This window comes from Algibacter ulvanivorans (assembly GCF_048381495.1).
GTDB lineage: Bacteria > Bacteroidota > Bacteroidia > Flavobacteriales > Flavobacteriaceae > Algibacter_B > Algibacter_B ulvanivorans.
On the sequence record NZ_JBLWGD010000001.1, the window covers coordinates 749729 to 807399 of the forward strand.

At 32.1% G+C, this 57671-nt stretch carries 52 protein-coding genes and 1 tRNA gene (2 of these 53 running past the window's edge); 27 read left to right on the plus strand and 26 right to left on the minus strand.

The window, feature by feature from the left end:
• The 5 genes from ACNG5D_RS03495 to secDF form a co-directional block, all read left to right on the plus strand.
• A protein-coding gene (locus ACNG5D_RS03495) for a TonB-dependent receptor plug domain-containing protein (RefSeq protein ID WP_418182101.1) crosses the window boundary here: on the plus strand, positions 1-623 show its final stretch. 1924 nt of this gene lie to the left of the window's left edge; the window shows 623 of its 2547 coding nt (coding positions 1925-2547); the start codon falls outside the window, past its left edge; the stop codon is at positions 621-623.
• Between the two features lie 93 nt (positions 624-716).
• The gene (locus ACNG5D_RS03500; protein WP_418182102.1) at positions 717-1733 is read left to right on the plus strand and encodes a DUF6588 family protein; all 1017 of its coding nucleotides are present in this window, start codon (positions 717-719) and stop codon (positions 1731-1733) included.
• A gap of 240 nt (positions 1734-1973) precedes the next feature.
• The gene (gene mdh, locus ACNG5D_RS03505; protein ID WP_418182103.1) at positions 1974-2900 is read left to right on the plus strand and encodes a malate dehydrogenase; all 927 of its coding nucleotides are present in this window, start codon (positions 1974-1976) and stop codon (positions 2898-2900) included.
• 80 nt (positions 2901-2980) lie between these two features.
• Positions 2981-3595 carry a hypothetical protein gene (locus ACNG5D_RS03510; protein WP_418182104.1) on the plus strand — a complete coding sequence of 205 codons (615 nt, stop codon included), beginning with the start codon at positions 2981-2983 and terminating at the stop codon, positions 3593-3595.
• A gap of 230 nt (positions 3596-3825) precedes the next feature.
• Positions 3826-6807 (plus strand): protein translocase subunit SecDF, encoded by a 2982-nt coding sequence (secDF, locus tag ACNG5D_RS03515; protein WP_418182105.1) that lies wholly within the window; start codon positions 3826-3828, stop codon positions 6805-6807.
• A gap of 228 nt (positions 6808-7035) precedes the next feature.
• Here the strand turns inward: secDF and ACNG5D_RS03520 are convergent, their stop codons facing one another.
• The 5 genes from ACNG5D_RS03520 to ACNG5D_RS03540 are packed head-to-tail and all read right to left on the minus strand — an operon-like array spanning position 7036 to position 11187.
• Complete coding sequence (locus ACNG5D_RS03520; RefSeq protein WP_418182106.1) at positions 7036-7512, minus strand: DUF192 domain-containing protein; 477 nt, start codon at positions 7510-7512, stop codon at positions 7036-7038.
• A 1-nt stretch (position 7513) separates the two neighbouring features.
• Positions 7514-8443, minus strand: a complete 930-nt coding sequence (lgt, locus tag ACNG5D_RS03525) for a prolipoprotein diacylglyceryl transferase (RefSeq protein ID WP_418182107.1) — start codon at positions 8441-8443, stop codon at positions 7514-7516.
• A 55-nt stretch (positions 8444-8498) separates the two neighbouring features.
• Positions 8499-9623 carry a peptidylprolyl isomerase gene (locus ACNG5D_RS03530; RefSeq protein ID WP_418182108.1) on the minus strand — a complete coding sequence of 375 codons (1125 nt, stop codon included), beginning with the start codon at positions 9621-9623 and terminating at the stop codon, positions 8499-8501.
• A 9-nt stretch (positions 9624-9632) separates the two neighbouring features.
• The gene (gldI, locus tag ACNG5D_RS03535) at positions 9633-10175 is read right to left on the minus strand and encodes a gliding motility-associated peptidyl-prolyl isomerase GldI (protein WP_418182109.1); all 543 of its coding nucleotides are present in this window, start codon (positions 10173-10175) and stop codon (positions 9633-9635) included.
• Positions 10168-11187, minus strand: coding sequence for a DHH family phosphoesterase (locus tag ACNG5D_RS03540; protein WP_418182110.1), 1020 nt, complete (start codon positions 11185-11187; stop codon positions 10168-10170). Before ACNG5D_RS03540 ends, gldI begins: the two co-directional genes overlap by 8 nt.
• Before the next feature lie 86 nt (positions 11188-11273).
• Here ACNG5D_RS03540 and ACNG5D_RS03545 point away from each other — a divergent pair, with 86 nt between their 5' ends.
• Positions 11274-11693 carry a nucleoside-diphosphate kinase gene (locus tag ACNG5D_RS03545; RefSeq protein ID WP_418182111.1) on the plus strand — a complete coding sequence of 140 codons (420 nt, stop codon included), beginning with the start codon at positions 11274-11276 and terminating at the stop codon, positions 11691-11693.
• Positions 11694-11856: 163 nt separating this feature from the next.
• On the opposite strand, the gene ACNG5D_RS03550 is transcribed toward ACNG5D_RS03545, so the two are convergent.
• The 4 genes from ACNG5D_RS03550 to recF form a co-directional block, all read right to left on the minus strand.
• Positions 11857-12048: a cold-shock protein gene (locus ACNG5D_RS03550; protein WP_019386352.1), complete on the minus strand. Its 192-nt coding sequence runs from the start codon at positions 12046-12048 to the stop codon at positions 11857-11859.
• 97 nt (positions 12049-12145) lie between these two features.
• The gene (locus ACNG5D_RS03555) at positions 12146-12442 is read right to left on the minus strand and encodes a DciA family protein (RefSeq protein ID WP_418182112.1); all 297 of its coding nucleotides are present in this window, start codon (positions 12440-12442) and stop codon (positions 12146-12148) included.
• A 302-nt stretch (positions 12443-12744) separates the two neighbouring features.
• The gene (locus tag ACNG5D_RS03560) at positions 12745-13911 is read right to left on the minus strand and encodes an IPT/TIG domain-containing protein (RefSeq protein WP_418182113.1); all 1167 of its coding nucleotides are present in this window, start codon (positions 13909-13911) and stop codon (positions 12745-12747) included.
• Between the two features lie 156 nt (positions 13912-14067).
• Complete coding sequence (gene recF, locus ACNG5D_RS03565; RefSeq protein ID WP_418182114.1) at positions 14068-15147, minus strand: DNA replication/repair protein RecF; 1080 nt, start codon at positions 15145-15147, stop codon at positions 14068-14070.
• 139 nt (positions 15148-15286) lie between these two features.
• On the opposite strand from recF, the gene ACNG5D_RS03570 reads away from it, so the two are divergent.
• The 7 genes from ACNG5D_RS03570 (at position 15287) to ACNG5D_RS03600 (ending at position 21825) form a co-directional block, all read left to right on the plus strand.
• Positions 15287-16057 carry a tetratricopeptide repeat protein gene (locus ACNG5D_RS03570; protein WP_418182115.1) on the plus strand — a complete coding sequence of 257 codons (771 nt, stop codon included), beginning with the start codon at positions 15287-15289 and terminating at the stop codon, positions 16055-16057.
• A gap of 11 nt (positions 16058-16068) precedes the next feature.
• A complete protein-coding gene (ribH, locus tag ACNG5D_RS03575) occupies positions 16069-16554 on the plus strand; it encodes a 6,7-dimethyl-8-ribityllumazine synthase (RefSeq protein WP_418182116.1) in 486 nt (161 codons plus the stop codon).
• Positions 16555-17029: 475 nt separating this feature from the next.
• Entirely contained in the window at positions 17030-17317 is a 288-nt protein-coding gene (locus tag ACNG5D_RS03580) for a riboflavin synthase subunit beta (protein ID WP_418182117.1), read from the plus strand.
• 3 nt (positions 17318-17320) lie between these two features.
• Complete coding sequence (mutL, locus tag ACNG5D_RS03585) at positions 17321-19171, plus strand: DNA mismatch repair endonuclease MutL (protein WP_418182118.1); 1851 nt, start codon at positions 17321-17323, stop codon at positions 19169-19171.
• A gap of 2 nt (positions 19172-19173) precedes the next feature.
• Positions 19174-19923, plus strand: a complete 750-nt coding sequence (locus ACNG5D_RS03590; RefSeq protein WP_418182119.1) for a rhomboid family intramembrane serine protease — start codon at positions 19174-19176, stop codon at positions 19921-19923.
• Positions 19923-20795, plus strand: coding sequence for a rhomboid family intramembrane serine protease (locus ACNG5D_RS03595; protein ID WP_418182120.1), 873 nt, complete (start codon positions 19923-19925; stop codon positions 20793-20795). Before ACNG5D_RS03590 ends, ACNG5D_RS03595 begins: the two co-directional genes overlap by 1 nt.
• 208 nt (positions 20796-21003) lie before the next feature.
• The gene (locus tag ACNG5D_RS03600) at positions 21004-21825 is read left to right on the plus strand and encodes an endonuclease/exonuclease/phosphatase family protein (protein ID WP_418182121.1); all 822 of its coding nucleotides are present in this window, start codon (positions 21004-21006) and stop codon (positions 21823-21825) included.
• Between the two features lies 1 nt (position 21826).
• Here the strand turns inward: ACNG5D_RS03600 and ACNG5D_RS03605 are convergent, their stop codons facing one another.
• From ACNG5D_RS03605 to ACNG5D_RS03635, 7 genes are all read right to left on the minus strand, one after another.
• Positions 21827-22135 carry a DUF6122 family protein gene (locus tag ACNG5D_RS03605; RefSeq protein WP_418182122.1) on the minus strand — a complete coding sequence of 103 codons (309 nt, stop codon included), beginning with the start codon at positions 22133-22135 and terminating at the stop codon, positions 21827-21829.
• On the minus strand, positions 22135-22758 hold the full coding sequence (locus ACNG5D_RS03610; protein ID WP_418182123.1) for a WbqC family protein: 624 nt from the start codon (positions 22756-22758) through the stop codon (positions 22135-22137). The genes ACNG5D_RS03605 and ACNG5D_RS03610 overlap by 1 nt, the downstream gene beginning before the upstream one ends.
• A 39-nt stretch (positions 22759-22797) precedes the next feature.
• Positions 22798-24381, minus strand: coding sequence for a signal peptidase I (gene lepB / locus ACNG5D_RS03615; RefSeq protein ID WP_418182124.1), 1584 nt, complete (start codon positions 24379-24381; stop codon positions 22798-22800).
• A gap of 65 nt (positions 24382-24446) precedes the next feature.
• Entirely contained in the window at positions 24447-25151 is a 705-nt protein-coding gene (gene dapB, locus ACNG5D_RS03620; protein ID WP_418182125.1) for a 4-hydroxy-tetrahydrodipicolinate reductase, read from the minus strand.
• 31 nt (positions 25152-25182) lie between these two features.
• On the minus strand, positions 25183-25800 hold the full coding sequence (locus ACNG5D_RS03625) for a DUF5683 domain-containing protein (protein WP_418182489.1): 618 nt from the start codon (positions 25798-25800) through the stop codon (positions 25183-25185).
• Entirely contained in the window at positions 25790-26704 is a 915-nt protein-coding gene (locus ACNG5D_RS03630; protein ID WP_418182126.1) for a ParB/RepB/Spo0J family partition protein, read from the minus strand. Before ACNG5D_RS03630 ends, ACNG5D_RS03625 begins: the two co-directional genes overlap by 11 nt.
• Before the next feature lie 2 nt (positions 26705-26706).
• Positions 26707-27471, minus strand: a complete 765-nt coding sequence (locus ACNG5D_RS03635; protein ID WP_418182127.1) for a ParA family protein — start codon at positions 27469-27471, stop codon at positions 26707-26709.
• 177 nt (positions 27472-27648) lie between these two features.
• Here ACNG5D_RS03635 and ACNG5D_RS03640 point away from each other — a divergent pair, with 177 nt between their 5' ends.
• The gene (locus tag ACNG5D_RS03640; protein WP_418182128.1) at positions 27649-27885 is read left to right on the plus strand and encodes a hypothetical protein; all 237 of its coding nucleotides are present in this window, start codon (positions 27649-27651) and stop codon (positions 27883-27885) included.
• 149 nt (positions 27886-28034) lie between these two features.
• Here ACNG5D_RS03640 and scpA read toward each other — a convergent pair whose 3' ends face one another.
• The 5 genes from scpA to udk are packed head-to-tail and all read right to left on the minus strand — an operon-like array spanning position 28035 to position 33101.
• Positions 28035-30155: a methylmalonyl-CoA mutase gene (gene scpA / locus ACNG5D_RS03645; RefSeq protein WP_418182129.1), complete on the minus strand. Its 2121-nt coding sequence runs from the start codon at positions 30153-30155 to the stop codon at positions 28035-28037.
• Positions 30156-30161: 6 nt separating this feature from the next.
• Positions 30162-30830, minus strand: coding sequence for a hypothetical protein (locus ACNG5D_RS03650; RefSeq protein ID WP_418182130.1), 669 nt, complete (start codon positions 30828-30830; stop codon positions 30162-30164).
• A complete protein-coding gene (locus ACNG5D_RS03655; RefSeq protein WP_418182131.1) occupies positions 30820-32181 on the minus strand; it encodes a methylmalonyl-CoA mutase subunit beta in 1362 nt (453 codons plus the stop codon). Before ACNG5D_RS03655 ends, ACNG5D_RS03650 begins: the two co-directional genes overlap by 11 nt.
• Complete coding sequence (locus ACNG5D_RS03660) at positions 32174-32494, minus strand: FtsB family cell division protein (RefSeq protein ID WP_418182132.1); 321 nt, start codon at positions 32492-32494, stop codon at positions 32174-32176. The genes ACNG5D_RS03655 and ACNG5D_RS03660 overlap by 8 nt, the downstream gene beginning before the upstream one ends.
• Position 32495: 1 nt before the next feature.
• The gene (gene udk / locus ACNG5D_RS03665; protein WP_418182133.1) at positions 32496-33101 is read right to left on the minus strand and encodes a uridine kinase; all 606 of its coding nucleotides are present in this window, start codon (positions 33099-33101) and stop codon (positions 32496-32498) included.
• Between the two features lie 162 nt (positions 33102-33263).
• On the opposite strand from udk, the gene ACNG5D_RS03670 reads away from it, so the two are divergent.
• Positions 33264-33338 (plus strand) — tRNA-Pro (locus tag ACNG5D_RS03670).
• A gap of 159 nt (positions 33339-33497) precedes the next feature.
• On the opposite strand, the gene ACNG5D_RS03675 is transcribed toward ACNG5D_RS03670, so the two are convergent.
• The 4 genes from ACNG5D_RS03675 to ACNG5D_RS03690 are packed head-to-tail and all read right to left on the minus strand — an operon-like array spanning position 33498 to position 38357.
• Entirely contained in the window at positions 33498-34517 is a 1020-nt protein-coding gene (locus ACNG5D_RS03675; protein ID WP_418182134.1) for a UDP-glucose--hexose-1-phosphate uridylyltransferase, read from the minus strand.
• Between the two features lie 20 nt (positions 34518-34537).
• Positions 34538-35686 (minus strand): galactokinase, encoded by a 1149-nt coding sequence (galK, locus tag ACNG5D_RS03680; RefSeq protein ID WP_418182135.1) that lies wholly within the window; start codon positions 35684-35686, stop codon positions 34538-34540.
• Positions 35687-35695: 9 nt separating this feature from the next.
• Entirely contained in the window at positions 35696-37342 is a 1647-nt protein-coding gene (locus tag ACNG5D_RS03685) for a solute:sodium symporter family transporter (RefSeq protein WP_418182136.1), read from the minus strand.
• 19 nt (positions 37343-37361) lie between these two features.
• Positions 37362-38357 (minus strand): GntR family transcriptional regulator, encoded by a 996-nt coding sequence (locus tag ACNG5D_RS03690; protein ID WP_418182137.1) that lies wholly within the window; start codon positions 38355-38357, stop codon positions 37362-37364.
• Between the two features lie 197 nt (positions 38358-38554).
• Between ACNG5D_RS03690 and ACNG5D_RS03695 the strand changes: the two genes are divergently transcribed.
• The 9 genes from ACNG5D_RS03695 to ACNG5D_RS03735 all read left to right on the plus strand — a co-directional run bounded on the left by ACNG5D_RS03695 (position 38555) and on the right by ACNG5D_RS03735 (position 50996).
• Positions 38555-39556 carry a GntR family transcriptional regulator gene (locus ACNG5D_RS03695; protein WP_418182138.1) on the plus strand — a complete coding sequence of 334 codons (1002 nt, stop codon included), beginning with the start codon at positions 38555-38557 and terminating at the stop codon, positions 39554-39556.
• Position 39557: 1 nt separating this feature from the next.
• Positions 39558-41045 carry a xylulokinase gene (locus ACNG5D_RS03700; protein WP_418182139.1) on the plus strand — a complete coding sequence of 496 codons (1488 nt, stop codon included), beginning with the start codon at positions 39558-39560 and terminating at the stop codon, positions 41043-41045.
• A 135-nt stretch (positions 41046-41180) separates the two neighbouring features.
• Positions 41181-42497 carry a xylose isomerase gene (gene xylA, locus ACNG5D_RS03705; RefSeq protein WP_418182140.1) on the plus strand — a complete coding sequence of 439 codons (1317 nt, stop codon included), beginning with the start codon at positions 41181-41183 and terminating at the stop codon, positions 42495-42497.
• Between the two features lie 259 nt (positions 42498-42756).
• Positions 42757-43806, plus strand: a complete 1050-nt coding sequence (locus ACNG5D_RS03710; protein WP_418182141.1) for a polysaccharide lyase family 7 protein — start codon at positions 42757-42759, stop codon at positions 43804-43806.
• Positions 43807-43836: 30 nt separating this feature from the next.
• Positions 43837-45717: an NADP-dependent phosphogluconate dehydrogenase gene (gndA, locus tag ACNG5D_RS03715; RefSeq protein WP_418182142.1), complete on the plus strand. Its 1881-nt coding sequence runs from the start codon at positions 43837-43839 to the stop codon at positions 45715-45717.
• A gap of 46 nt (positions 45718-45763) precedes the next feature.
• Positions 45764-47041, plus strand: a complete 1278-nt coding sequence (locus ACNG5D_RS03720; protein WP_418182143.1) for an Nramp family divalent metal transporter — start codon at positions 45764-45766, stop codon at positions 47039-47041.
• A 15-nt stretch (positions 47042-47056) separates the two neighbouring features.
• Positions 47057-49378, plus strand: a complete 2322-nt coding sequence (locus ACNG5D_RS03725) for a chondroitinase-B domain-containing protein (RefSeq protein WP_418182144.1) — start codon at positions 47057-47059, stop codon at positions 49376-49378.
• Between the two features lie 50 nt (positions 49379-49428).
• A complete protein-coding gene (locus ACNG5D_RS03730) occupies positions 49429-50139 on the plus strand; it encodes a FadR/GntR family transcriptional regulator (RefSeq protein ID WP_418182145.1) in 711 nt (236 codons plus the stop codon).
• An 86-nt stretch (positions 50140-50225) separates the two neighbouring features.
• The gene (locus ACNG5D_RS03735) at positions 50226-50996 is read left to right on the plus strand and encodes an SDR family NAD(P)-dependent oxidoreductase (protein WP_418182146.1); all 771 of its coding nucleotides are present in this window, start codon (positions 50226-50228) and stop codon (positions 50994-50996) included.
• A gap of 25 nt (positions 50997-51021) precedes the next feature.
• Here ACNG5D_RS03735 and ACNG5D_RS03740 read toward each other — a convergent pair whose 3' ends face one another.
• Positions 51022-51492: a hypothetical protein gene (locus ACNG5D_RS03740; RefSeq protein WP_418182147.1), complete on the minus strand. Its 471-nt coding sequence runs from the start codon at positions 51490-51492 to the stop codon at positions 51022-51024.
• A gap of 152 nt (positions 51493-51644) precedes the next feature.
• Between ACNG5D_RS03740 and trxB the strand changes: the two genes are divergently transcribed.
• The 3 genes from trxB to ACNG5D_RS03755 form a co-directional block, all read left to right on the plus strand.
• Complete coding sequence (gene trxB, locus ACNG5D_RS03745) at positions 51645-52625, plus strand: thioredoxin-disulfide reductase (RefSeq protein WP_418182148.1); 981 nt, start codon at positions 51645-51647, stop codon at positions 52623-52625.
• 564 nt (positions 52626-53189) lie between these two features.
• Positions 53190-56372, plus strand: coding sequence for a SusC/RagA family TonB-linked outer membrane protein (locus tag ACNG5D_RS03750; RefSeq protein WP_418182149.1), 3183 nt, complete (start codon positions 53190-53192; stop codon positions 56370-56372).
• 10 nt (positions 56373-56382) lie between these two features.
• Positions 56383-57671, plus strand: the 5' portion of a protein-coding gene (locus ACNG5D_RS03755; RefSeq protein ID WP_418182150.1) for a RagB/SusD family nutrient uptake outer membrane protein. It continues 49 nt past the right edge of the window; 1289 of the gene's 1338 nt are visible here — the first part of the coding sequence; the start codon lies at positions 56383-56385; its stop codon lies beyond the right edge, outside the window.

The following is a 57671-nucleotide window of genomic DNA, read 5'->3' on the forward strand; positions in this document are numbered from 1 at the left end:
ATGTAGAGGGGTTTTATAAAATAGTTAATGGCATTACGGTTTCTAACCAAGGGTTTTATAATAATTTTCAATATTTAAATGCAACAGGAAGTTATAATGCTAAAGGCGTAGAGTTTTTAATAAACAAAACTACCAATATGTATAGTGCTTGGTTAAGCTATACTTATAGCGTAAATGATTATAAGTTTAAAACATTAATGCCGCCAGTATTTCCAAATAATGTAGATGTAAGACATTCGTTGTCTTTAGCGTTTAACTATCATGTGCTAGAAAATGTTAACGTATCAGTAGGAGGTGTATGGCGTTCTGGGCAACCTTATACAAAACCAGTTGAAGGCAATGAAACTGTTCAAGAGGGTAACAATACTTATGTGAATTACGATGCGCCAAATAGCGAGAATTTAGATGATTTTATGCGTTTTGATGCGTCACTTAATTATTCGTTTAATGTTTCACGAACTTTAAAATCATCATTAAAGTTTGGTGTTATTAACCTGTTAAACAGAAAAAATGTTATTAACACCTATTATCAAGTAAATCCTAATAATACTAACGTTGCTATTAAAATAGAAAATTACTCGTTAGGATTAACTCCAAACATCAGTTTAAGATGTGATTTTTAATATTAAATAATCGTTAAGATGCATTTTTTTTCGTTGAAATGTTATTTTATGTGATTTTTTTCTTATGTTTGTACAACCAAATTAAAATAATAAATGAAAAAGTTAACCTTATTTATGTTGCTTTCTTTAGTAACAATAACTTTAAAAGCTCAAAGTGATATTGATGCACTTCTTGCTGCAGGTGTTGAAGATGCAGAACGTTTTGCTAACGATTATTTAGCTCCAGGAACAGATGGACTTATGCATAGTATGAATGCCAATTGGTTTAATACTGCCGATGCCAAACCTTTAGGTGGTTTTGAAATATCTGTTATTGTAAACGCAGCCTCGGTAAAAGATGAGCATAAAATGTTTAATTTAAATGTAGCCGATTATAATAATATTTCATTTCCAGATAGTTCTCCTTCAAAATCGGTTGCAACGGTTTTAGGAGAAAACGATCCAGCTGTTTTTGTTGAGGTTGAATATGAAGACCCTATTTTTGGAAGTCAAACACAAACCATAGAATTACCATCTGGTATAGGCGACGGAAGTGGTAATTTGTTACCAACAGCTTTTTTACAAGCAGCATTAGGTTTAAGTAAAGGTATTGAAGTTAAAGCACGTTTTGTTCCGAAAATTGATACAGATGATGTGTCGTTAAGTATGTATGGAGCAGGTTTACAAGTAGAGTTTACCAAATGGCTACCGGCCGATAAACTTTTGCCAGTTGCAGTTTCTGGTTTAGTTGCTTACACACATTTAGATGGTTCTTATGACTTAACAGAATCTTCAGGAATAGATGGCGAAAACCAACATATTGAAAATAATACAAACACATGGCTATTTCAATTAATAGCTTCAACTAAATTACCAGTAATAAACTTTTATGGTGGTTTAGGATATATAAAAGGAACATCAGAATCAGATTTATTAGGAACATATCGAGTAACAAATGGCGTTATAACGTCCGATCCTATTGTCGATCCGTTTTCTGTGTCAAGCGAAGTAACCTCAGTAAGAGGTACTATTGGTACAAAATTAAAGTTAGGCTTTTTTAGGCTTAATGCAGAATATCACTTGTCCGAATTTAATGCCTTTTCGGTAGGTATTAACTTTGGATTTAGATAAACGAATATATAGAATATTAATTGTTTAGTTTTAGTTAGTTATATTTAATTTTTGTTTTAAAAAAGCACAAGATTTTATCTTGTGCTTTTTTTATTTACAGTATTTTAATTTGTAATTTAGCGCTAAATAAATTTTAAGCATTTTTATTTAGAATTTTATGACCATAATCATATAAATTAACATACTAAATGCTGAATTTTGAATTTACAGGCGTTAAATAAATTAAAATTAAATAATATTATGAAAGTTACCGTAGTTGGAGCAGGAGCAGTAGGTGCAAGTTGTGCTGAATACATTGCAATTAAAAATTTCGCATCAGAAGTTGTATTGTTAGACATTAAAGAAGGTTACGCAGAAGGAAAAGCCATGGATTTAATGCAATGCGCATCATTAAATGGATTTGATACTAAAATAACAGGTGTAACAAACGATTATAGTAAAACAGCAAATAGCGATATTTGTGTAATTACTTCTGGTATTCCGCGTAAACCAGGTATGACACGAGAAGAGTTAATTGGTATTAATGCCGGCATTGTAAAATCGGTATCTTCAAGTTTATTAGAGCACTCTCCAAATATGGTACTTATAGTTGTAAGTAATCCAATGGATACCATGACTTATTTAGCACATAAAACACTAGATATACCAAAAAACAGAATTATAGGAATGGGAGGCGCTTTAGATTCTGCACGTTTTAAGTACAGATTGGCAGAAGCAATGGAAGCACCAATTAGTGATATTGATGGTATGGTAATAGGAGGTCATAGCGATAAAGGTATGGTGCCATTAACAAGTCATGCAACAAGAAATAGTATTAAAGTTTCTGAGTTTTTAAGTGAAGAACGTTTAGAGCAAGTTGCTGCCGATACTAAAGTAGGAGGCGCAACACTAACTGGTTTATTAGGTACCTCTGCTTGGTATGCACCAGGAGCTGCGGTAAGCGGTTTAGTACAAGCCATTGCTTGTGATCAAAAGAAAATGTTCCCATGTTCTACTTATTTAGAAGGAGAATATGGTTTAAACGATATTTGTATAGGTGTACCAGTAATTTTAGGTAAAAATGGTATAGAGTCTATAGTAGATATTCCTTTAAGTGAAGCCGAAAAAGCTCATATGCAGGCTAGTGCAGAAGGTGTTACAAAAACAAATGGCTTATTAGAATTATAATTCAATTCTAATTTAAAACATATATTATTATATAAAGACTGTAGAAATACAGTCTTTATTTTTTTAATTATATTTGCCGCATGACTGCAAGATGGTGCATTAGTATATTAGTTTTTAGTCTTACCTTATTTGGTGCTATTTCTCAGCATCAAATGGTAACGCCTAATCAAGAAATTGTATTGCAATTTCAAGATGTAGGCTTAACATTAAAACAAACTGAAAGCACAGCGCATATTGTAAAACAGCAATTACACGCATTAGGAGCTAAAAATATTCAGGTACTTTCGTTTAAAAATGGAAGATTAAAAATCTCTTATTTTAGCAAAACCGATATTGCAAGTATTAAACAAACCTTTAGTAAAGAAAGCGAGGTTGCACTTCAAATTTCATCTGAATCAAAAAACAAAAAAACATCAAATTTTCCTTTTGAAGAAGCAGATGTTAGCTATAACCTTAATGTATACGAAATACAGCATGGACAAAATGGTTGGGATTTTGATGGAGCCATAAGCTTTAATACCGAACCTAAAACCGATAGGTTTATAGACCCTAATTACCTAGCAATAGAATGTATAGGGTTTAAATATCAAGAATGTATATATCAACTAGCTTATAAGATTAGAAAACAAGGTTCAATTTTATTAAGCGATCCACTTCACATAATACCCGAGGTTAGAGCTGGCCCCATTTGCTAAAAGAAACGGTAATTAGTGGTGTAAAGTTTTGTATAAGGCTTTGCAAAAACATAATAATATCTAGTTTCTTAAAATTTTAAATATTCATTATAGAATTCATTTTTAATTCATAATTCTATATCAAATTGTAACCCAAAAAATAAAATTGTCAAATTATATAGTAAATTCTATATTTGCTCGCCTAAAAATATTTTAGGTTAAAAACTTTGACGTAAAAAAAAAGAACAACAATGCAAAATAAAGGATTAGTAAAACTATTTGCTATTTTGTTTGGTTTGGTAAGTCTTTACCAATTATCATTCACATTCTCGGCAAATTCAGTTGAAAAAGAGGCGCAAGAAGCTGCGATTAGTAAAATTTCAGAATCTGAAGAAAACTACAGAGCACTAAGAAGCCAAGAAGAGGCAAACTATCTTCAAGAAAAAGCAACCGATACAGTTTATAATATTGGTATCGCTAAATTCACTTATAACGAAGTGAAACAAAAAGCCATGAACCTTGGTTTAGATTTAAAAGGAGGTATTAACGTTATTCTTCAAGTATCTGTAAAAGATATATTAAAAGGATTAGCAAATAATACCAACGACCCTGTTTTTAATAAAGCTTTAGAAGATGCTTCAGAAATTCAAAAAAACAGTCAAAATACGTATTTAGAAGATTTCTTTTTAGCTTTTGATGCTATTAAAGGCGATACAAAGTTAGCTTCTCCAGATATATTTTATACCAGAGAGTTAGATGGCGAGATTGACGGAAGCATGTCTGATGATGAGGTGAAAAGTATTATTGAAACCAAAATAGACGAATCTATTGTTTCTGCTTTTGAAGTATTACGTAAACGTATTGATGAGTTTGGTGTTACCTCACCTAACATTCAACGTTTAGGTAACTCTGGACGTATTTTAGTTGAATTGCCAGGTGTAAAAGATGTAGAGCGTGCAACAAGTTTATTACAAAGTACAGCACAATTAGAGTTTTGGGATGCTTATAAAGGTGAGCAATTTTACCAATTTATAGACCAAGCCAATGCTGTTTTAAAAGATATAGTAAAAGTAGATAATGATACCGAAGTAGAGCCTCAAGACGAAGAAGATGCTGAAAGTGATCAAATAGATGATTTATTAGGTGATGCAGAAACAGATTCTACAGCCGTAGCAGAAAACAACCCGTTAGGTAAATTAATTAGAGGATTAGGATACCAAGGAGGGCCAATTATTGCAAAGTTTGAAATTAAAGATAAAGAAACTGTTCTTGATTATTTAAATAGACCAGAAGTAAGAGCTTTACTTCCTGCAGAGCAACGTTATGCTAAATTTGTTTTTGGGAAACCAGAAAAAGGAAGTGAAGTTGTAGACCTGTATGCATTAAAAGGTAATAGAGAAAACGTACCACAATTAAGTGGAGCTGTTGTAACAGATGCTAGAAACCAATTTGGACCAACAGGAAAATCGGAAGTATCTATGCAAATGAATGCTAAAGGTGCTAAAATCTGGGAAGAAATGACAGGTAAAGCTTATACTCAAGGCAGCCAAATAGCAATTGTTTTAGATAATGTTGTGTATTCTGCTCCTGGTGTAACTACAGGACCAATTGCAGGAGGTAGTTCATCAATTTCTGGAGATTTTACATTAAACGAAGCTATAGATTTGGCAAACGTATTACGTGCAGGTAAATTACCAGCATCTGCAGATATTATTCAGAGTGAAGTAGTAGGGCCTTCTTTAGGAAAAGAAGCTATTGAAAGCGGAACAATGTCGTTCTTAATAGCATTAGCATTAGTATTACTTTGGATGATATTTTATTACGGTAAAGCAGGGGCGTTTTCAGATATCGCTATGTTACTAAACTTACTATTAATTTTTGGTATTTTATCTGGTTTAGGAGCTGTGTTAACATTACCAGGTATTGCGGGTATTGTATTAACAATTGGTATGTCGGTTGATGCTAATGTGCTTATTTTTGAGCGTATTAGAGAAGAGTTGGCAAAAGGTAAAGGACAGGTAGAAGCCATTAAAGATGGTTTTAGTAACGCTTTATCATCCATTTTAGATGCCAATGTTACTACAGGTTTAACAGCGCTAATTTTATTTGTTTTTGGTACAGGGCCAATTAAAGGTTTTGCTACAACGTTATTAATTGGTATTGCAACCTCTTTATTTACAGCAATTTTTATAACAAGATTGTTAATAGACTGGTATACAAACCGTGGCGGAAAATTAGAATTCTCTACAGGAATTACTAAAAACCTATTTAGAAACATAAATATAGAGTTTTTACAAAAACGAAAAGTAGCTTATATTGTTTCTGGAGCTTTAATTATTATAAGTTTAGGGTCGTTATTTACTAACGGATTAAACCAAGGCGTAGATTTTGTTGGAGGTAGAACTTACCAAGTGCGTTTTGCTCAAGATATAAGCGCATCAGAAATTACAAACTTATTATCTCAGCCAAATGTTTTTGGAAGTGCAGATGCTAAAACATTTGGAGGCGCTAATCAATTAAAAATAACAACTAAGTATAAAGTAAATGAGTCTGGATCTCAAGTAGATGAAGAGATTAGAAAATCGCTTTACGAAGCTTTAGTGCCACATTTAGAAGGTATAACTTACGAGCAATTTATCGATTTAAATGATGAAAATAAGCAAGTAGGATTATTAGAATCTTATAAAGTAACACCAACTATTGCCGATGATATTAAGCAAGCATCGTTCTGGGCTATTTTAGGGTCGTTAATAGTAGTGTTCTTATATATCTTAATTCGTTTTAAGAAGTGGCAATACTCTTTAGGAGCTGTAGCAGCTGTTTTTCACGACGTATTAATAGTATTAGGTGTATTCTCATTAACTTATAAGTTTATGCCATTTAATATGGAAATAAACCAAGCATTTATTGCAGCAATGCTAACCGTAATTGGGTATTCGTTAAACGATACCGTAGTTGTATTCGATAGAATTCGTGAGTTTTTTAACGAGCATACTGGTTGGAAATTTGATAAAGTTGTAAATGCATCATTAAGCAGTACTTTAAGTAGAACGTTAAATACATCGTTAACTACTTTAGTAGTGTTGTTATCTATATTTATTTTTGGTGGTGATTCAATTAGAGGATTTATGTTCGCCTTAATTGTAGGTGTAATTGTGGGTACTTACTCATCTTTATTTATAGCAACACCAATTATGTACGATAGTGTAAAAAAAATAGAAGATAAGAAATAAGACTAACTCAAATATTTCTTGATAAGAAGCCTATTAACTTTTGTTGATAGGCTTTTTTTGTTTAAGCGTTTAGGATATGTAATTGTTAAAGATATAGATGTTTTTAAGTATCTATTTTAAGGTTTGTATTGTGCCAATTTTAGTATCAACATGCAAACAACTTCAAGCTTTAAAGACAATTAATTAAAGAATAGTTTTGATGCTTTTTAAGTAGGTAATTTATTTTGTTTAAAAATCTACGCGATCTCCAATATTAATTTTCCAAGTATCAACTAAACCAGCATTAATTTCTAATACATATTTAGCAGGAGCATTTGATGGTAGTGAAGATTCATCAAAAGGTTTTGCATTTTTCAGGAAACTAACAATGCTTTTATTAGCATTTATATATATAAGATCTAATGGAATTTTTGTGTTTTTCATGTAGAAGTAGCGTTCTTGCTCATCATTAAAAACAAAAAGCATACCTTGGGTGTTTTTCATAGAGTTTCTATACATTAAACCTGTTTCAATATCAAAATCGGTATCAGCAATTTCAATGTCTAATGTAATTTTTGTAGAATCTGCAACTTTATAAATACTAAGTTCGCCTTCTTTTGTAAAAGTAACTTCGGTTTGTTTTATTACCTTTTTATTTTCTTTACAGTTTGTAAAAAGTAGTATAGACGATAAGCCCGAAAGTAATATTAAACGATTTAGATACATACTATTTAACTGAAGATTTTGGTTTGTAAATAAACATAAAATACAAGCCAATTAAAATAAATGGAATACTTAACCATTGCCCTGTATTTAAACTTAACCAATTTATGTATTCTTCGCCTTGAGGTTCTTTAGTAAACTCAATAAAGAAACGAATAGTCCATAATAAAATTAAAAATAAACCAAATAAAAATCCTGGCTGGTCTTTTTTAGTAGTTTTAGAGTAGAAATACCATAAAATAAAAAACACAAAAATATAGCAAAACGACTCATAAAGTTGAGAAGGGTGTCTATAAGGAACAGCATCTAATAAATTTTGAAATTGAGCATTATCTGTTACAGCTGCATATGCTTTTTTAACATCTTTTATTCCTGTGCGTTGTACAATTTCGCTTTTGTAATATTGGTCTTGTATAAAACGAACGCCAAAGTTAGAGTCTGTTATTTTTCCAATAATTTCTGAGTTAATAAAGTTTCCAATTCTAATAAAAACAGCTCCAGATGCTACGGTTATTACAATGCGATCTAGTATCCATAGTAGCGATTTGTAGTTGTATTTTTTTCTGTATAAATACATGCCTATAATTACGCCAATAGCGGCTCCATGACTTGCTAAACCTTGAAAACCTGTAAACTCAAAACCGCCTTTAAATTTAAATGGTAAAAAGATGGAGAAAAAATCTTGTGATATTAATTCTGACTGATAAAATAAAACATGCCCAAGTCTTGCGCCTAGCATGGTAGCCAAAACGGTATAAATAAATAGAGGGTCTAAGTATTCTAACGATACTTTTTCTTTAGTAAAAATACGCTTCATGATGTACCATCCCAATATAAAGGCGGTTACCCACATTAAGCTATAAAAATGAATTTTGAAGTTTCCAACAATATCGATTCCTGTTATTGGGTTCCAATCAAATTTTAATGCGTACATAATTTTTGTTTTTCAGCGTAAATATAAAGGTTTATAGTAGCTTTAGTGTTAAAATTTATTTAAGAAGCTTTAAGATTTCAACTTCAAATATAATATTTGATTTTGCAGGTATACCTCTTGTTCCTGCTTCGCCATAGGCTAAATGGTAAGGGATAAATAAGGTGGCCTTATCGCCAACTTGTAATTGCCTTAAACCCTCTTTAAAACCAGCAATCATGTGGGCATCTGGCCCAATATTGGCCGTTAAGGGCTGGTATCTGTTAGCTGCTTTTCGTTTTTTATTTACAGCATCATGCTTTTTAGCAACTTCAAGGTTACTTGTTTCTAATAGTTTGCCGTTTTCAAAATATACGGTATAGTGGGTTAAAACGGTCGAGGTTTCTAATAATTTTTCGCCAGTTCCTTTTTTCGAAATATAATATTTTAAACCAGAATCTAGGCTGGTAGCTTTTGCTTTTTGCGTTTCAAATTTATCTTGTGTGGCTTTTAGTATTGCTGCTGCTTTTTCTTTTTTTTCTTTTTCAAGACGTTCTACTTCAATAAAATGATTCTCAAAAACAGTTGGAGCATCGAATTTTTTTGCAATTTTCCCTTTTCTAACAATGTTTAATTCTTCTATAACAACATCTTTTAATGGTTTGTTTTTACTGTTGGTTTTTACATTAGAAATTGAATCTTGAATGTTTAAGCCTATAACTAACTTTCCAAAAACATTGTATTTGTTGTCTAGATGAGGTTTAGGTACTTCTGTTATAAAAAATTGACTTCCGTTAGTGTTTGGGCCAGAATTTGCCATAGATAGAATACCAGGCTTGTCGTGTTTTAAATCAGGGTGAAACTCGTCATTAAATTTATATCCAGGGTTGCCTTGCCCTGTGCCTAAAGGGTCTCCGCCTTGAATCATAAACTTATCCATTACACGATGAAAAATTAAGCCATTATAAAATTTCTTTTTTTTGTAAAGCACTTTTACCATAGTGTTATTGCCTTCGGCTAATGAAACAAAATTTGCAACAGTTATAGGTGCTTTTTCTTGTTCTAGTTTAGCAACCATTGTGCCTTTATTAGTTATAAATTCGGCATATAAACCATCTTCAAGATCTGGGTATTGAGCTTTGCAAGACAATAAATTTATGGCAAGCACAAGTAATAATGCTCTTATAATATATTTAACTAACATATTAATTTATTATTGAGGTTTGTTTTGGGTAATAGAATTTACGGTAACTTCACAAATTAGTGGGGTATTGCTTCCTATTTTGTTTTCATCACCATAATAACCGTAAGCTTTTTGAGAAGGGAATATAAAGGTTACTGTCTCCCCAGGCTTCATGAGTTTTAAACCTTCTCGAAGGCCTGTAAAAAGCTCTTCTTTATCCATGGCATAGTTTTGTGTTTTTATTTCTTCGGTAGAATAAATAACATGACCGTTTAAGGATTTTATATTATAATTATAGTTTATAATATCTCCAAAAACTGGTGTTTTTAATGTGTCGATGGTTGATTTGTTGTTGTAATAATACCAAAAACCACTTTCTGAAGCTATGTAAGTATGGGCTTCAAGTTTCATTAAGTTTTCAATATACTTTTTTTCTTTAGCGTTAAGTTTTTTATTACGCTCTACAGAGGCATCAATAAACGAACCCGATTTAACTGTAACGGGCCGTCTGGCTTCGGGAGTTTTACAACCAAAAGCAAGTAAAATTATAGCTAAGGTAATAAGTTTATTCATTATTAAGGGCTTTATTGTAAGCAGGTAAGATACTAATAAATTTTTCAACCGTTTGCTCTAAGGTTAAGTAGCTTTTGCCTCCAGCAGCGTTGGTGTGGCCACCACCTTCAAAATGAGCTCTAGACATTTCGTTTACCGAGAAATTACCTTTAGAGCGTAAAGAGATTTTTATAATGCCTTCGTTTTTATCTTCAATAAATATAGCGGCAAGTACAATACCATTAAGAGATAAACCGTAGTTTACAACTCCTTCTGTGTCTCCTTTTTTGTAATTGTATTTTTGAAGCTCGTTTTGCGAGAGTGTAATATATGCGGTTTTGCTTTCTGGTATAACTTTTAAATTAGATAATGCACAGCCTAATAACTGTAGGCGTTCGTAACTATTTGTGTCGTAAACGTTATTGTGAATTTGGTTATTGTTAGCTCCTTTTTTAATAAGTTTTGCAACAATAGCGTGTGTATTACTGGTGGTAGATTTAAACCTAAAAGAGCCAGTATCTGTCATAATTCCAACATACAAGCATGTAGCTATGTTTTTATCTATTAAGTTTGTATCATCAAGCATATCGATAAAATTATAAACCATTTCGCAGGTAGAGCTCATATTTACATCGCTATACATAAATGTAGCATAATTATCTGGAGCTTGATGGTGGTCAATCATAATTTTTAAAGCTTTACTAGCTTCTAATATAGGCGCCATGTTTCCTGTTCTATGAAAAGCATTAAAATCTAGAGTAAATATAATATCGGCATCATTAATAAGTGAATTACAATTTTTAGTTTGCAAATCGTGTATTAATATAGAGTCGTTTCCTGGTATCCATTTTAAAAAAGAAGGATAATCGTTAGGCGCTATAACATGAACAGAGTGGTTGTCTTTAATTAAATAGTGGTATAAACCTAAAGTTGAGCCAATGGCATCTCCATCTGGATTTTTATGTGGTACAATTACAATCTTTTTTTTTGTTGATAAAAGTTGCTTTATGCTTGAAATGTCTTGTTTATTCATAGCTGACGAAGATACAATTTTTTAAAATTAGAATTATTGCAATTCAATATAAATAGATTACTTTTGCACAAAATTAAAATAAAATAATGGCAACAAATAGAACATTTACAATGCTTAAGCCAGATGCTGTTGAGAAAGGACACATTGGGGCAATATTAGAAAAAATTTCAGCTTCAGGGTTTAAAATTGTAGCAATGAAATTAACACAAATGACAACTGCAGATGCAGAAACGTTTTATGCAATACACAGCGAGCGTCCATTTTTTGGAGAATTAGTTGAGTACATGACGCGTGGTCCAATAGTAGCTGCAATTTTAGAAAAAGAAAATGCTGTAAATGATTTTAGAACCTTAATAGGTGCTACTAATCCAGAGGATGCAGCAGAAGGAACTATTAGAAAAATGTATGCAGATTCTATAAGCGAAAATGCGGTACACGGAAGCGATAGCGACGAAAACGCAGCTATCGAAGGTGCTTTTCATTTTTCAGGAAGAGAGCAATTTTAAGCAGCAAGCTTAACTTTAAATAAAAATCCTAAAACTTAGTTTTGGGATTTTTTTTGCTTTAAATTTAAATTAGCATAAAATATATAAGGTAAAGTTTATGCCATAAAAAAACCTATCAAAAAAAATGATAGGCTTTTTATTGTAATTGTGAAATAGTATATCGTTAGACTACTTTTACGTTTACGGCGTTTAATCCTTTTCTACCTTCTTGTAGATCGAATTCTACAACATCACCTTCACGAATTTCATCGATAAGTCCAGAAATGTGTACGAAATGTTCTTTGTTGTTGTCTTCTTCAATGATGAATCCAAAACCTTTAGAGTCATTGAAAAATTTTACGGTACCTTTACTCATTGTATTTGTATTATAAAAATTAAGTACCAAAGGTAATATAAATTATAATACATAAGTACTTTTTAATAAAAAAAATAAAGTATGTGGCAATGTGTAATTATCTTAAAACCAGTTTTTTAATAATTACTTTGCCAAGCTCTTCGTTAAGCATGTTAATTATTTTTTCTTTTCCGTAGCTTAATTCTTCTCGTAATACACTAGAACTCAGTTGTACGTAAAGTGTTTCGCGTTCTAAATTTATAGCTGTTGTGTAATTATTAACACCATTCCCCATAAGGTTAGCCCAAGCATCAGCCACGTTAACTTTGTTTAATCCTTTTTCAAGTTTGTTAGTTGTTACAAACTCTTTTAAAGCATCACTAATACTAAGGTTTTCGTTGCTACGTTTGGCCATGGTGTAATTAAACAGATTATAAAAATTAATTGAGTTTGTAAAAGTATTAAAAATATTTGGGCGTTACCCTAAAAGGGTCGGGCTTTTCATTCCCAATCTTTTTGTTCGTGCCTTACAAAAAGGATTTCCATTGCAATCCCTAACGCGAAATTTGCGTGCTGCATACCATAACTTGCTAAAGGTTCTGGCTATGTATAAAAGCATCAATTAACACTTAATTTTACAAGAACACATCAAGATAGAATCTGTAAGGGTTTTTAAAAGTAGTCTAGAACACGTATTTATTCATGCTATTTTTAGCATTAGTTACTACATTCATTATTTATAAAGTTATTTAAATTAGGGTTGTATAAGTTTTCATAAATAGCAAAGTCATTATTCAAAATAATTAGGTCTGTTAAACTACAAAAATCATAAAGTTGTGGGTTTTGATAGATTTCAATATGTCCGCCTATAGTAATCAAACTTGATAATTCATTTAAGTTTTGAATGTTAGTGTCTTCAATTTTTAGGTTTCCAGATATAGTTTCAATGTCTTGTAAACCATTTAAATTCTCCAAATAATTAAGATTAATATTCCATGCAATATCTTTTATATTGCCTATAATTAAACTCCCCTTAATTGTATTTATACCTAAAAGATTTGTGAGGTTCTTTATTTTTTCAGGATTTAACGAAAGTAAAGTCGAATCAAGATTTCCAATTATTAAATTACCGTTTATGGTATTGATATTATGATTTTCCAATAAGTCAATATATACTTGTGTGGTTAAAATTAAATCACCATCATAAGTGCCTGATGGCAGCATTACAAAATCAATTTCTTCAATTTCAGATGTGTTACCACTATCATCAATGGCTTTAATTCCTATTCTATATTTTGTTAATGGATTTAAGTTAGTAAAAGAATAACTGTTTTCATTTGTTTCTAGGCCATTAATAGAGTAGTTAGGGTAAACATCTAGTAGATAGTGGTTTGTTCCGGTATTAGGTGTCCATTCGGTTAAATAAACTTCATATGTAATAGGGCTGTTTTCTATGTCAGTAGACGCATTCCAATCAATATTTACATTTGGAAAACTAATATTATATGTTATATCATTTGGTGTGCTAGGAGGATTAATGTCTATAGGAGTGTTTATTTCAATGTTAGTAATAGTTTCTGTTTGATTATTAAAAGTTAAGCTTACATTTCCAGAAATTGCATTTTCAGGAACTTCAACCTTTAGGTAATTGTTATTTACTTCAGAGACTGTTGCATTTTGGTTTTCAGTAAAAGTTACAATGTAATTTTCAGATGTAGAAAATCCATTTCCATTAATTGTTATAATATCTCCAATACTAGCAGATTGTATATCGATCGAGATATTTGTTGGGAACAGACTTTGTGTTAATTCCTTATCGGCTTCCTCACTTGAACAAGAATAGATTAATATTATAACCGTTAGTAAACTTAAATATTTTTTCATGCTTTTGCTTTTCTAATTTAGGCGAATATTTCGCAAATATAAAATCGTTTAAAGCTTTATATCTTTTAATAGTGCTAAGCGAAAGTAGTCGATTTTTTTATAAAATAAAGCTGTATTGAGTTAAATGTTAGTAAAGTTCTAGTTAAAAAAAGTTCGTTATAACCTAAAAACCTCATAACTTTGATGCACTTGTTTTACAGCATTTTCAGTACGCTCGGCATGAGTGTCGCTAATAAAAAGCTGTCCGAAATTTTCGTCGTCAACCAGTTTAATAATTTGGGTTACACGTTGCTCGTCTAACTTATCAAAAATATCATCTAGCAATAAAATAGGGTTTACGCCACTTTGCGTTTTTATAAAATCGAATTGAGCTAATTTTAAAGCAATTAAAAATGATTTTTGTTGGCCTTGACTTCCAAATTTTTTAATGGGGTGCCCTTCAATATTAAAATGTAAATCATCTTTATGAATTCCAACACTTGTGTATTGTAAAGCTTTATCTTTATTAACAGCAGTTTTTAAAAGTGTATTTAAATTATCATCAAATAAATGGCTGCTGTAAATCAAATCAACAGTTTCATTACCATTACTAATGGCTTGGTAGCGCAATTTAAAAATAGGAATAAAGGCTTTTAAAAAAGCATCGCGTTTTTCAAAAATTTTGGTGCCGTAATCTGTGAGTTGGGTGTTGTAAACTTCTAAAGTGTCAATATTAAACGTGTGGTTAAGCGCAAAATATTTTAATAAAGCATTGCGCTGTGCTAAAACTTTGTTGTAATTTATTAAATAACTTAAATAGTTTTTGTCGCTTTGCGAAATTACCGAATCAATAAATTTGCGTCGGGTTGTACTGCCCTCAATAATTAAATCTCTATCTGCAGGCGATATAATTACTAAAGGTAAAAAGCCAATATGTTCGCTAAATTTTTCATACGCCTTACCATTACGTTTAATTACTTTTTTTTGGCCTCGCTTTAAACTTACAGCAATTTTTTCGATTTTTTCACCTTTGTTATAGTCGCCATTTATAACAAAAAAGTCTTCATTGTGCTTAATATTTTGGGTTGCAACCGGATTAAAATAGCTTTTTCCAAACGATAAATGATAAATAGCATCAAGCACATTGGTTTTTCCAATACCATTATTACCAACAATACAATTTATCTTACTGTTGAAGATGAATGACTTGCTGTCAAAGTTTTTATAATTTAATAACGAAAGCGATTTTAAAATCATACAAAAGTTAACTTTAAGAGCGTTTTGAGGTTAAACTCTTAAAAAGAAGTGCAAATTATTGAAAAATATCAAATAAATAGGCTTTTAGTTATGAAGAAAAATTATATTTTTGCGCGACAATAATTTTAGAAAGCATATAATGGCAACTTATAAGAAAAGAGGACATAAACCAAAAACAAAAGTAGAAAAGCAACAGAACATAGAAGAGGATTCTACAACGGCCGAGGTTTTTAATACACTTGACGAAACAGCTTCTAAAACAGAAGACTTTGTGGCAAAAAACCAAAAGTATATTTTCATAATAATTGGTCTTGTTGCAGTAGTAGTTTTAGGTTCTTTGGCGTATAAAGAATACATTGCAAAACCAAAGCAACAGGCAGCAATGAACGATATGTTTCAAGCACAAAAATATTTTGATCAAGCCGTTACAGGAGCAGCAAAAGACTCGCTTTATAATTTAGCATTAAATGGAGGAGAAGGTAAGTTTGGTATGTTAGATATTATAGAAGAATACAGCGGTACACCTTCTGCTAACTTAGCCAACTATTATGCAGGAACTGCTTATTTAAGATTAAAAGATTACAAAAATGCTGTCGAGTATTTAAGCGCGTTTAAAAGTAACGACGAAATTTTAGCGCCTTTAGCAAAAGGTAACATAGGCGATGCTTTTGTGCAATTAAACCAAAACGAAGATGCTTTAGGATATTACGAGCAAGCAGCAGAAATGCGTGATAACGAGTTTACAACACCAATGTACTTATTTAAAGCAGGAACCATTGCTTTAAATTTGGGTAAGGCAGATAAAGCCTTAGCATATTTTGAAAGAATAAAAAATGATTATGCTAACTCTACAGAGGCTTCAAAAGTAGATGTGTTTATTGGTAAAGCGCAAGTATTAGCTAATAAGTAATACAATTTACAATGGCAACCAAAAATAAAAACTTATCAGAATACGATAAAGCAACAATCCCAAACGCGAGTAAATATCGGTTTGGGATTGTTGTTTCAGAATGGAATAGTAATATTACCGAAGGGCTTTATAAAGGCGCTTTTGAAGCTCTTATCGATAATGGCGTGTTGCCCAATAATATTATAAGATGGGATGTTCCAGGAAGTTTTGAGCTAATTTATGGTTGCAAAAAAATGCAAGAACAAATGGTTAATGCTGTTATTGCAATTGGTAGCGTAATTCAAGGAGAAACTAAGCATTTCGATTTTGTATGCGAAGGCGTAACACAAGGTATTAAAGACTTAAATGTTATGCGCGAAACACCTGTTATTTTCTGTGTACTTACAGATAATAATATGCAACAAAGCATTGAGCGTTCTGGAGGTAAGCACGGTAATAAAGGCACAGAAGCGGCAATTGCAGCAATTAAAATGGCCGAACTTCGTAAAAATAGTTAGTGCCGTTTTTGGGTTTTAAAAAATCAAAAAAAATAAACCCCTAAAAAAATAAAGTACTTCGTAAAAAACAGAAAAGCTATTTTTGTTTATAGGTTTTTAAAAAGACTTTTCTTAACATTTTTTAGCAATTTAAACTGTCGTTTCTGCATACTTTTAAGTATTTTTGATTTGACGAGCCATGCTATATATTTTAATATAATGGCATAAAAACTAGATTTTGTTTAAACAACGCAAGCATAGAAAATTTAATTACCAGCCTAGGTTTTCAAACGAAAATCAAGCAAATTCTAGTTTAGAAAATAATACAAATACCAAAGATTTTGTTTCAAAATGGCGAAAACACTCAGGCACTAAAATAAAAACAAGAGGTGCTATGTCAATGAAGGTTTTAGTCTTTATTTTGGTATTATTATTGATTTGTATGTATTTGTTAGAAAAAAAATACATGTAAATTCGAATTTTAAAGCAAGAAATCATGGGAATTTTAAAAACGCGTAAAAACAAAAAGTTTAGTTATACACCTCGTTATTTTGATGATAAAGGTCAAGGCAACCCATTTGAAATTAAGCATAAATTTGATGAGTTTAGAAAAACAGTTGGCCCTAATAAAGGCATAAAAGGCAAGTTTAATGATGCTTTAGATGATTTTAAAAACAACCCAGACAATACAGTAAATAAGCGTGTTTTAATTATTGTTGCAATACTTATTTTAGTTTTCCTTTTTATTATTGATTTCGATTTATCTATTTTTTTACCTAAATAATTTATGGCAGACATTATACAGCTTTTACCCGACCATGTAGCAAACCAAATAGCTGCAGGAGAAGTTGTACAGCGCCCAGCCTCTGTAGTTAAAGAACTACTTGAAAATGCTATTGATGCAGGAGCAGATACAATAAAACTTATTATTAAAGATGCAGGAAAAACCCTTGTTCAAGTTATTGATAATGGCAAAGGAATGAGTAATACAGATGCGCGATTAAGTTTCGAGCGTCATGCAACATCTAAAATAAGAAATGCCGAAGATTTGTTTCAGTTACACACCAAAGGTTTTCGTGGAGAAGCCTTAGCGAGTATTGCAGCAATAGCCCATGTAGAATTAAAAACAAAGCAAGACACCGACGATGTTGGTAACTGTTTAGTTATAGAAGGGAGCAATGTAGTTTCTCAAGATGTTGTTGTAACCCCTACAGGAACATCGGTTTCAGTAAAAAACCTCTTTTTTAATATACCAGCTCGACGAAATTTTTTAAAATCTGACGCTGTTGAATTACGTCATGTAATTGATGAGTTTCATCGTGTAGCTTTAGCACACCCTAATATTAGTTTTGCTTTATACAATAATGGTAGCGAAAGTTTTAATTTGCCTATTAGTAATTATCGCCAAAGAATTGTTAACATTTTTGGAAATAAAACAAACGAAAAATTAGTTCCTGTTGAAGAAGATACCGAAGTACTTAAGATTTCAGGCTTTGTAGGGAAACCAGAATTCGCTAAGAAAACTAGAGGTGAACAATACTTTTTTGTAAACGATCGGTTTATTAAAAGTGCATATTTAAACCATGCTATTGCTTCTGCCTTTGAAGGGTTACTTAAAAGCGGAACTCACGCTAGCTATTTTTTAAATTTAAAAGTTAACCCGCAAACTATCGATATAAATATACATCCTACAAAAACGGAAATAAAGTTTGATGACGAACATACACTTTATGCTTTATTACGATCGGCAGTAAAGCATAGTTTAGGGCAATTTAATATAGCACCAGTATTAGATTTTGAGCGCGACCCTAATCTAGACACACCTTATAGTTATAAAAGTACAGCTTCAAATACACCAAAAGTAGAAGTTGATAGAAGTTTTAACCCATTTAAAACCGAAGCAGCATCTAAGCCGCAAGCCGTATCATATAAAAAAGAACCCGCATCAAGTTGGGAAAGCCTATATGTTGGTCTAGAATCTAAAAGTAACGACTCTAAACCAGATTTTACAGAAGTTACATTTGAAAGCGAAGAGCAAACGGCAACAATTTTTGAAGACGATACCCAAGTAGAAAAAGCACAAACAACATATCAACTCCATAATAAATATATAGTAAGCACTATAAAATCTGGTATGTTAGTTATCGATCAGCATCGTGCACATCAACGCGTTTTGTATGAAGATTTTCTTAAAAACTTAACGATTAAAGAAGCTGCAAGCCAACAGTTATTATTTCCATTGCAGTTACATTTTTCACCACAAGACATTGCTATAATAAACCAATTAAAAGACGATTTAGAACATACTGGTTTTGCATTTTCTAACGTTAAAGAAGAAGCGATAGATATAACAGGTGTGCCTGTTGGTGTACCTGAAAGCGAAGTATCTATTATTTTAGAGCAATTAATAAGCGATGTAGAAAACGAAGTGCCAGATAGCCATTTTAGTGCTACCGATTTATTGGCAAAATCTATGGCAAAAAGTTTAGCAATTAAAACAGGGCAATCACTCCAAAAAGATGAACAAGAACATTTGGTTAATAAGTTATTTGCTTGTAAAGAACCCAATGTGTCGCCTACTAATAAAACAACATTTATAACAATGAGTGTTGATGAGTTAGACAAAAAATTTATATAAATATGATGCGAATTTCAGAAACCGTTAAACATTTAATAATCATTAACGTGATTATGTTTATTGGTACTTTAAGCATAGGAAATGGTAATTTGTTTTACGAATGGTTTGCCATGTATTTTCCACAAAATAGCGCTTTTAAACCATGGCAAATAATTACACACATGTTTATGCATGGTGGTGCTATGCATATTCTGTTTAACATGTTTGCGCTTTGGATGTTTGGCTCGCCAGTAGAACAAGTTTTGGGGTCTAAGCGTTTTTTGTTTTTGTATGTTTCGGCTGGATTAGGAGCTGTTTTGCTTCAAATAGGGTTTTATTATTTTCAATATTTACCAAGTTACAATACTTTAATAGAGTCGGGGTTAACATCTCAAAATATTAAGCAAATGCTAACTACAAACGAGGTTCTGGCAGGTGTATCTCAATCTCAAGTTTCATTATTAAAAGATATTTATCCAGCTTTCAATGCTTCTATGGTTGGGGCTTCTGGATGTATTATGGGAGTTATGGCTGCTTTTGGTATGATGAATCCAAATGCAGAACTAATGATGATATTTTTGCCAATACCTATAAAAGCAAAATATTTTATTCCTGGAATTATTATTCTAGATTTAATTTCTGGTTTAACAGGTCAATCTTTCTTTAGTCCAAGTAATACGGCATATATGGCTCATGTTGGTGGGGCTCTAGCGGGGTTTTTAATTATGTGGTATTGGAAAAAAAATCAGTTTAACAGAAATCGTTGGTATTAATGAGTACTCTTAATCAAGATATAAAACAAAAACTTTCTAATCTTAATGTATTAGAAAAAATAATAGTTGTAAATGCTATTATTTTTTTATTGTCTTTAATTTTAAGGGTAGATTTTATATGGTTTGAGTTGCCTAGCGATTTTTCTAAGTTTTTACTCAAGCCTTGGTCTGTAATAACTTATGCTTTTTTGCATTATGATTTTTTGCATATATTATTTAATATGCTTTGGCTATATTTTTTAGGGCGTATGTTTATAAATTTATTTAACCCTAAAATGGCTTTAAATATTTATTTTCTTGGAGCTATTTCTGGAGGTTTAATGTTTATGCTTTTTTATACGTTATTCCCTAGTGTTTTTGGTGGTAACTCAAGATTGTTAGGTGCATCGGCAGCAGTTAGAGCGTTATTAATTTTTCTTTGTGCTTATATGCCAAATCAAGACATTCGTTTTTTTACGTTTAATTTAAAATTATGGTATGTTGGAGCCGCTATTGTGGTATTAGATGTTGTTGGAGTATTTTCTGGAATACAAAATCCTGCAGGAAATGCTGGAGGGAATTTGGCGCATTTAGGTGGTGCTTTATTAGGGTATGTTTATGCTAACCAACTTGTTAAAGGGCATGATATTGGTAAAGGCTTCGAGAAAATAATGGATCGTATAGTTACCTTTTTTAAATCATCGAGAAGAGGGCCATTAAAAACGGTACACAAAAATAAAAGTAAAAGTAAAGTAGGCGGGTATACAAAAGCCGATTTTAATGCTTTTAATAACCAAAAGAAGATAGATGTTATTTTAGATAAAATTAGTAAAAGTGGTTACGATAGTTTAACCTCTGAAGAAAAAGAGTTTCTATTTAGAGCAGGTAAGTAAAACGATGAAAGGTTTAAGTTTTATAAATAAAATTATTTATTTTATAAATGTTGTTTTTACAATATTGCTTTTGCTTTCTTTTATTTTACCTTTTTTACCTCCTAAAACCTTTTCTGTGCTTTCGGTAGTAAACTTAGGAGTATCCTTTTTAATAATAATTAATGTTTTATTTTTTTTGTATTGGCTGTTTCGATTAAAAAAGCAATTTATGCTATCTCTAATAGCCTTAGTAATTGGATATTTTTCATTTGGTTCTTTATATAAGTTTTCGTCTTCTACTAAAATTAACAGCCCGCATAATATTAAAGTTATGAACTATAATGTTAGGCTTTTTAATCTTTATGAATGGATACCAGAAAAAAATATTGAAACTAAAATTATAGACTTTATTAAAGCAGAGTCCCCAGATGTTTTAAGTATTCAAGAATACCATCCGCATAAAAATATCGATATGTCTTTTTATAAATATAAATTTGAAAAACTATCGGGTAAAAAAACTAAATACGGTCAAGCTATTTTTTCTAAATTTCCTATTATCAATTCTGGGTCTATAGAGTTTCCAGATACTGCTAATAATGCCATTTTTGCCGATGTTTTAAAAGGAAAAGATACCATACGGTTTTATAATATTCATTTAGAGTCTTTACATATCGATACTAAAGTTGAAAACTTAAAAAAAGAAGATTCAGAGCGTCTTTTTAAACGTATTGGTACATCGTTTAAAATGCAGCAGTTTCAAACAGAATTGTTTTTAATGCACAAAAAGCAATGTAACTATAAAATGGTTATTTGTGGCGACTTTAATAATACAGCTTTCTCTTATGTGTATAGACAAATTAAGGGTAATTTAAATGATACTTTTAAAGAAGCGGGGAATGGTTTTGGGCGTACTTACGATTTTCAATTTTTTCCTATTCGTATAGACTTTATTTTTGCCGATAAAGCTTTTAATATAAATGGGTTTAAAGCCTATAACCAACATTTCTCAGACCATTATCCTATTATGGCAACACTTAGCTTAGAAAAGTAAATTACATGAAAGCACAGTCAACACTATCTGCTATAATATGAATAACTAATCCTAGACCAACCAATCTAGATTTTTTAGGTATACATAAAAAAATATAAAATAAAATAGCAAAGCTAGAATGGAGCGGATGAAACCCAATACTACATCTATTTGGGTTGAAAATTGGAGTTGCTAATAAATGGTCTAAATCAATCAGAATTCCAGCAACCATAACTAAATAAGCATACTTCCAATTCGATTTAAAAAAGAGTAGAGCGATAACTAAAGGCAAAAGAAAATGACAACCGTAATGTGCAAGGTTTTGTAACATTATAACGATTTTATAGTTTGCGATTCTAAATAGTTTAGAGCGTTTGGGCCTTCGTTAAATAATAAATCTAAAATGCTTAAATTTTCTATAAAACCATGTTTACTATTAAATACCTGTGTATAGTTTTCAAAATTATAAATAGGTTCTTTTTTAGCGTGAACTAAATGTCTAAAATCTGTTTTGTCTTCAAATGATTTTTGATACACTTCAGTTTTAGATGTGTTTATTTCTAACTGTAAACATTCGCAAATAACTTCAAAACATTTCAAATTAAAATCTAAAAGGAAATTGGTTTTTTCGGTAAATAAATGCTTAATTTCATCTTCGTAATACTCAAAAAAAGGCGAAGTTCTGTATGCCGAAAGTAAAGATTTCCAATGTTGGCTTTGCCAATTATCTTCATTAAAAATTTTAACATCTTTATATTTTTGGCGGTTTTTTTGCGAATGAATAACAGGAATGTTTAATCCTAATTTACCATTTGCACCATAAATATATGTGCGATTTCTATAGGTTTGTTTTAAAAAGTTATCATCCATTTCAAAAACAACATTATTTGCATTTGCAATAGCTGTAAATGTGGCAATGTTTGGAAAATATGTTGGATGAATAATAATTTTCATTTATTATTTTAGCTTGGCTTTAAAAAATAATTGAGAAATTTATTCTTTTTCTTTTTTGTGTTTTCTCCATTTATTGAATCCCATCCAACCAAATAATAAAATTAAAAACGGAATTAAATAAGATGTTGCTTTTCCTTTACCACTAACAGTTGTAAAGAAACGTTCCCAGCGAGCATTAGGAAATCCGTCCCAACTCATCCATATAAAAACGGGTTTGCCTATAACGTGGTTAAATGGTACAAAACCCCAACGTCTGGCATCAATCGAGTTGTGGCGGTTGTCTCCCATCATCCAATAATAATCTTGTTTAAAAGTATATGTATTCGATACTTCTCCATTAATTAAAATTTGATTGCCTTTTACTTGCAACGTATTGCCTTCGTACTCTGTAATAACACGTTTATATAATGGTAAAACTTCTAAGTTAATGGCTATTGTTTTTCCGGCTTCTGGTATGTATAATGGCCCAAAATTATCAATATTCCAATTGTAATTTGGGTCTTGCGGAAAAATATTTGGATCTCTAACACCTTTTTCTTGAATATTAGGCGTAATACTTGCAACGTTAGGATGATTTTTAAATTTAGCTACAGCTTCATCAGAAATGGCAGAGAAATAGTATGTGTTTTGCGCATTCATAATTCCAAAGCCATCTGTAATATCGTAACGATCTTTAACAAATTTTGGGTTAAATTGATTTGTTTTTGGTTGCACTAAATAACTAAATTGTAAGTGTGCTCTATCTGGCAATTCATTTTTCTTTCCGTTAATATATACATAGCCATTTCTAACTTCAAGCGAATCACCGGCTACACCAACACAACGTTTTACTAAGTTTGTTTTTTTATCTATAGGTTTGTAATAGTTACGTTTTGGGTTAAAATCATTCATATCCAAAAGCGTATCTGCTGGCTGATTGAATACTACAATTTCATTTCTATCTATTTTTTCAAATCCTGGGAATCTTAAATAAGGCAGTTGTAATTTATTTTTCAAAGCGGTTTTACGTGCTTCAAAATTATCGTCGAATAAATACGATTTTTTATTTAAAATCGGAATGGTGTCATGAACCATTGGAGCTGCAACTGTTGTCATTGGTACTCTGGCTCCGTAATGAAATTTGCTTACAAAAAGAAAGTCTCCAACAAGTAGAGATTTTTCTAAAGAGGAGGAAGGTATTGTAAAAGGTTGCATAAAATAGGTATGCACAATGGTAGCAGCAACAATAGCAAAAAGTATAGAACTTACCCAATCTCCTGCAGCGGTTTTAGGCTGTAAACTTCTGTTTTCTATATATTCTACTTGTGCAACATAATTAAGATAATAGTTGTAAAAACCAAGAGTTATAACGGCTAAAATAGTATCGGTTAGTGTGTTTTTGCCAAAACTTCTGGCCGTTTCTACCCATACAACAGGGAACATGATAAGGTTAACAATAGGGAGAAACAATAAAATAATCCACCACCATGGGCGGTTTATTATTTTCATTAGTACAATGCCATTGTAAATAGGAATAAAGGCTTGCCATGCTTGTTTGCCTGCTTTAGTATAAAGTTTCCAAGTGCCTAAACCATGTATAATTTGAATGATTAAGATAAAAATAAACCATTGTGTCCAAGTCATAATCTTAAAATTTTAATTTTTTGTTAGTTGTAACTATTGGCTAGTTGTTACACATGTATTAAGTATTAACCTATATTTAACACGTCGTTCATTGTAAAGACGCCTGTTTTGCCTACAATCCACTCGGCAGCAATTACAGCGCCTAATGCAAATCCTTGTCTGGTATGCGCAATGTGTTCTATATTTATAGTATCTACTTCGCTTTTGTAAGTTACGGTGTGCGTTCCAGGAACATCTTCAATGCGTTTTGCTGCAATAGGAATTGTTTTGTCTGCTGTTTCCTCAAGTTTCCAGTTATTGTAACCTTCATGATGTTTAATAACATCGTTTGCCAATGAAATTGCGGTTCCGCTTGGTACATCAAGTTTTTGTGTATGGTGTATTTCTTCCATAGTTACGTTATACTGCTTTAAAGCACTCATCATTTTGGCAAGTGTTTTGTTAAGCTCAAAAAATATATTTACACCTAAGCTGTAATTAGAGGCATAAATAAATGCTCCTTTTTTTTCATTACATAAGGCAACAGCTTCGTTATATTTGTCTAACCAACCGGTAGTTCCTGAAATAACGGGAACATTATTGTTTATACAATTAGATATGTTGTTAAATGCTACATTTGGTATGCTAAAATCTATAGCAACATCGGCTTTTGTAATGTCGTAGTTGGTATCTTCTTTATCGATAGTTAATACGACATTATGTCCACGTTTAATAGCTATCTGCTCGATGGTTTTACCCATTTTTCCATATCCAAGTAATGCTATATTCATCTTTTTATTTGTTGTTTATTGCCTTATGGGCTTAAAATTTAAAGTTTAGAGTTAGTCCAAGGTTGCTTGAAGCATCAAACTCATTTAATTTATAGTGTGGTGCTAAAGTTAAGTTTTCGTCTACATTATATTGTAGTAGGTGTGCGTCAACATTAGCATCAATAATATTTAAAGCGTAAAGTCCAAGAGTTACTAAAAGCGATATTTCTTTATTTCTTCGATAAAATTTTTGAGCATCTTCAAGTTTTTCGGTAGTAACCCTAGGCGTTGCTAGTTGGTTGCCTTGGGCGTCTAAATAAAACTCATCGTTTGTAAAGCCAGCCAACCTACTTTTGTAAGCATCTCTGTATCTGTTGTATTCTTTGTTGTTGTTTATGTAGAAATAAATACCTGTACCTATAGCGCCATAAACAATTGGTATTTTCCAGTACTTTTTATTGTAAGCTTGTCCTAAGCCTGGTAAAATAGCCGAATAGAAAGCGGCTTTGGCAGGAGATAGCGGGTTTATAGGTTTACTTGGTTTTATTACAGAATCTATTACTACTTCTTTGGGTAGTTCTTCTTTTTCGTTCTTTTTTTTGTTTTGCGCAAAAGAAGAAAAACAAAGTAAGCAAGCTATTACTCCAGTTATTAGGATTTTATTTGGAATCACCTTGAACTAATTTTTTTATACGGTTAAAATCTTCTTCAGAATGAAAAGGTATCGTAATCTTTCCTTTTCCGTTTTTAGAGATTTTAACGTCAATTTTATGTCCAAAGTATTCAGAAAATGCAGTTATACCTTTTTTAACAAACTTTGGCATGTTGTCTTCTTCAGGTGTTTTTAATGTTTTTTCTGTATTTCCTGAAGTATTAAAATTGCGAACTAGGTTTTCTGTTTCTCTAACAGATAGTTTTTTAGATAGAATATTTTCGTAAATATCTAATTGTTCACTTTGGTCTTCAATGGTAATTAAGGCGCGCCCATGTCCCATAGAAATAAAACCGTCTCTCATGCCAGTTTGAATAATTGGGTCTAGCTTTAACAGTCTTAAATAATTAGCAATGGTAGAGCGTTTTTTCCCTACGCGTTCGCTCATTTGCTCTTGTGTTAAATTAATCTCATCAATTAAACGTTGGTATGATAGAGCAATTTCAATAGGATCTAAGTCTTGGCGTTGAATATTTTCTACCAATGCCATTTCTAACGATTCCTGGTCGTTTGCAATTCTTACATAAGCAGGAATGGTTTCTAAACTTAATAGTTTAGAGGCTCTAAAACGGCGCTCTCCAGAAACTAGTTGGTATTTGTTTAAGCCTAATTTCCTAACGGTAATGGGTTGTATAATACCTAGTTCTTTTATGGATGAAGCTAACTCGCGAAGCGATTCTTCACTAAAGTTTGTTCTTGGTTGAAACGGGTTAACTTCAATAAAATCTAAGTCTAACTCAACTATATTGCCAATAACTTTGTCGGCATTTTCGTCTTGTGCCGATTGTATGTCGTTACTTGGGTCTTTTAATAGGGCAGATAAGCCTCTACCTAAAGCCTGTTTTTTAGTTGCCTTAGCCATAATTAAGCGTTTTTATTAATGACTTCTTTTGCCAAACTTAAGTAATTGTTGGCACCTTTACTACTTGCATCGTAATTTATTATACTTTCACCATAACTTGGTGCTTCACTTAATCTTACATTTCTCTGAATAATGGTTTGAAATACCATATCGTTAAAATGCTTTTGCACTTCTTCTACAACTTGGTTAGATAGTCTAAGGCGTGAATCGTACATGGTTAATAATAATCCTTCTATATCTAATCCTGTGTTGTGTATTTTCTGAACACTTTTAATAGTGTTTAAAAGTTTACCTAAACCTTCTAGCGCGAAGTACTCGCATTGAATTGGTATAATTACAGCATGGGCAGCTGTTAGTGCGTTTAGTGTTAATAACCCTAGTGATGGAGCACAATCTATTATTATGTAATCGTATTCTTCTTGTATATCTTTTAATGCTTTTTTTAGCATATATTCTCGTTCATCTTTATCTACAAGCTCAATTTCTATAGCAACAAGATCGATATGAGCTGGTATAATATCTAGATTAGGAGTTTCGGTTTTAACTATAGCTTCTTTAGCCGAATTGGAATGTTCTAGAAGTTGATAGGTTCCAAGCTCTACAGATTCTACATCTATTCCTATTCCAGAAGTTGCGTTGGCTTGAGGGTCTGCATCTATAAGTAGTACTTTTTTCTCTAGAACACCTAGTGATGCTGCTAAGTTAATTGAGGTTGTTGTTTTACCAACACCTCCTTTTTGATTAGCAATTGCAATAATTTTGCCCATGTATGATTTGGTTTTATAGAGTGTAAAAATACGATTATTTATGAGTTTAAGAAATTGAAGTTGTTAACAAATGTGATTAATCTTTTAGGGATTAGGTTTTAAGTAAAATACGATGTTTTTCGTATTTATTTTTTTTAGCACGAGTATATTTTTGGCTATTATAAAATTTAAATAGATATGAAATTAAAAATGACTTTACTTTCCCTTTTTTGCATAGTTTGTGTAAATGCGCAAAAATGGGTTTCTACCTTACCACCAAATCCGGAACAGGTTTTTAAAAGTGCCGTTGTATATGGGTACATAGACGATTATATTTATGCTTCTGGTAATGATGGTGTGCAGTATTATACCATTTTATTTTTTCTTCTGATAAAGGGAAAATGGTATTATCAGGCCATTACAACAATGCTTTAAAAGTTACTTCTATAATAAATTTAAAAAAATTAGAAAAGGGAGTTTATATTTTACAAAGTAGTAAAGGTTTTACTAAAAAAATTGTTCTGTATTAATTTATGCGTTTAATTTTTTGGCAAAGCGTACATAAAAAATGTATGCTTTGCTATTTATTCTATTAAAATTTCTAAAATATTAATGGCAGCATCGCTAATTTTTGTTCCTGGACCAAAAACAGCCACAGCTCCAGCATCAAATAAATATTGGTAATCTTGTTTAGGAATTACACCACCAACAATTACCATTATATCATCACGGCCATAGTTTTTTAAAGCTTCTATAACTTGCGGGACTAAAGTTTTGTGTCCAGCGGCTAGAGAGGATACACCTAGAACATGAACATCGTTTTCTACGGCTTGTTTAGCGGCTTCTTGTGGGGTTTGAAAAAGTGGGCCAATATCTACATCAAAACCAACATCGGCATAGCCTGTAGCTACAACTTTTGCGCCTCGATCATGGCCATCTTGTCCCATTTTAGCAATCATAATTCGTGGGCGTCTGCCATCTTGTTCGGCAAATTTATCGGCTAATTCTTGAGCCTTTTTAAAGGATTTATCGTCTTTTATTTCTTTACTATACACGCCAGAAAATGATTTAATTTGAGCTTTATATCGTCCAAATGCAAGCTCTAAGGCATCGCTAATTTCACCTAAAGAGGCACGTTCGCGAGCTGCTACAATAGCTAAAGCTAATAAATTTTCTTTTGTTGTGCTTGCTGCTTCTGTTAATTTTGCTAGTGCAGCTTTTACTTTTTTAGGGTTTCTTGTGGCTTTAATATTGTTAAGGCGCTCTATTTGTGCGTTTCTAACCGTTTGATTGTCTACTTCTAGTGTAGAAATAGGCTCTTCCTCTTTAAGTCTATATTTGTTAACACCTACAATTATATCTTGTCCCGAATCTATTCGAGCTTGTTTTCTTGCAGCAGCTTCTTCTATTCTAATTTTAGGGATACCAGCTTCAATGGCTTTTGTCATGCCTCCTAGAGCTTCAACCTCTTCAATTAAACTCCATGCTTTTTGTGCTATATCGTGGGTTAATTTCTCTACATAATAACTGCCAGCCCAAGGGTCTACTGTTTTTGTAATTTGCGTTTCTTCTTGTAGAAATATTTGAGTATTTCTGGCTATTCTAGCCGAAAAATCGGTTGGTAAGGCAATAGCTTCGTCTAGAGCATTGGTGTGCAGACTTTGGGTGCCACCAAATGCTGCGGCGGCAGCTTCGATAGTAGTTCTGGCTACATTGTTAAATGGGTCTTGTTCTGTTAAACTCCAACCCGAAGTTTGACAATGTGTGCGTAATGTTAATGATTTTTGGTTTTTGGGGTTAAATTGTTTTACCAGTTTAGCCCAAAGCATTCTAGCGGCTCTCATTTTGGCAATTTCCATAAAATGATTCATGCCTATAGCCCAGAAAAAAGATAAACGAGGGGCAAAAGTATCGATATCCATGCCTGCTGCTAAGCCTTTTCTTATATATTCTAAACCATCGGCTAGGGTGTAGGCTAACTCAATATCGCAGGTTGCTCCAGCTTCTTGCATATGATATCCAGAAATACTTATGCTGTTAAATTTAGGCATGTTTTTACTGGTGTATTCAAAAATATCTGAAATAATTTTCATAGAAGGCGTAGGTGGGTAAATGTATGTGTTACGCACCATAAATTCTTTTAAAATATCGTTTTGAATAGTGCCAGCTAACTGTTCGGGCTTTACACCTTGTTCTTCGGCAGCAACAATATAGAATGCTAAAATGGGCAATACAGCGCCATTCATAGTCATAGAAACCGACATTTTATCTAATGGAATTTGGTTGAAAAGAATTTTCATATCCTCAACCGAATCTATGGCAACGCCTGCTTTGCCTACGTCGCCAACAACACGCTCGTGATCTGAATCGTAGCCTCTATGCGTTGCCAAATCGAAAGCAACGGATAGGCCTTTTTGTCCTGCTGCTAAATTTCGTCTGTAAAAAGCATTGCTTTCTTCAGCCGTAGAAAAGCCTGCATATTGCCTTATTGTCCAGGGTCTGCGAACGTACATGGTACTGTATGGGCCTCTTAAGTTTGGTGCAATACCAGCAGCAAAGTTTAAGTGTTCTATGCCTTCAATATCTTTTTTAGAATATGTAGATTTAATATCTATATCTTCAGCAGTTTTATAAGTAGGCGTGTTGGCTTGTTTACTTTTAAAGTCTGTGTTTAATTTGATATGTTGAAGGTTTTTTCTGTTCATGTGATTTTAATGATTATGTCCGGCATGAGGGTCTGCAGCTGGTTTTTCTATAGGAGGAAGTTTATTGAAATCTACACCTTGTTCTGGTTTCTCTAAATTTATTTTAGAGAAATCAATATCAAACATTTTAGCATAAAACAGATCTAGAGCAATGTATAAGGCTAAGCTTTTGTCGTTTACAGCATTTCTGTGTTTGTTAGCAATTGCGGGGCCAAATAATTTAGGAGACATGCTGTTTGTAGAAAGTAACGCATTTAATGTTGTTTTTACATTGTTATCGTTAATTGTGTTAGATATACATTGTAAAACTGTGCTTTTATAATTTAAATGGTTAGTATCCCATAGGTTTTTTTCGCGTTTTAGGGCGTTAAATACATTAACGGTGTGTTTAGAAACAATGTCTTCAGGTTTTAGTCTTCCGTAAACAGAATTTCTTATTATTTGAGAATAGGCTCTGTCTAGCCTTGGGTTTTTTTGGTTGGCTTTATTGTAATGTTTTGTTATATCATCTTCAAAACTATAAAGCGCTTCGTTTAATAATTTAGCGTTTGCACCTTCGCAGGTAAAGGCTATAGGTTTATCGGCATATTTATAGTTAGAAAAAGTATCTTCTTTTTTACAACTAAATAGAGTAACGGTTAGTAAAAATGCTATAAGTGTATTTTTAATTTTCATTTTGTAATCGGTTTTGTTCTGATTGTTCTGATAATCTGTGTTCTATTATAGGTTCTATTAGTGTTTTTCTAGGGTTGGTTTTAACAAATGGGTAACGTTCTAATTCGTTTTTCATTTTATCATTGGCATTTGGGTGTTTGTTGGTGCCAAGTAAAACTTTTTCTCCGCTATTAAACTGTTGCTGCTCTTTTAAAGCACTTTCTTTAATTTTTCTTTGAATGGTTCCTTGTTTTAACTGATTTAAAAAACCACCATTGTTTTCAATGTTTTTAAATAGTTCTAAAGCATTTTCTGAAAGTTGTTGAGTTAAGCTTTCAATATAATACGAGCCATCTGAAGGGTTGTTAACTTTATCGAAATAGCTTTCGTGCTTTAAAACTAAAAGTTGATTTCTGGCAATACGCTCTCCAAATTCATTGTTTTTATGGTATATGGAATCGTACGGTAAGTTGTTAATGGTATTAGCGCCACCTAAAATAGCACTCATACACTCTGTTGTGGTGCGTAACATGTTTGTATTATAATCATACAATGTTTTATTGCGTTTGGTAGGTGTTGCTATAATATGGCAATTGCTGTTTGCACTGTATTGTGTTGCAAGCGTATTCCAAAGTAATCTTAGTGCTTTTAATTTAGCAATTTCAAAAAAATAATTTGTCCCTACCGAAATATTAAAAATAGCATTTATAGATTGTAAATTATTGCCCGAGTTTTCTAGTGTATTTAAATACTCGTTAGCATGGGCTAACGCATAGGCTAATTGTTGCGTTATATTAGCTCCTGCATTTTGATAAAGCGATGTGTTTACACTAAAATAAGATGAGGTTTTTATAGCAGCCTCGAAGCGTAACATATCGTTTTTTAAACTTGAATACCAATTGCCTGTTTTTGCAAGTTGCCCAATTGTATCTGTTAGAGTTTTAGCATTAGGTATTTGTTTGTGTATTTTTTGAATGAATTTTTCTGAAAGAAACTGCGTTTCAAAATATAATTGAGTTGTGCTTATATTAATATTTTGGGTTAATTTTTCTATTGATGTATTTTCTGAAGGAATAATAAATTTAATACTTTCGGTACCTTTATTTATAGCTTCAAGGGCTTTTGTGTTAGATTTTTCAACATTTGAAACAAAAATGGTTTGGCAAATTTTCCATTGTGATGCTTTTGTGTTTGATGTGTTTGAGGTTTCAATAACATCATCAGAATTATAAAAAGGCTTAATATTAATCCCTTCATTAGATTTCCAAATAAGCGCATCGTTATAATTGGCGCCTTTTAAATCGAATTGAATTTTTTGTTTCCATTGTTGAGTGGAAACTGGGTTAAACTCATCAAACAAATTATTATTCATCTTTTTTTGTTTTTATGCTATCTTCATACTCAATAATGTAAATTTCTTCATTATCGCGTTTCATATAATATGCTTCTCTAGCAAATTTTTCTAAACCTTCTTCTGTGCTTAATTTTTTTATGTCTTTTTTGTCTTTTTCTATTTCCTTTTTATAGTAGTCTTTTTCGTTTTCTAAATCGTTAATTTCTGTGTTTAATTCATGATGAATAAGCCATGAATTAGCATCGAAAAACAACATCCAAACCCCAAATACAACAAGTATAAGAATAAAAATATTTTTAAAAGGTTTTAAGTATTTGTTGTTAAGAGTCATGTTATAGTTTTTCTGTTATAATAGTTTTAACTATATCTATGGCAACTGTATTGTGTTTGTTGTTAGGTATTATAATATCTGCATATTCTTTCATAGGTTCTATAAATTGGTTATGCATGGGTTTTAGTGTGTTTTGGTAACGTGTTAAAACCTCGTCTAAATCTCTACCTCTGTCTGATATGTCTCGTTTTAAACGTCTTATTAAGCGCTCGTCACTATCGGCATGAACAAAAATTTTAATGTCAAACATATGTCTAAGTTCAGGATTGGTAAGTATTAAAATACCTTCAACAATCATAACTTTTCTGGGGTGTGTTAAAATAGTATCGCCAGTTCTATTATGTTTTACAAAAGAGTAAACGGGTTGGTGAACGGGTTTGTTGTTTTTTAACTCTTTTAAGTGGCTTGCTAGTAAATCGAAATCTATGGATCTAGGGTGGTCAAAATTTATTTTAACACGCTCATCATAAGATAAATGTGTGGTGTCTTTATAATAAGAATCTTGAGATATTATGCCAACTTCGCCTTCAGGAAGTTCGTTAAGTATTTTGTTTACAACAGTAGTTTTTCCGCAACCTGTACCGCCTGCAATTCCTATAATTAGCATGTTTGTTAGTTTTGATTTTAATGAAACAAATTTATGATTTATTATTTGTAAAATTTTTAAAGAGAATAATATTTTTTAAAAGTGTAAAAAAGAGTTGAAAAATAATTTTTAATGTAAAAGAAAACTCTATATTTGCATCCTGTTACAAGATAACCAATTTTTCGGGGTGTAGCGTAGCCCGGTTATCGCGCCGCGTTTGGGACGCGGAGGTCGCAGGTTCGAATCCTGCCACCCCGACTTTTTAACAATTATTAAAAGCCTAAAATTATATAATTTTAGGCTTTTTGTTTTTATAATTGTTATGTAGTAGAAATTTAGTATTTCTTAAAATAAAAGGAAGTATTACGTAAATGTATTTGCTTTATAGTAATATAGTTTGGTGTAAAGCAAGGTTTTTTATATTAAACTACTAAGTCTACTTGCAGCTTGTTCGGCAGTTATATCTCTTTGAGGTGAACCAAACATTTCATAACCTACCATAAATTTTTTAACGGTTGCACTTCTCAATAAAGGCGGATAAAAACTCATGTGCCAATGCCAATGTTCATTTGGTTTTCCGTTAGTGGGCGATTGGTGAATACCGCTAGAATAAGGAAAAGGGCATTCAAATAATTTATCGTAAGCTTTTGTGATTTTTGAGATAGCATCAGCAAAAGCTAAGCTTTCTTTGTTGGTGAGTTCTGCAATGTTTTTTTTGTGTTTTTTAGGAATAATCATGGTTTCAAAAGGCCAAATAGCCCAAAAAGGAGTTATTACAGCAAAATAGTTGTTTTGATAAATAATACGCTCGTTAATTTCTAGTTCTTGATCTAGATAGGTTTTTAACAAGCTGGTTTTGTTTTTTTTATAATAGGCTTTTTGATTTTTGTCTTTTTTTAAGACCTCGTTAGGAAGTGTTGATTGACTCCATATTTGCCCATGCGGATGCGGATTACTACACCCCATTACTGCGCCTTTATTTTCAAAAATTTGCACATAATTAATCATTGGGTTAGAGCTTAAATTTATATACTCTTTTTGCCAAGTTTTAACAACTTTGTTTATGTTTTCAACATCCATATCTGCCAAACTTTTAGAGTGATCTGGGCTAAAACATATCACTTTACAAATACCTTGCTCGCTTTTGGCTTTAAGTAAGCCTTGGTTTACAGAAAAAGTGGGCGATGTGGCTTGTAAGGCTGCAAAATCGTTAGTAAAAACAAAAACATCTTTATAGTTAGGGTTTTCTTCTCCATTTATTCTTTTGTTTCCAGCGCATAAATAACAATTTGGATCATGGGTTGGTCTTGGTTCATTAAAAACTGTTTCGTTTTGTCCTTGCCATGGCCGTTTTGCTCTATGAGGCGATACTAAAACCCACTCTCCAGTAAGTATGTTAAATCTTTTATGTGAGTAATCTTGTAGATTAGTGTTCATTTTTGTTTTTATTCTATTATTTATTTAACTACTTGAGTGCCTTGAGACAGCTTTACATTATATACAGAGCAGTTTTTATTGAAAACTTTTTTAAATTTTTTTGAAACCTCTTTTTTGAAGTTCTTAAGTTTATCTTTTTCAACGATATTAATGGTGCAACCACCAAAACCTCCACCCATCATTCGTGATCCAATTACATGAGGGTTTTCTTTGGATAAATCAACTAAAAAATCTAATTCGGTACAACTTACTTTGTAATTTTTACTTAACCCTTCGTGCGATTGGTATAGTAAATTGCCTAATGTTTTTATATCATCATTTTTTATGGCTTCAGAAAATTGTTTTACGCGGTTGTTTTCATTAATAACATAAAGTGCTTTTTGGTAATCATCATCAGAAATATTATTCTTAATATTAATAAGATCTTCTTTTGATGCGTCTCTTAAAGCTTTTATATTTAATAGGTTTGATACTTTTTCGCAGACCTCACGTCTGTCGTTATAAGCGCTTTCAGATAAATCATGTTTTACATTACTGTTTATAAGCATTAATGCGTGGTTTTTTAAATCTATTTTATGAGGTATAGATTCTAAAGACCTACAGTCTAATAATAGCGCGCTATTTTTTATGCCAAACATACTAGCGTATTGGTCCATAATACCACATTTAACGCCTGCAAAATTGTGTTCTGCTTTTTGCGATATTAAAATCATATCGTTTTTCGATAGTTTTAAGTCAAACAAATTGTTAAGTGCAAAGACAAAACTATTTTCTAAAGCAGCGGACGATGATAAGCCAGCTCCACTAGGAATGTTACCAGCAAAAACTCCATTAAAGTTACCAATGTGTTTGCCTAATTTTTGTAATTCTGCAATAACGCCTAAAATATAATTTCTCCATCCTCCATTTTCAATAGGTGTTATATTTTTGATGTTGAAGGTGTAGGTTTCGTTCATGTTTAAAGCAAAAACTGTGGTAGTACTAGAATTGGTTTTGTTAATGGCTAAAGCAATGCCTTTGTTTATTGCAGCAGGAAAAACAAAGCCTTCATTGTAATCTGTATGTTCTCCAATGAGGTTAATTCTACCAGGCGAAAAAACCAATAAAGGCTTGGTTTTAAATTGGGTTTTAAAGCTACCTTTTACTTCTTTAATTAATTTTTTATTCATGAGTTCGTTTTAAGCAAAATAGATATAAACACCAATTACTATGATGCAGATAGCGATACTAGTTTGTTTGGTGTATTTCCAAGGTGTAATATCTACTTGTTGTGTGTATTCTTGTGTGTATTCTTCTTTTCGTGGTTTTAGCTTTCCTATCCACAGCATAATAACGACGTTAAGTATAAATAAAATAGCCATAACATCTAAGAAATGTGGGTATGCATTAGCTTCAATTAAAGATAAAGCAGACTCGCTAGTAACTCCTGTTGCTTTAGCATTTGTAATAGCTTTATTGATAAAATATGGTTGTAATATAAATTGACTAATAATATATAATAAACAGCCAGAAATTAAACCTATTTTGGCAGCAATAGCAGGTACACGTTTTGTTAAATATCCAACAACTATTATAGTTAAAATAGGAATACTGTAAATGCCATTAATTTCTTGTAGGTATGCAAATAAACTTCCTGCGTTTGCAATAAGTGGGGCAATAAACATTGAGGCAATGGCTAGTATAATACCAAAGCTTTTTCCATATTTTACAACCGTTTTTTCGTCTGCATTTTTGTTAATATGCTCTTTATAAACATCAATACCAAATAATGTTACAGAACTATTTAAAACACTATTAAATGAGCTTAAAATAGCTCCAAATAGCACAGCAGCAAAGAAACCCACCCAAGTACTAGGAAGTACTTTTTTTACTAACATTGGGTAGGCTGTATCTGCACTTTCTAAATTGCCTTGAAATATATGATATGCAATTAAACCAGGTAATACAACAATAATGGGGCCAAGAATTTTTATAAATGAAGCTAATAGCAAGCCTTTTTGTCCTTCTTTTAAATTTTTAGCACCAAGAGCTCTTTGAATGATTTGCTGGTTAGTACCCCAGTAAAATAATTGTACTAGCATCATGCCTGTAAATATGGTGTGAAATGGAACTGGGTCTGATGGTTTTCCAAGAGATTTAAATTTATCTGGATTTTCGGTAGTTAAAATTGAAAGACCATCTAAAAGATTTCCGTCTCCAATCATCATTAAACCAAAAATTGGGATTAATATCCCTCCGGCTAAAAGCCCAACAGCATTAATGGAATCTGAAACGGCAACAGCTTTTAGACCACCAAAAACGGCATAAATAGAACCTATAATACCAATACCCCAAACACAAATCCAGATAGATTGTGTATGTGTAACTCCAAGAAGTTCTGGGATATCGAACATGCCGCTAATAGCTAAAGAACCAGAATACAAAATTACTGGTAGTAAAACCACTACATAACCCGATAGGAATAAAACAGAGGTTAAGGTTTTTGTTGTTAAATCAAAACGTTTTTCTAAAAAACCAGGAACGGTGGTAAGACCTCCCTTTAAATATCTAGGCAATAAAAAAATGGCAGTAACTACCATAGCTATGGCAGCCAATGTTTCCCAGACCATAACAGATAATCCGCTTTGGTATGCTGAGCCGTTTAGTCCAACAATTTGTTCTGTAGATAAATTGGTAAGCAGTAGTGATCCTGCAATAACACCAGCGGTTAAACTTCGACCGCCTAAAAAATAGCCATCGGATGATGATTCTTCGGTACCACGTGTTTTTAAATAGGAAATAATAGCTACTATAGCTGTAAATCCAATAAATGTTAAGAATTGCATAGTTTGTAGTTTAGTTAGTTTATAGAGATTTTCTAAGAATTAGGTTGTTAGGGTTTTTAACTTGAGCAAATTCATTATTTATAATCATTTCTGCTAAGCGTTTTCCCATAAAATTAAAGTCTGTTGATATGGTTGTTATACCGCCTTCAACAATTTCTTTTAATAGTGTATCGTTGTATGAAATAATGCCAATGTGTTTAGCAAGCGTTAGTTGTTGTTCTTTTAGGCGTTTTATTATTCGTATTAAATTTTTGTCATCTAATACTATATATAACTCACCTTCTATGAGTTGTCTGTTTTTTAGAGTTTCAATAATTTCGTTTGCAATATTATTTTGAGAGCAAAATAAATTAAACCCTTCTATAAGACCTTTTGGTTGGCGATCATCATAAAGTAATATCGCTTTTTTGTATTTTTTTATGTGCTTATATGCTGTTTGTAAACCTTGGTGTATATTTTTTTTAAAATCTTGGTGTACAGAAGGATAATCTATTAACTCTTTATGTACTTGGTCTAGTATGTAAACTTTGTTTTTAGGAAGCCTACTAATTGTTTTGTTGGTGTTTTTTAGGTTTGCTGGCATAATCACATAAGCGCTATAGTCGCCAACATTATCGTTAATTAACTTATTAAAAACATCAATATTAAAATGATGAAAAAATATGTCAACTTGTGCATGTTCTCCCATACCACTTAAAAAGGAGTTATATAAATCTTCTTTAAAAGAGTTTAACTCATCAAACAGTAAAAAAATTTTCTGGTTAATATTAATTTCTTCACTAATTACATAGTAGCCTTTTCCAACAATAGATTGGATAATGCCTCGAGTTTTTAATTCGTTAAAAGCACTAAGTACAGTATCTCTAGATAGTGAATTTTGGTTTTTTATGCTGTTTAAAGACGGGAGTTTGTCTCCTTTTTTTAACGAGCCTTCAATTATAGCGTTTTCTATAACAGCTACAATTTGTTTGTATTTTGGAGTGCCGGATTTCTTTTTTATAGAAATAGTATTCATAAAGCAAATATATCTTTTTTTTTAACAAAAACAAACTGGTTGGTACTAGTTGGTTTTTTTATTTGTAAATTTAAAGTAGATATTAATTTTTATAGATGTTTGTTTTTTAAATGAATATAGTTTTGTTGTGGAAAATATTGGTTTATGTATGCTATATAAAAAAAAATTCATAAGTTTGTATACCAGAACAGAACAGAATGGATAAAGACACCTTGCTTTTAACAATAAACCATCAAGGCGATATACCAAAATATCAGCAGTTAGTTAATGCTATAAATGATGCTATTAGCGAAAACATATTAAAGCGAGGAGACGCATTACCCTCGGTAAATAAAATATGTAAAAGCAATGGGTTGTCTCGCGATACTGTATTTAAGGCATACACTATTTTAAAAGAAAACGGTGTAATCGAGTCGGTACCTAATAAAGGGTATTATGTAGCTAACGAAATAAAAAAAGTATTATTGGTGTTAGATACTTTTAAGGCTTATAAAGAGGTGTTGTACCATGCGTTTGTAAATAATTTGCCCGATAATATAATTACCGATGTGCAGTTTCATCATTATAATATTGATAACTTTAAAACCATTTTAAATAATAGCAAAGGAAAGTATTATAAGTATGTAGTTATGACATTTGATCATAACAATGTGTCTTCTGTATTGGCAGATATAGATAATGATAAGTTATTACTTGTAGATTGGGATATACACTCAAACTCAAAAAATAACTTTGTATTTCAAGATTTTGGCGAGGCTTTTTTAGAAGCTTTAAAAGGAGCTGTTACTAGTTTTAAAAAGTATAAAAAACTTGTTTTTCTATATCCAAATTTCACATATCACCCAAAAGAAACTATCGAGTATTTTAAAAAGTATTGCGAGTTATACCATTTTAAATACGAAATATTAACAGACCCTAAAAAATTTCGGTTAGAACAAAACGTAGCATACATAAGTACAAGCGATAGAATGTTGGGGCAGTTTTTAGAGCAATGTAGAGATAGAGGTTTTGAGCCAGGTGTAGATGTAGGTTTTCTTTCGTATAACGAAACACCTATGAAAAAATTTATATATAAAGGAATTTCGGTTATATCTACAGATTTTAAGGCATTAGGAATAAAAGCCGCTCAGTTTATAACTCAAGATAAACCAATTCAAACATATATACCAACAAAATTAATAAACAGAGAGTCATTATAATATGTATTACTTAGGATTAGACATAGGCAGTTCTTCTATAAAAGCCGCTTTAGTAGAAACTAAAACAGGAAAAAGTTTAGGTGTTGTACAAGAACCCAAAGAAGAAATGGGTATGTACGCTCAAAAAAACGGATGGGCAGAGCAAAACCCAAACCATTGGTGGGAACATATTTGTAAAGCTATAACCCGATTAAAAAAAGAATATAATGTAAGCAGAACTCAAATAAAAGGGATTGGTATTGCTTACCAAATGCACGGTCTTGTGGTGGTCGATAAGGCAGGAATTCCACTTCGTAAAAGTATTATTTGGTGCGATAGTAGAGCTGTGGAAATAGGACATAAAGCATTTGCCGAAATAGGAGCAGAAAAATGTGCAACAAACCTATTAAACTCACCAGCAAATTTTACAGCATCAAAATTAAAATGGGTAAAAGAAAATGAGCCAGAGGTATATAAACAAATACATAAGTTTATGTTGCCAGGCGATTTTATTGCCTATAAATTTTCAAACACTATAAACACTACAATTTCAGGGTTATCTGAAGGTGTTTTTTGGGATTTTAAAAACGATAATGTAGCAGATTTTTTATTAGAATATTATGGTATAGACAAAGCACTTGTACCAGATATCGTAGATACATTTGGAGTACAATCTGTAGTCGATGCAAAAGGCGAAACCGAAAGTGGTATTGCAGCAGGAACACCAATTTATTATAGAGCCGGCGACCAACCAAATAATGCCTTAGCATTAAATGTATTTAACCCAGGCGAAGTAGCAGCAACCGGAGGTACATCGGGTGTTGTATATGCAGTAACTAGCAATCTATCTGGTAAAGAAAGTACACGAGTAAATAATTTTGCACATGTAAATTATTCAAAATCAAACCCAAAAATAGGCAAACTATTAAATATTAATGGAGCCGGAATACAATACCGTTGGTTACTAAATAATTTAAATGTAAGTTCTTATGAAGATATGAACACGCTAGCATCGCAGATACCAATAGGGTCAGATGGTGTATGTATGCTGCCTTTTGGTAATGGTGCAGAGCGCATGTTAAATAATAAAGAAATAGGAACAAGATTAGTAAACTTAAACCTAAACAATCATAATAAAGCTCATGTGTGCAGAGCTGCGTTAGAGGGTATTGCATTTTCGTTTGTTTACGGTATGGAGATATTAAAATCCGATGGAATACAACCAAGCGTTATACGCGCAGGAAACGATAATTTATTCCGTTCAGAAATTTTTGCTAATACCGTAGCCACATTAATAGAGCAAGAAATAGAAATTTATAACACCACAGGAGCAATTGGAGCAGCAAGAGCAGCAAATCTTCATAAAGGCGATTATAAAGCCTTTGGAAAAGTTATTATGGATAACGATCATGTTATGACATTTATGCCATTTAAAGATAAGCAAGCCTATTTAAAAGCATATAATAACTGGAAAAAAGAATTACAACTCATTTTAAATAAACAAAATTAGGGCGTTACCACAAGGGTCGGGCTTTACGTTACAATCTTTTAGCTCGTGCCTCGCAAAAAGGATTTCCTCTGCAATCCCTAACGCAAAGCAGAACTAAAAACAAATTAACAACACATTAAATTAATACAATCAATTATGGCAACTACAGAGTATTTTAAAGGCATAAGCAACATTAAATTCGAAGGAAAAACTTCCGATAATCCTTTAGCATTCAAATACTACAATCCAGACCAAGTTGTAGCAGGAAAAACCATGAAAGAATGGTTTAAATTCTCAATAGCATACTGGCACACATTCTGTGGGCAAGGTTCAGATCCATTTGGGCCTGGCACACAAAATTTCGCATGGGATAAATCAGCAGATCCTATTCAAGCAGCAAAAGATAAAGCCGATGCAGCATTCGAGTTTATAAATAAAATGGGATTCGATTATTATTGTTTCCACGATTTCGATTTAATTCAAGAAGCACCAACATTTGCAGAATCAGAAAAACGTTTAGAAATAATTACCGATTATATAAAAACCAAACAAGCAGAAAGCGGTGTAAAATTACTTTGGGGAACAGCCAATTGTTTTTCTAACCCACGTTATATGAATGGTGCGTCAACAAACCCAGATTTTAATGTGGTTGCCAGAGCAGGAGGCCAAGTAAAATTAGCTTTAGATGCCACCATAAAATTAGGCGGTGAGAATTATGTATTTTGGGGAGGTCGTGAAGGTTACATGTCTTTATTAAACACAGATATGGGGCGCGAACTAGACCACATGGGGCAATTTTTAACCATGGCTAGAGATTATGCCAGAGCACAAGGATTTAAAGGTACTTTCTTTATCGAGCCAAAACCAATGGAACCAATGAAGCATCAGTACGATTTCGATTCGGCAACAGCCATAGGATTCTTGAAAGAATACGGTTTAGATAAAGATTTTAAAATGAATATTGAGGTAAACCATGCTACACTCGCGCAGCATACCATGCAACACGAATTAGCCGTTGCAGCAAAAGCAGGTATGCTAGGAAGTATAGATGCTAATAGAGGCGATTACCAAAATGGTTGGGATACAGACCAATTTCCAAACAACATTCAAGAAACAACCGAAGCTATGTTAGTATTCCTTCAAGCTGGTGGTTTACAAGGCGGAGGTGTTAATTTCGATGCTAAAATTAGACGAAATTCAACCGATATGGAAGATGTTTTTCTTGCTCATATTGGTGGAGCCGATACCTTTGCAAGAGCATTAATTACTGCAGACAAAATTATACAGTCTTCTTCTTATAGTGCATTAAGAGAGAAAAGATACAGCTCTTTCGATTCAGGAAAAGGAAAAGATTTTGAAACAGGTAAGTTAGAGCTAAAAGATTTATACAATATTGCTAAAGATGGTGGAGAACCAACATTAAAAAGTGGAAAGCAAGAGCTTTTCGAAAATATTATAAATCAATATATATAAGTAACTATGTAAAACTTAAAATACAAGTTTTCCTTAAATAAGAGACCTAATAAACTCTTAATAAAAAATGCCTTTCTTTTTTAGAAAGGCATTTTTGTTTTAAAGGTTTATTAAAATAAATTTTTTATTACTATTTATTATATATATATTTGGTACACCAAACTGGTATACCAATTTTACTGTTGCAGCTATTTTATTGAAAATAACTGAAATTAATGGTTTTAAAACTGAATTAACTAAACTATAAACGTCTATTATAATGAAAACTAAAGTGGTTAAATTAATAACACATTTGTCTTTAATAATATGTGTGGCTTTTTTTATTAGCTGTAAAAACAATAATAAAGTTGAAATTACAGAAATAGAACAAGTTACGTATCCTAGCGATGTTATTCCTTTTATGGAACAATGGAAAATCCTGTGTGGAGATGGCAAAAGTATTAACGAAATTGTAAAGGTTCAGCACAAAGATTTTTTTTATGTAGAAAACGAAAATAATATTAACTGGGTAGTATATAAAACCCCAAATTCGGGTATAACATCTAGAACATCTAGTAATACGAGAACAGAATTAGGGCAAAAAAAACATTGGATACCAGAAACAGGAGGAAAGCTAACAGGAACATTAAAAGTACAACACGTGTCAACTTCTGGCGATGCAAGGGTAGCTGCTTCATATTCAGTAGTTGTTGGGCAAATTCATAGCGACGAAGGTCATGAAAACGAACCTATCAAGATTTTTTATAAAAAATTCCCAGGCCATAAAAAAGGCTCGGTGTTTTGGAATTACGAAATAAATACCGCTGGAGATAATTCAAAAAGATGGGATTACTCAACCGCTGTTTGGGGTTACAATATGTCTGTAGTTGGCAAAACACCAAGTACATACCCGCCAGAACCTAAAAACGGGATAGCGTTAGGCGAAGAGTTTAGTTACGAAATTAACGTTTATAAAGGCATCATGTATGTTACGTTTACAAGTAAGGGGCATAAAACAAAAACATTTACAAAAAACTTATTACAGTCAGAATTCTCTAAAAAAGAAGATATTCCACAGCAAATATTAACACTATACACAGCAATTGGTCGTGATGGTGTAGAACGAGAAAATGCCTATGCCGGAGAAATTCAATATTTTAAACAAGGTGCTTATAATCAGACCAACGGGAAAAATCCTGAAGATAATATAGTATGGAGTACAGGGTCTAAAACGTATGGCGGCAATATAGCAAAGCAATATGCAAATGGTTGTTATGCAGAAGTTTGGTTTAAAGAAGCAACAGTTGGAGAAGGCACAATGCCAAATTAAAATGTAAAGTTATACAAAAGCATTTAGGTTTTGAATAAAGTAATATATATAATGGGAGTTTCGGGCAGCGGAAAGAGCACAATAGCACAATTGCTTTCTAGTCGTTTAAATATTCCTTTTTTTGATGGCGACAATTACCACCCACAATCTAATATAGATAAGATGAGTAGTGGGAAATCATTAAACGATCAAGATCGTTATGGTTGGTTGGTAACATTAAATCAATTAGCAAAAAAAAGACTCCAAGAAAGTAGTTGCGTTATTGTATGTTCTGCACTAAAAAAATCTTACAGAACTATTTTAAGTCAAGATGTACAAAATCAAGTAACATGGATACACCTTGCGGGAAGTTTTAACCAAATTTTCGACCGATTAAATAAAAGAGAAAACCATTTTATGTCTTCAAATTTGTTGCAATCGCAGTTCGATACTCTAGAATATCCAAACAATGCCATAGAGGTGAATATAAGCTTAAAACCTAATGAAATTGTAAACAAAATAATAAATGAAATAAAAATGAAATCAGAATTCGGATTATTTGGATTAGGTGTAATGGGTAAAAGCTTAAGTAGAAACTTGGCTCGAAAAGGATTTAAACTGTCTGTATTTAATCGAGAGGAAAAGGGAACAGAAGAAAATGTGGCTGTTAATTTTAAAAACAAATATGAAGAATTAGAATTAACTCAGCCTTTTTCAGATATTGAAGCTTTTGTTAATTCCTTGCAAACACCACGAAAAATAATGCTAATGGTAAATGCAGGTAGCATAACAGATTTGGTTATTGAAAATTTAATTCCTTTTTTATCTGAAGGCGATGTTTTAATTGATGGAGGAAACTCAAACTATTTAAAAACCAAAGAGCGCTATGATTACTTAAAATCTAAGAGTATTCATTTTATAGGTGTAGGTGTTTCTGGAGGAGAGCAAGGCGCATTATTAGGTCCATCAATTATGCCAGGAGGCAATAAAACCATATATAACTTAGTAAAACCATTTTTAGAAGCTATTTCAGCTAAAGATGCAAACAATTTACCTTGTTGTACTTACATAGGCGAAGAGGGTAGTGGGCATTTTGTAAAAATGGTACATAATGGTATAGAGTATGTAGAAATGCAATTATTGGCAGAAGTTTATACTATTTTAAAAACTATGGATAAAAATCCAGATGAAATTGCCAATATATTAGAAACATGGAAGCCTAAAGTAGATAGCTATTTGCTAGGCGTTACTATAGATATTTTAAGAAAAAAGGAAGATAACGATTGGTTAATTAATAAAATAGTTGATAAAGCAGGAAATAAAGGCACAGGAAACTGGACTACTGTTGCTACAGCACAATTAGGGGCTCCAAGTACTTTAATAGCTTCGGCATTATTTGCACGTTACACATCATTTTATAAAGAAGAGCGACTACAAGCAAATAAAAATTTTAAAATTATTCCAGCGGCATTAAACTTTCAAATTGAAGATGTTTTAAATGCATACCAGTTTGCAAGAATTATTAATCATTATCAAGGTATTAAACTAATTTCAGAAGCAGGAAAAGCTTACGAATGGCAATTAAATTTAAGTGAAATTGCTAGAATTTGGACTAATGGTTGTATTATAAAATCAGATTTAATGCAGCAATTAATACCCGTTTTAAAAACAGACGATAATATTTTAAAAAATGACGCCATAATTAATCAGGTTAAAGCATTAAAACCATCAATAAACAAAGTGGTTTCAGAATGTATACTTAAAGAGCTTCCGGTAACTAGTTTTAGCGAATCTGTTAATTTTTTAAATGCTTATTCAACGGCTAATTCTTCAGCAAATATAATTCAAGCCCAACGCGACTATTTTGGCGCACATACTTACCAACGTACAGATGATAACTCTGGTAAACATTATCATACCAACTGGAATTAACCAATCCTTAAAAAAAACTATAAATACCAACTAAACATAAAAAAATATGTCAGCATCAAAAACAAAGAAATCTTTATTTAAAAAAATAATAGCTCTAGTATTAAGTTTTGGTCCAGGTATTTTTGCTATTGGTTATACAATTGGTACAGGAAGTGTAACCTCAATGATAGTTGCAGGAAGTAAATTTAATATGCAATTATTATGGGTGTTGTTATTAAGTTGTTTATTCTCTGGAGTATTAATGTTTGTTTATGGTAATTACGGTCTTATTACAGGAGAAACAGCGCTTTACGGTTTTAAAAAACATTTAAAATACGGAAAAGCGCTTGCCATTTTAATTATTGTTGGTATTACATTTGGTCAATGGAATTCTTTAATGGGCATTTTAGGTATTTCGGCTAATATTATTTACGAAATATTAGCTGTTAATTTTAATGGTTTAGAAGGGTTAAAGTATGAAGTGGTATTGGTTACAGCTATCATAATAATAATTGTGTTTTATTTATTAATGTTGGTTGGTAAGTATACCTTTTTCGAAAAAATCCTAGTCATTTTTGTAACCTTAATGGGGCTTTCGTTTGTATTGTCGTTATGTTTGGTGCAACCATTGGCTATAGATGTTGTAACAGGGTTAATACCATCTATTCCAGATGTTTCAGATGGTAAAATGTTAGTGGCTGCATTTGTAGGTACAACCATGGCTGCGGCAACATTTTTATCACGTCCTTTATTTGTAAAAGGAAAGGGATGGACTATAAAAGATTTAGATAAACAAAAAAAAGATTCTATCACAGCAGCAATACTAATTTTTATAATAAGCGGCACTATAATGGCTGTAGCTGCTGGTGCGCTGTTTTATGATGGTAAAGTAGTTACTCAAGTATTAGATATGGCAAACACTTTAGAGCCTGTGGCAGGTAAGTGGGCTGTAACTATCTTCTTTTTTGGAGCTTTAAGTGCAGGCTTGTCTTCTATTTTTCCTTGTTTATTAATAGCTCCGTTACTGGTAGCCGATTATCAATCAGGAGAAATAGATACCAATTCTAAGCAATTTAGAGTTATAACATTTATAGCTTGTTTGGTAGCGTTAATTGGTCCGGCTTTTGGAGGTAATCCTATCGAAATTCAAATTTTATCTCAAGTTTTTAATGTCTTTATTTTGCCACTTGTAGTGTTAGGTATCATATTATTGGCCAATAATAAAAGCATTATGAAGGGTTATAAAATGAGCATTTGGGTAAATATAGGTTTATTCGCGGCTTTATTCTTCTCTTGTATTGTGTCTTATACAGGAGTAATAGGCATCATGACAAAATACTTTTAATAAAAACAATTTTAAATGAAAAATAAATTAAATTTTCACATCGTAGTCGGGTTATTTTTAATGTTAACTTATTCTTGTAAACAATTAGAAACAGATAGATTATTAGTTAAAAATATAGCAGCATTTAATAATGCTGTAAAAGAAGCAAAACCAGGAGATGTTATTACAATGGCTAATGGTGTTTGGGAAGATGTTGAATTGGTTTTTGAAGGTAAAGGAACACAAGAAAAACCAATTAAGCTTACTGTAGAAAATAAAGGAGAAGTAACTTTAGAAGGCAATTCGAACTTACAATTAGCGGGCGAGTATTTAATTGTAGAAGGTTTAGTGTTTAAAAACGGTTATACACCAACAAATGCAGTAATTTCTTTTAGGAAAAACAGAGAAGAAATAGCTAATAATAGCCGTTTAACCGAGTGTGTAATAGATAATTATAATAACCCCGAACGCCAAGTTCAAGATTATTGGGTTACTATTTACGGAAAAAATAATCGTATAGACCATAACCATATAGTAGGCAAAAAAAATTTAGGAGTTACCATGATTGTTGGTTTAGATACTAAATCGAGTAGAGAAAATAATCATAGCATAGATCACAATTATTTTGGTCCTAGGCCAACCTATGGAAATAATGGAGGCGAAACTTTAAGAATAGGTACAAGCCATCATGCTTTACAAAATTCTAATACATTAGTAGAATCTAATTATTTTGATAGAACTAACGGTGAGCATGAAATTATTTCAAATAAAGCCTGCCAAAATACTTTTAAATACAATACATTTTTCGAGTGCACAGGAACTTTAACTATGCGCCACGGAAACGAAACATTGGTAGACGGAAATGTTTTTATAGGAAACGGAAAACCCAGTACAGGAGGCGTACGTATTATTAACGAATCGCAAACGGTTATTAATAATTATCATGTAGGGTTAACAGGTTACCGTTTTCGAGGCGCTTTTGTAATGATGAATGGTGTGCCAAATTCACCACCAAATCGTTACGTTCCAGTAATTAATTCAAAATTAAGTAATAATACATTTGTTAATTGCGACCATATTCAACTATGTGCAGGAAGCGATTCTGAAAGAAGTCAGGCGCCTAAAACATCAGAGATATCAGGGAATATATTTTATAACGAAAACAAGAATAATACTTTTACTATCTATGATGATATTAGTGGGATAACTTTTAAAAATAACCTTTTGGGAGAAAATGGAGAAACGCCAATAAAAGAAGGTTTTAAAAATGCTAAAATTAGCTTAGTAAAAAACGAACAAGGATTTTTAATTCCTACTTCAGATAAAATTAAAAATAAAATTACAATTAGCCCTAAAATAGCAACCAAACAAAACACAGGTGTAAATTGGTATTCTAAAAAAGACAAGACAGTTGCTTTAAATTCGGGAAAAACAATTAAAGTAGCTTCAGGAATTAATACATTATACAACATTGTAAAAACATCAGAAGCAGGAGATATAATAGAGTTAGAAGAAGACGGAACATACTTGTTAACAAAAGCAGTAAAAATAAAGCATCCTCTTACTTTTAAAACCTCAGGAATAAAAAAAGCTACAATTTTGTTTGAGCGAATGATGGCTTTTGAAATTGAAAATGGAGGGAGTTTATCTTTAAACAATGTAAGTTTCGATGGCACAAAATCTCCAGATTATGCTGGGAATTCTGTAATAAGTACAAGTAAAAACTCAATGATTGAAAACTACAAGTTATTTATAGATAATTGCGAGTTTAAAGATATGGTCGTTAATCATTCGTTTGATGTAATACGTGTTTCTAAAGGAACATTTGCAGACACTATAAGTATTAAAAATTCAAAATTTAAAAATATCTCAGGGCATATTGCGGCTTTAGACAAAGAAACAGATGATATAGGCGCCTATAATGTTGAATATTTTATTATGCAAAACAACGTGGTTACAGACTTGCAAGGCGCGGCTTTACGTTTATATAGGGGTGGAAAAGACGAAAGTACATTTGGACCTTTCTTAGAAGTAAATTATAACGTTTTTAATAATGTAGGCTTTGGCAAAAAAAATAAATATAATTCTGCAATGTCGTTATATGGAGTTCAAGTTAACACTATTCAAAACAACAATTTTAACAATACAAAAGGTTTAAAAATGCATTTAGTAGTAGGAGAGCCAATAGTAAATATAGTTAATAATAACTATTATAAATCAGGACAAATAGAAGTTTCTGGCCATGAAAAGTATAATATTAAAAACCTTTATAATATTAAACCCGTTTTTAAAGAAGGAACATTCCAGCTTATAGAAAATTCGCCATTATTAGAAAAAGGTATAAAGACATTAAATTAAGCTTGCGTAAAGCCATAAGAATAAGATATTGGTGTATTAATACTGTTAATATGAATTTAGATATACTCTCAAAAAATGAAAATCAGGAAATAACCAGTTTAGTAAAAAAGTTAATTTCTGAAATAGGTAAACTTATAACTTATAAACATTTAGAACCTGGAGATAAATTACCAGCCGAACGTGTTTTAGCCGAAAAATTTAATGTAAGTAGAAGAAGTGTAAGAGTAGCCATTCTTAAGTTAGAATCTTACGGTATATTAAAATCAATTCCGCAAAGCGGAACTTTTGTAGCTAATATTGGAGCCGTTGCTATGAATGGGATGATTGATGATATTGTAAGTCTTGATTTGCCCAATTTTAAATCGTTAGTAGAAACCAGAATTTTATTAGAGCTAAAAGCTGTAAAATTAGCAGCTTTAAGGCGTACTGAAAAGGATTTAGAAAGAATAAAAGAAGCGTTAAATGCTCATGAAGAAAAACTTGTGTCTGGAGAAGACGCCGTACAAGAAGATTTACTTTTTCATTTAGCGATAGCAAAAGCAAGCGGAAATGTTACTATAAATCAAATAATGATTGCTATTACACCACAAATTATTGTCGATTTTAAAAAATACCATACCGAGTATGATGAATTAGATGAATTAAGAATAAAAGAACATTCTAAAATTTATGAAGCCATTAAACTTCAAGACCCTCAATTGGCTAAAAATAGAATGAAAACACACTTTAAATTGCTGTACGAATACTGTGGAGTTGATTAATTAAATATAAAAAATATAAAAAGGAAATAGATAAAATTAATATTTATTGCTCTTATCTGTTTAAAGAAAAATAATAAAGCGTTTAAATGATGAATAAAAACAAGATAACTGGAAAAAAAGTACTTATAACTGCAGGAGCTCAAGGTATTGGTGAGTCCATAACTAAACATTTTATAGATAGCGGCGCTCTGGTAGCAATTCACTACTTTTCTAGTGCAGATACCGCTAACCAATTGGTGGAATATGCAGCCAATAAAGGTCAAAAAGCAATTGCTATAAGTGGTGACTTAACAAATGAAGCTGATGCTAATACCATGATTAATAAAACCGTAGAAGCGTTGGGAGGTTTAGATATTCTAATAAACAATGCAGGTTCTTTAGTAGCACGTAAATTGCTTAGCGAAATGGAAACAGAATTTTGGCATAAAGTAATGGATATTAATTTAACCTCTATGATGTTTGTTACACGAGCTGCATCATCACATTTAGCAAAAAATAAAAATAGTAGTATTGTAAACTTGGCATCATTAGCTGGGCGTAAAGGCGGCCATCCAGGATCATTGGTGTACTCTACTAGTAAAGGTGCTATATTAACATTTACTAGAGCCTTATCTGCAGAGTTAGGCGGGCAAGGTACAAGGGTTAACGCAGTTGCTCCTGGTTTAATTTTAGGAACATCGTTTCATAATACGCATACTACAAAAGCATCAGCTCAAGCTACAATATCTGGTATTCCAATACAACGTGCAGGTAATGCAGACGATGTGGCAAGAGCCGTATTATATTTGGCTTCAGAATACGATGGCTTTATTACAGGCGCTACACTTGATATTAATGGCGGAGTTTACAATATGTAATGGTTTGTGTTTACAATAATGCTTGTTATTCTAGCCGAATATAGTTTTCAGAAAAAATAGGATGTCCTAAACTGTCAATTTCAGTTTGGCTAAATTTGTTTTCTTCAATAGTAACATTAAAAATAAACGCTGTCTTTTCTTTAATAACTTCGTTCATCGATTTAGAACCAAAATCTAAAACCTCAGTTAAAATGCCATTTTCTACTGTATAATTCCCATAACCAAACCAGTCAATAGAATCAGAAATACGTGTTCTGCTCCACATTACTTTTGTGTTCGAGTACATTTTTATTTGCTTATTGGTACTTGAAGATAAAATAGTGTCTGCAACCCCATCTTCTCCATAGTTTATAAAACTAACTAATTTCCATGCCCCTTTTAAAGTGTTGGTGTTTTGTTCTGTTTTTTGGGTCAGATTTATAGTTTCTTTAGATTTAGAAGGGTTGTTACAAGAAATAAAAAGAATAATACAGGTAATTAAGAATAAGTTTTTCATGGTGCTAATTATTAGGTGGTTACAGTACTAAAGTTACAAAAAAAACGGCAATTATATTTTAGCTTTATTAAGCTATAAAAAGTGTTGATAACTTATGTGTAAGGTTTTAAGCAAAAATTCTACTTTTGTACTAATAAAATTTAATAATAATTATGTCTGATACAATAGAAAAAGTTAAATGCTTAATTATAGGTTCTGGACCAGCAGGTTATACAGCAGCTATTTATGCAGCTAGAGCAAATATGAGTCCTGTACTATATCAAGGAACACAACCAGGAGGGCAGTTAACAACAACAAATGAGGTTGAAAACTTCCCTGGATACCCAGATGGTATAACTGGCCCAGAAATGATGATGCAATTACAGGCACAGGCACAACGTTTTGATACAGATGTACGCGATGGTTGGATTACAAAAGTAGATTTTTCTGGTGATATACATAAAGTATGGGTTAATGGAGAGAAAGAAATCCATGCCAATACAATTATTATTTCTACAGGAGCTTCAGCAAAATATTTGGGGTTAGATTCAGAACAGAAATACCTAAAGCTAGGCGGTGGAGTGTCTGCTTGTGCTGTATGCGATGGTTTCTTTTATCGTAATCAAGAAGTGGTTATTGTTGGAGCTGGCGATTCTGCTTGCGAAGAGGCTCATTATCTTTCTAAACTTTGTAAAAAAGTTACCATGTTGGTTCGTAGAGATGAGTTTAGAGCTTCTAAAATTATGGCGGCAAGAGTTCAAAATACAGAGAATATAGAAATTCTGTATAATACCGAAACAGAAGAAGTTTTAGGAGATGGCCAAGTTGTAACAGGTGTTCGTGTTTTTAATAATCAAACCAACGAAAAGCATGATATTCCAGCTACAGGATTTTTTGTAGCTATAGGGCATAAACCAAATACCGATATATTTAAAGATTATTTAAATTTAGATGAAACCGGTTATATTATAAATGTGCCAGGAAGTTCTAAAACCAATATAGATGGCGTATTTGTATCTGGTGATGCGGCAGATCATGTGTATCGACAAGCTGTTACAGCTGCAGGAACTGGGTGTATGGCTGCATTAGATGCCGAACGATATTTAGCTGCAAAAGATGCTACTTTTGAAGTATCAACTTCTACTTATAATTAAAATATTATTCTAAAATGTTAAAGGGTCAAAGTAATTTACTTTGACCCTTTTTTTTTTAATTATTAACCATTTCCTTCAAAATGCATTTGGGTGTAATTAATGCATAAAGCTTTAATACATAGGTGTATAGTTTTTGTTTAACTATTAAATAAAAAGCATACGCTAAAAGTTTATAGTCTATTCTATATATTTTTACTTAAAAATGTAGCTTTTTTATTACAAATTATTTTTTTTTATTACTTTAACCATAAATCTTAAAGATTTATTAGCTTTTTAACATAAAAATAGTATATATTTGGAAAACCAAACTGGAAAACCAATTTGGTGCACCAAATAAAAAATGATAAATGAAGTTTAATTTATTAATCAAGTTTGGTAAAAATATGTCAGTTCAATTATTTTAATACAAACTTTTAAAACCAATTTTATAAATGAATAGTAGTAATTAATATCATGGAAAATCAAAAGAATAATTTATGCTAAGGTTTAAATCCTATTGTGTTAAATCATTCGGTTAGATTATTTACAAAAACTTAAACTAAAATTTAAACTAAAATTAAACTAATGAAAAAAACAAAACATTTAAAAAAAACATTCCTAATAGTATTAGGGCTTTGTTTTGCGTTTACATTAAATGCACAGCAAAAAACTATTTCTGGAACTGTAACAGCCGAAATAGACGGTTATGGTTTACCAGGTGTTAATGTTATTGAAAAAGGAACAAGCAATGGCGCATCTACAGATTTTGATGGAAATTATTCTATTAGCGTAAGTGGAGACAATGCTATTTTAGTGTTTAGTTACATTGGTTATGTAACTAAAGAAATTACTGTTGGAGCCCAAAGTGTTATAGATGCTGCATTAGCAGAAGACTTAGCTGCTTTAGATGAGGTTGTAGTAGTAGGTTATGGTACACGTAAAAAATCGCATTTAACAGGAGCGGTTGCAAAAATAGGAGGTGATGATGTTGCTGCGGTACAAACAGCACGTGTAGATGATGCATTAGCGGGTAAATTACCAGGAGTTTTAATTCAAAATCAAGATGGTTCTCCAGGTGCAGCTCCAAAAATTCAAATTAGAGCGGCGTCTTCTATTTCTGGAGCATCAAACCCATTAATAGTTGTAGATGGTTTTCCAATTTCTGGAGGTATTGAAACTGTAAATCCTAACGATATTCAAAGTTTAGAGGTGTTAAAAGATGCTGCTTCGGCTGCTATTTATGGTTCTAGAGGTGCTAATGGTGTAGTTTTGGTAACAACAAAAAAAGGAAAATCTGGTAAAGTAAAGTTTAGTTATAATGCCTATACAAGTACTTCGAGTAAATACAGAAGCAATATCCTTAAATCTGGGCCAGAATGGGCGGCTCATGCAAGGTCAGAAATTGCTGCTGGTAACTGGACTAGTACAGTAGCTACACAAGATCCTGCTTTTTTAGAATATAGATTAAATGCTTACGAGAATTCACCTGGAGCAATTAGTCCAGAAGATTGGCTTTTCCAAAACGGTAGTGCTTCTAGCCACGATTTTAGTATGAGTGGTGGTAGTGAAGATGTAAACTTTTTTGCTTCAATTGGTTACCAAAATGCAGAAGGTGTTGTAATTACTCAAGGATTTGAAAGATTAAATGCCCGTTTAAATGTTGATGCTAAACTAGGAGATAAATTTAAAACAGGAGTTAGCTTTAATGGATTTACTTCTAAAAGAGATATTTTAGGTCATGACATGAGAGATTTACTAAGATCTTATGGTGTACACCCTATTTATCATACAGAAGAATCTATTGCATTTGTTCAAGCCTTAGATGCAGAAGCACAAGCATTAGGATTAGCAGCATTTGATAATGGCTATAGAGGTTCTGGCTATGAAGCAAGCAGTATTTACGATTTAGAGCCAGGTATGGCAGCACAAGATTGGCATTATGGTAGAGCTAATAATGGTATTGGTGGTTCTGGAGATGCAGGCCCAGCTGCTAAGCTTGATAATACAGATAGTTGGGAGAAAACATTTTTTGGAAATGTTAGCGGATATTTACAATACAGTATCTTAGAAGGTTTAAACATAAAAACGGTTTTAGGTGGCGATATGAGAGATACGCAAACCTATGCGCACAGATTGCTTGGATTCGATTCTAGAGCGCGTGATTCACAAACGTTTATGAATCAAGTAGATTTGAAAGTAACTTCAGTATTAAGCGAAACAACCTTAAGTTATGCTAAAGAAATAGGAAAGCATGATATATCGGCAGTTGCGGGTATCGAATTCCAAACGACTAAATTTGTAGGTACTGGTTTAGCAGGGGCTAATGTGCCAGATGAGGCAATTCTTAATTACAACTTATTTGATCCGGCAGATATTACTGTAACAGAAAGAGACGAAACAAGAGCGAGAGAAAGTGTATTTGGTAGAGTTAATTATGCTTATGATGATAAGTATTTAGTATCTGTATCTGTAAGACGCGACGGAGATTCTCGTTTTGGTGCTAATAAAAGATTTGAAACATTTCCAGCACTTTCGTTAGGATGGAATTTACATAATGAATCTTTTTTAGCAGATAATGAAGTGTTAAGCCAATTAAAGTTAAGATTTAGTACAGGTTCTTTAGGTACAACGTCTTTCCTAGGGTCTTACGATTCATTAAGCCTTCTAGATCCTTCAGCAACAATATATGGTACAGGATTTTTAATTCCATCAAATTCATTAAACGAAGATTTAACTTGGCAAACTAATACAGAAACCAACTACGGTATCGATTTCGGGTTCTTAAATAACCGTTTTAGATTAGGTGTAGATTATTATACTTCAGATATCGAAGATATTTTAATTAATCAAGCGCAGTCTGAAGTTTTAGGAAACCCATCTTCAATACTTAACGTTGGTGATGTAAAGAGTTCTGGTTTAGAGTTTGAATTATCTGCAAGATTAATTAATAACGATGATTTTTCTTGGAATATGAATGCTAACTTATCTACTGTAGAAACCGAAATTACAGACTTAGGAGGTTTAGATGAATTACCACAGCAAATTTTTGGGCAAAGTGGTAGAGGTCCAGTATTTAGAAACTATGTTGGTGGTGGTATTGGCGAAATGTGGGGGTTAGAAACCATAGGAGATGTAGAAATGGAATATCTAGCAGATGGTACTAGACACCCTAATAGCCAAACAGGAGAGTCTTATGTTGTAGATCAAAACGGTGATGGTGTAATTGATAGAACTAGAACTGTTGAAGATGGAGGAGATTTAGTTAAAATAGGACAAAATACACCAGATTTTTATTGGGGTATGTCTCATAATTTAAGTTATAAAAACTTCGACATGTCACTACAATTTCAAGGTTCTCATGGAGCAGAGGTTTATAACATCGACCCACTTTATTACGGATCGCAATGGGGCGGACGTTTAGATTATGCGGCTTTAGATGCTAATAGTGATGGTATTGCAGACCATAATGGAGAATATTATGAAAGAAATAGAAACCAAACTGATGCCATGATTCAAGATGCATCTTATATAGCATTAAGAAACTTAACTATTGGTTATACACTTAATTCAGATTTAACAGAAAAAATAGGTTTAAGTTCTGTTAGAGCTTACGCTGCAGCAACTAACTTATTTTATATTATGGGGAGCGACTACACATCATATAATCCAGAAGGTGTAAACACTACAGATCCAACAGTTTACGGGGCTCAAGTAGGAGCAAGCCCAGTTGTTAGAAGTTTCACTATAGGTTTAAATGTTAATTTTTAAATAAAAAAAAATGAGAAAAATATATATATTATTGAGTTCGCTGTTTTTTATAACAGCATGTTCAACAGATTTAGATCAAGCACCGCCTAATTTTGCTAGTGCCGATTCATTAACCGATTTTGAAGGTGTGTTAAATGCAGCTTATTATTACCAATTAAGTAGTGTTACGCCACTAGCTGTTATGGCAGATTTTAGAGCAGATAACGCACTTATGGATGAAGCTCCATATACAGAATTTGATTTGTACACTAATAACTTAACCACTATGGAAGACCAATTTTTTGGTCCTCTTTATACCGCAATGTATAAATCAATTTTAAGTGCAAATAACGTTATTGAAAATTCTGATGATGATACCGAAGTAGCTGAAGCTAAATTCTTAAGAGCGTTATCTTATTTTAAATTAGTAAAGTCTTTTGGCGATGTTACTGTAAATTTATCTGCTTCGCCAAGTTTAACAGATACATCTATATTAGTTAGACAGCCAGCAGCCGATGTTTATAACAATGTTATTATTCCGGATTTAAATGATGCTATGGCAGTTTTAGGTACAGAAATAGTAGACGGAAGAGCATCAAAATACGCAGCTCAAAGTTTATTAGGTAAAGTGTACATGCAAATGGGCAATACTGCAGCTGCAGAGCCGCATTTAGCAGCTGTTGTTAACGGAGCTGCCGGCGCAGGTATTGCTTTGAAGGACAATTATGATGAAATTTTTGGAGCTGCTAATGAAGCTGGTAATTCTGAAATTATTTTTGCAACACAAATATCAAGTTCAATTGTTGATGAGTATACATTTGGTTCTGATTTTTGGAACTGGTTTGTTGGTGACGATTCTAAAGCAGATTTACCAGTAGACCCAGATTTAGTTGCTGCTTTTGATGCTAGCGATGCTAGTGGAGGAGGAACAGATTTAAGAAGAGCAGTAACCTTAAGCGCCGATGGTTTAACAGCAATTAAATTCCCTAAAGAAGGTGGTTTAGGCGGTGAACATGATTGGATTGAAATAAGGTTGGCAGATATTATTTTATTATATGCAGAAGCGTTAAATGAAAATAGTGCTCCAGCAACAACCGTTTTACCTTTATTAGATGATATTAGAACAAGAGCAGGTTTAAATAGCTTAACTGGTACAGCTACAACCCAAGCTGAAGTTAGACAGGCTATTGCAGACGAGAGAAGACTAGAATTAGCCTTTGAAGGACACAGATGGTTCGATTTGGTTAGAACTAATACGGTTGATGCAGAAATGGGAGTAACGGTAAATAGTAATTATCATGTGTTTCCTATTCCAATTTC

Bases quoted from the DNA above. Each gene is read 5' to 3' on its own strand.
- ACNG5D_RS03500 (WP_418182102.1), top strand. From the start codon at position 717: ATGAAAAAGTTAACCTTATTTATGTTGCTTTCTTTAGTAACAATAACT.
- mdh (WP_418182103.1), top strand. From the start codon at position 1,974: ATGAAAGTTACCGTAGTTGGAGCAGGAGCAGTAGGTGCAAGTTGTGCT.
- ACNG5D_RS03510 (WP_418182104.1), top strand. From the start codon at position 2,981: ATGACTGCAAGATGGTGCATTAGTATATTAGTTTTTAGTCTTACCTTA.
- secDF (WP_418182105.1), top strand. From the start codon at position 3,826: ATGCAAAATAAAGGATTAGTAAAACTATTTGCTATTTTGTTTGGTTTG.
- ACNG5D_RS03520 (WP_418182106.1), bottom strand. From the start codon at position 7,512: ATGTATCTAAATCGTTTAATATTACTTTCGGGCTTATCGTCTATACTA.
- lgt (WP_418182107.1), bottom strand. From the start codon at position 8,443: ATGTACGCATTAAAATTTGATTGGAACCCAATAACAGGAATCGATATT.
- ACNG5D_RS03530 (WP_418182108.1), bottom strand. From the start codon at position 9,623: ATGTTAGTTAAATATATTATAAGAGCATTATTACTTGTGCTTGCCATA.
- gldI (WP_418182109.1), bottom strand. From the start codon at position 10,175: ATGAATAAACTTATTACCTTAGCTATAATTTTACTTGCTTTTGGTTGT.
- ACNG5D_RS03540 (WP_418182110.1), bottom strand. From the start codon at position 11,187: ATGAATAAACAAGACATTTCAAGCATAAAGCAACTTTTATCAACAAAA.
- ACNG5D_RS03545 (WP_418182111.1), top strand. From the start codon at position 11,274: ATGGCAACAAATAGAACATTTACAATGCTTAAGCCAGATGCTGTTGAG.
- ACNG5D_RS03550 (WP_019386352.1), bottom strand. From the start codon at position 12,048: ATGAGTAAAGGTACCGTAAAATTTTTCAATGACTCTAAAGGTTTTGGA.
- ACNG5D_RS03555 (WP_418182112.1), bottom strand. From the start codon at position 12,442: ATGGCCAAACGTAGCAACGAAAACCTTAGTATTAGTGATGCTTTAAAA.
- ACNG5D_RS03560 (WP_418182113.1), bottom strand. From the start codon at position 13,911: ATGAAAAAATATTTAAGTTTACTAACGGTTATAATATTAATCTATTCT.
- recF (WP_418182114.1), bottom strand. From the start codon at position 15,147: ATGATTTTAAAATCGCTTTCGTTATTAAATTATAAAAACTTTGACAGC.
- ACNG5D_RS03570 (WP_418182115.1), top strand. From the start codon at position 15,287: ATGGCAACTTATAAGAAAAGAGGACATAAACCAAAAACAAAAGTAGAA.
- ribH (WP_418182116.1), top strand. From the start codon at position 16,069: ATGGCAACCAAAAATAAAAACTTATCAGAATACGATAAAGCAACAATC.
- ACNG5D_RS03580 (WP_418182117.1), top strand. From the start codon at position 17,030: ATGGGAATTTTAAAAACGCGTAAAAACAAAAAGTTTAGTTATACACCT.
- mutL (WP_418182118.1), top strand. From the start codon at position 17,321: ATGGCAGACATTATACAGCTTTTACCCGACCATGTAGCAAACCAAATA.
- ACNG5D_RS03590 (WP_418182119.1), top strand. From the start codon at position 19,174: ATGATGCGAATTTCAGAAACCGTTAAACATTTAATAATCATTAACGTG.
- ACNG5D_RS03595 (WP_418182120.1), top strand. From the start codon at position 19,923: ATGAGTACTCTTAATCAAGATATAAAACAAAAACTTTCTAATCTTAAT.
- ACNG5D_RS03600 (WP_418182121.1), top strand. From the start codon at position 21,004: ATGCTATCTCTAATAGCCTTAGTAATTGGATATTTTTCATTTGGTTCT.
- ACNG5D_RS03605 (WP_418182122.1), bottom strand. From the start codon at position 22,135: ATGTTACAAAACCTTGCACATTACGGTTGTCATTTTCTTTTGCCTTTA.
- ACNG5D_RS03610 (WP_418182123.1), bottom strand. From the start codon at position 22,758: ATGAAAATTATTATTCATCCAACATATTTTCCAAACATTGCCACATTT.
- lepB (WP_418182124.1), bottom strand. From the start codon at position 24,381: ATGACTTGGACACAATGGTTTATTTTTATCTTAATCATTCAAATTATA.
- dapB (WP_418182125.1), bottom strand. From the start codon at position 25,151: ATGAATATAGCATTACTTGGATATGGAAAAATGGGTAAAACCATCGAG.
- ACNG5D_RS03630 (WP_418182126.1), bottom strand. From the start codon at position 26,704: ATGGCTAAGGCAACTAAAAAACAGGCTTTAGGTAGAGGCTTATCTGCC.
- ACNG5D_RS03635 (WP_418182127.1), bottom strand. From the start codon at position 27,471: ATGGGCAAAATTATTGCAATTGCTAATCAAAAAGGAGGTGTTGGTAAA.
- ACNG5D_RS03640 (WP_418182128.1), top strand. From the start codon at position 27,649: ATGAAATTAAAAATGACTTTACTTTCCCTTTTTTGCATAGTTTGTGTA.
- scpA (WP_418182129.1), bottom strand. From the start codon at position 30,155: ATGAACAGAAAAAACCTTCAACATATCAAATTAAACACAGACTTTAAA.
- ACNG5D_RS03650 (WP_418182130.1), bottom strand. From the start codon at position 30,830: ATGAAAATTAAAAATACACTTATAGCATTTTTACTAACCGTTACTCTA.
- ACNG5D_RS03655 (WP_418182131.1), bottom strand. From the start codon at position 32,181: ATGAATAATAATTTGTTTGATGAGTTTAACCCAGTTTCCACTCAACAA.
- ACNG5D_RS03660 (WP_418182132.1), bottom strand. From the start codon at position 32,494: ATGACTCTTAACAACAAATACTTAAAACCTTTTAAAAATATTTTTATT.
- udk (WP_418182133.1), bottom strand. From the start codon at position 33,101: ATGCTAATTATAGGAATTGCAGGCGGTACAGGTTGCGGAAAAACTACT.
- ACNG5D_RS03675 (WP_418182134.1), bottom strand. From the start codon at position 34,517: ATGAACACTAATCTACAAGATTACTCACATAAAAGATTTAACATACTT.
- galK (WP_418182135.1), bottom strand. From the start codon at position 35,686: ATGAATAAAAAATTAATTAAAGAAGTAAAAGGTAGCTTTAAAACCCAA.
- ACNG5D_RS03685 (WP_418182136.1), bottom strand. From the start codon at position 37,342: ATGCAATTCTTAACATTTATTGGATTTACAGCTATAGTAGCTATTATT.
- ACNG5D_RS03690 (WP_418182137.1), bottom strand. From the start codon at position 38,357: ATGAATACTATTTCTATAAAAAAGAAATCCGGCACTCCAAAATACAAA.
- ACNG5D_RS03695 (WP_418182138.1), top strand. From the start codon at position 38,555: ATGGATAAAGACACCTTGCTTTTAACAATAAACCATCAAGGCGATATA.
- ACNG5D_RS03700 (WP_418182139.1), top strand. From the start codon at position 39,558: ATGTATTACTTAGGATTAGACATAGGCAGTTCTTCTATAAAAGCCGCT.
- xylA (WP_418182140.1), top strand. From the start codon at position 41,181: ATGGCAACTACAGAGTATTTTAAAGGCATAAGCAACATTAAATTCGAA.
- ACNG5D_RS03710 (WP_418182141.1), top strand. From the start codon at position 42,757: ATGAAAACTAAAGTGGTTAAATTAATAACACATTTGTCTTTAATAATA.
- ACNG5D_RS03720 (WP_418182143.1), top strand. From the start codon at position 45,764: ATGTCAGCATCAAAAACAAAGAAATCTTTATTTAAAAAAATAATAGCT.
- ACNG5D_RS03725 (WP_418182144.1), top strand. From the start codon at position 47,057: ATGAAAAATAAATTAAATTTTCACATCGTAGTCGGGTTATTTTTAATG.
- ACNG5D_RS03730 (WP_418182145.1), top strand. From the start codon at position 49,429: ATGAATTTAGATATACTCTCAAAAAATGAAAATCAGGAAATAACCAGT.
- ACNG5D_RS03735 (WP_418182146.1), top strand. From the start codon at position 50,226: ATGATGAATAAAAACAAGATAACTGGAAAAAAAGTACTTATAACTGCA.
- ACNG5D_RS03740 (WP_418182147.1), bottom strand. From the start codon at position 51,492: ATGAAAAACTTATTCTTAATTACCTGTATTATTCTTTTTATTTCTTGT.
- trxB (WP_418182148.1), top strand. From the start codon at position 51,645: ATGTCTGATACAATAGAAAAAGTTAAATGCTTAATTATAGGTTCTGGA.
- ACNG5D_RS03750 (WP_418182149.1), top strand. From the start codon at position 53,190: ATGAAAAAAACAAAACATTTAAAAAAAACATTCCTAATAGTATTAGGG.